The sequence below is a fragment of the Synechococcus sp. M16CYN genome, assembly GCF_040371545.1.
Classification (GTDB): Bacteria; Cyanobacteriota; Cyanobacteriia; order PCC-6307; family Cyanobiaceae; genus Parasynechococcus.
In genome coordinates, this window is the sequence record NZ_AP029048.1 from 1,380,528 (window position 1) to 1,438,198 (window position 57,671).

Annotated in this window: 52 protein-coding genes, 1 tRNA gene and 1 pseudogene (2 of these 54 cut by a window edge); 24 read left to right on the forward strand and 30 right to left on the reverse strand. The window is 47.5% G+C overall.

All coding sequences use genetic code 11. The features are described from left to right. Positions 1–1,483: the 5' portion of a DNA primase gene (dnaG, locus tag ABWV55_RS06650; RefSeq protein ID WP_353291338.1), read on the reverse strand. 647 nt of this gene lie to the left of the window's left edge; only the first 1,483 of its 2,130 coding nucleotides appear in the window; the start codon lies at positions 1,481–1,483; its stop codon lies beyond the left edge, outside the window. Next, positions 1,483–1,605: a hypothetical protein gene (locus ABWV55_RS06655; protein ID WP_353291339.1), complete on the reverse strand. Its 123-nt coding sequence runs from the start codon at positions 1,603–1,605 to the stop codon at positions 1,483–1,485. The genes dnaG and ABWV55_RS06655 overlap by 1 nt, the downstream gene beginning before the upstream one ends. Before the next feature lie 25 nt (positions 1,606–1,630). Between ABWV55_RS06655 and ABWV55_RS06660 the strand changes: the two genes are divergently transcribed. Next, positions 1,631–2,428, forward strand: a complete 798-nt coding sequence (locus tag ABWV55_RS06660) for a DMT family transporter (RefSeq protein WP_353291340.1) — start codon at positions 1,631–1,633, stop codon at positions 2,426–2,428. Positions 2,429–2,438: 10 nt separating this feature from the next. Here ABWV55_RS06660 and ABWV55_RS06665 read toward each other — a convergent pair whose 3' ends face one another. Next, the gene (locus tag ABWV55_RS06665) at positions 2,439–2,909 is read right to left on the reverse strand and encodes a hypothetical protein (RefSeq protein ID WP_353291341.1); all 471 of its coding nucleotides are present in this window, start codon (positions 2,907–2,909) and stop codon (positions 2,439–2,441) included. Positions 2,910–2,932: 23 nt separating this feature from the next. Here ABWV55_RS06665 and ruvA point away from each other — a divergent pair, with 23 nt between their 5' ends. From ruvA to ABWV55_RS06680, 3 genes are all read left to right on the forward strand, one after another. Further along, on the forward strand, positions 2,933–3,562 hold the full coding sequence (gene ruvA, locus ABWV55_RS06670; RefSeq protein ID WP_353291342.1) for a Holliday junction branch migration protein RuvA: 630 nt from the start codon (positions 2,933–2,935) through the stop codon (positions 3,560–3,562). Positions 3,563–3,640: 78 nt separating this feature from the next. Continuing rightward, on the forward strand, positions 3,641–3,910 hold the full coding sequence (gene rpsO, locus ABWV55_RS06675; RefSeq protein ID WP_353292654.1) for a 30S ribosomal protein S15: 270 nt from the start codon (positions 3,641–3,643) through the stop codon (positions 3,908–3,910). A gap of 11 nt (positions 3,911–3,921) precedes the next feature. Then, entirely contained in the window at positions 3,922–4,323 is a 402-nt protein-coding gene (locus ABWV55_RS06680) for a PAM68 family protein (RefSeq protein WP_353291343.1), read from the forward strand. Positions 4,324–4,424: 101 nt separating this feature from the next. On the opposite strand, the gene ABWV55_RS06685 is transcribed toward ABWV55_RS06680, so the two are convergent. The 8 genes from ABWV55_RS06685 to trpD all read right to left on the reverse strand — a co-directional run bounded on the left by ABWV55_RS06685 (position 4,425) and on the right by trpD (position 14,791). After that, positions 4,425–7,946 carry a DNA polymerase III subunit alpha gene (locus ABWV55_RS06685; protein WP_353291344.1) on the reverse strand — a complete coding sequence of 1,174 codons (3,522 nt, stop codon included), beginning with the start codon at positions 7,944–7,946 and terminating at the stop codon, positions 4,425–4,427. Between the two features lie 72 nt (positions 7,947–8,018). Further along, positions 8,019–9,494, reverse strand: coding sequence for an Asp-tRNA(Asn)/Glu-tRNA(Gln) amidotransferase subunit GatA (gene gatA, locus ABWV55_RS06690; protein WP_353291345.1), 1,476 nt, complete (start codon positions 9,492–9,494; stop codon positions 8,019–8,021). A gap of 36 nt (positions 9,495–9,530) precedes the next feature. Continuing rightward, positions 9,531–9,776, reverse strand: a complete 246-nt coding sequence (locus ABWV55_RS06695) for a DUF1816 domain-containing protein (protein ID WP_353292655.1) — start codon at positions 9,774–9,776, stop codon at positions 9,531–9,533. Between the two features lie 113 nt (positions 9,777–9,889). Beyond that, positions 9,890–11,722, reverse strand: coding sequence for a 23S rRNA (guanosine(2251)-2'-O)-methyltransferase RlmB (rlmB, locus tag ABWV55_RS06700; protein ID WP_353291346.1), 1,833 nt, complete (start codon positions 11,720–11,722; stop codon positions 9,890–9,892). Continuing rightward, positions 11,719–12,150: a ribonuclease III domain-containing protein gene (locus tag ABWV55_RS06705; protein WP_353291347.1), complete on the reverse strand. Its 432-nt coding sequence runs from the start codon at positions 12,148–12,150 to the stop codon at positions 11,719–11,721. The genes rlmB and ABWV55_RS06705 overlap by 4 nt, the downstream gene beginning before the upstream one ends. After that, on the reverse strand, positions 12,147–12,533 hold the full coding sequence (locus ABWV55_RS06710; protein WP_353291348.1) for an STAS domain-containing protein: 387 nt from the start codon (positions 12,531–12,533) through the stop codon (positions 12,147–12,149). Before ABWV55_RS06710 ends, ABWV55_RS06705 begins: the two co-directional genes overlap by 4 nt. A 31-nt stretch (positions 12,534–12,564) precedes the next feature. Continuing rightward, entirely contained in the window at positions 12,565–13,716 is a 1,152-nt protein-coding gene (gene carA / locus ABWV55_RS06715; RefSeq protein WP_353291349.1) for a glutamine-hydrolyzing carbamoyl-phosphate synthase small subunit, read from the reverse strand. 25 nt (positions 13,717–13,741) lie between these two features. Next, positions 13,742–14,791, reverse strand: a complete 1,050-nt coding sequence (trpD, locus tag ABWV55_RS06720) for an anthranilate phosphoribosyltransferase (protein ID WP_353292656.1) — start codon at positions 14,789–14,791, stop codon at positions 13,742–13,744. Positions 14,792–14,953: 162 nt separating this feature from the next. Between trpD and ABWV55_RS06725 the strand changes: the two genes are divergently transcribed. The 6 genes from ABWV55_RS06725 to ABWV55_RS06750 all read left to right on the forward strand — a co-directional run bounded on the left by ABWV55_RS06725 (position 14,954) and on the right by ABWV55_RS06750 (position 18,464). Then, positions 14,954–16,717, forward strand: coding sequence for an ABC transporter ATP-binding protein (locus tag ABWV55_RS06725; protein ID WP_353291350.1), 1,764 nt, complete (start codon positions 14,954–14,956; stop codon positions 16,715–16,717). A 73-nt stretch (positions 16,718–16,790) separates the two neighbouring features. Then, a complete protein-coding gene (locus ABWV55_RS06730; RefSeq protein WP_353292657.1) occupies positions 16,791–17,054 on the forward strand; it encodes a hypothetical protein in 264 nt (87 codons plus the stop codon). 24 nt (positions 17,055–17,078) lie between these two features. Beyond that, positions 17,079–17,792, forward strand: coding sequence for a peptide-methionine (S)-S-oxide reductase MsrA (msrA, locus tag ABWV55_RS06735; RefSeq protein ID WP_353291351.1), 714 nt, complete (start codon positions 17,079–17,081; stop codon positions 17,790–17,792). A gap of 5 nt (positions 17,793–17,797) precedes the next feature. Continuing rightward, a complete protein-coding gene (locus ABWV55_RS06740) occupies positions 17,798–17,962 on the forward strand; it encodes a hypothetical protein (protein ID WP_353291353.1) in 165 nt (54 codons plus the stop codon). A gap of 69 nt (positions 17,963–18,031) precedes the next feature. Beyond that, a complete protein-coding gene (locus ABWV55_RS06745) occupies positions 18,032–18,376 on the forward strand; it encodes a hypothetical protein (protein ID WP_353291354.1) in 345 nt (114 codons plus the stop codon). Between the two features lie 14 nt (positions 18,377–18,390). Next, positions 18,391–18,464, forward strand: a tRNA-Pro gene (locus ABWV55_RS06750). Between the two features lie 134 nt (positions 18,465–18,598). On the opposite strand, the gene pstS is transcribed toward ABWV55_RS06750, so the two are convergent. The 3 genes from pstS to ABWV55_RS06765 all read right to left on the reverse strand — a co-directional run bounded on the left by pstS (position 18,599) and on the right by ABWV55_RS06765 (position 20,840). Beyond that, positions 18,599–19,585 carry a phosphate ABC transporter substrate-binding protein PstS gene (gene pstS, locus ABWV55_RS06755; protein ID WP_353291355.1) on the reverse strand — a complete coding sequence of 329 codons (987 nt, stop codon included), beginning with the start codon at positions 19,583–19,585 and terminating at the stop codon, positions 18,599–18,601. Between the two features lie 93 nt (positions 19,586–19,678). Further along, on the reverse strand, positions 19,679–19,951 hold the full coding sequence (locus tag ABWV55_RS06760) for a hypothetical protein (RefSeq protein ID WP_353291356.1): 273 nt from the start codon (positions 19,949–19,951) through the stop codon (positions 19,679–19,681). A 79-nt stretch (positions 19,952–20,030) separates the two neighbouring features. After that, positions 20,031–20,840: a 3'-5' exonuclease gene (locus ABWV55_RS06765; protein ID WP_353291357.1), complete on the reverse strand. Its 810-nt coding sequence runs from the start codon at positions 20,838–20,840 to the stop codon at positions 20,031–20,033. An 85-nt stretch (positions 20,841–20,925) separates the two neighbouring features. Here ABWV55_RS06765 and ABWV55_RS06770 point away from each other — a divergent pair, with 85 nt between their 5' ends. Continuing rightward, positions 20,926–21,384 (forward strand): peroxiredoxin, encoded by a 459-nt coding sequence (locus ABWV55_RS06770; protein ID WP_353291358.1) that lies wholly within the window; start codon positions 20,926–20,928, stop codon positions 21,382–21,384. 3 nt (positions 21,385–21,387) lie between these two features. Further along, on the forward strand, positions 21,388–22,113 hold the full coding sequence (locus tag ABWV55_RS06775; protein WP_353291359.1) for a DUF1350 family protein: 726 nt from the start codon (positions 21,388–21,390) through the stop codon (positions 22,111–22,113). Between the two features lie 11 nt (positions 22,114–22,124). On the opposite strand, the gene ABWV55_RS06780 is transcribed toward ABWV55_RS06775, so the two are convergent. Together ABWV55_RS06780 and ABWV55_RS06785 are read right to left on the reverse strand one after the other, a co-directional pair. Next, complete coding sequence (locus tag ABWV55_RS06780) at positions 22,125–22,298, reverse strand: hypothetical protein (protein ID WP_353292658.1); 174 nt, start codon at positions 22,296–22,298, stop codon at positions 22,125–22,127. After that, positions 22,295–22,580: pseudogene (locus ABWV55_RS06785) on the reverse strand (acetyl-coenzyme A synthetase N-terminal domain-containing protein); the annotation flags it as partial. The gene ABWV55_RS06780 and the pseudogene ABWV55_RS06785, both read right to left, overlap by 4 nt. Before the next feature lie 77 nt (positions 22,581–22,657). Between ABWV55_RS06785 and ABWV55_RS06790 the strand changes: the two are divergent. Further along, positions 22,658–23,323, forward strand: a complete 666-nt coding sequence (locus ABWV55_RS06790; protein WP_353291360.1) for an HAD family phosphatase — start codon at positions 22,658–22,660, stop codon at positions 23,321–23,323. On the opposite strand, the gene sds is transcribed toward ABWV55_RS06790, so the two are convergent. From sds to ABWV55_RS06815, 5 genes are read right to left on the reverse strand one after another with little or no spacing between them, the layout of a single operon-like run. Continuing rightward, positions 23,307–24,278: a solanesyl diphosphate synthase gene (sds, locus tag ABWV55_RS06795; RefSeq protein WP_353292659.1), complete on the reverse strand. Its 972-nt coding sequence runs from the start codon at positions 24,276–24,278 to the stop codon at positions 23,307–23,309. The two genes, ABWV55_RS06790 and sds, sit on opposite strands and share 17 nt — an antisense overlap. A gap of 22 nt (positions 24,279–24,300) precedes the next feature. Beyond that, positions 24,301–25,104, reverse strand: coding sequence for a glutamate racemase (gene murI / locus ABWV55_RS06800; protein ID WP_353291361.1), 804 nt, complete (start codon positions 25,102–25,104; stop codon positions 24,301–24,303). Beyond that, positions 25,101–26,195, reverse strand: coding sequence for an N-acetylmuramoyl-L-alanine amidase (locus tag ABWV55_RS06805; protein WP_353292660.1), 1,095 nt, complete (start codon positions 26,193–26,195; stop codon positions 25,101–25,103). The genes murI and ABWV55_RS06805 overlap by 4 nt, the downstream gene beginning before the upstream one ends. Positions 26,196–26,200: 5 nt before the next feature. Beyond that, positions 26,201–27,022 carry a carbon-nitrogen hydrolase family protein gene (locus tag ABWV55_RS06810; protein ID WP_353291362.1) on the reverse strand — a complete coding sequence of 274 codons (822 nt, stop codon included), beginning with the start codon at positions 27,020–27,022 and terminating at the stop codon, positions 26,201–26,203. Positions 27,023–27,062: 40 nt separating this feature from the next. Continuing rightward, on the reverse strand, positions 27,063–27,794 hold the full coding sequence (locus ABWV55_RS06815) for a 2-phosphosulfolactate phosphatase family protein (protein ID WP_353292661.1): 732 nt from the start codon (positions 27,792–27,794) through the stop codon (positions 27,063–27,065). A gap of 63 nt (positions 27,795–27,857) precedes the next feature. On the opposite strand from ABWV55_RS06815, the gene ABWV55_RS06820 reads away from it, so the two are divergent. From ABWV55_RS06820 to glmU, 4 genes are all read left to right on the forward strand, one after another. After that, on the forward strand, positions 27,858–29,426 hold the full coding sequence (locus ABWV55_RS06820) for a UbiD family decarboxylase (protein WP_353291363.1): 1,569 nt from the start codon (positions 27,858–27,860) through the stop codon (positions 29,424–29,426). 26 nt (positions 29,427–29,452) lie between these two features. Further along, positions 29,453–30,784, forward strand: a complete 1,332-nt coding sequence (aroA, locus tag ABWV55_RS06825) for a 3-phosphoshikimate 1-carboxyvinyltransferase (protein WP_353291364.1) — start codon at positions 29,453–29,455, stop codon at positions 30,782–30,784. Positions 30,785–32,149: 1,365 nt separating this feature from the next. Next, positions 32,150–33,184, forward strand: a complete 1,035-nt coding sequence (locus ABWV55_RS06830; protein ID WP_353291365.1) for a chlorophyll a/b binding light-harvesting protein — start codon at positions 32,150–32,152, stop codon at positions 33,182–33,184. Between the two features lie 2,081 nt (positions 33,185–35,265). Then, positions 35,266–36,618 (forward strand): bifunctional UDP-N-acetylglucosamine diphosphorylase/glucosamine-1-phosphate N-acetyltransferase GlmU, encoded by a 1,353-nt coding sequence (gene glmU, locus ABWV55_RS06835; RefSeq protein ID WP_353291366.1) that lies wholly within the window; start codon positions 35,266–35,268, stop codon positions 36,616–36,618. Here the strand turns inward: glmU and murF are convergent. From murF to menD, 5 genes are all read right to left on the reverse strand, one after another. After that, positions 36,615–37,964 carry a UDP-N-acetylmuramoyl-tripeptide--D-alanyl-D-alanine ligase gene (gene murF, locus ABWV55_RS06840; protein WP_353291367.1) on the reverse strand — a complete coding sequence of 450 codons (1,350 nt, stop codon included), beginning with the start codon at positions 37,962–37,964 and terminating at the stop codon, positions 36,615–36,617. The two genes, glmU and murF, sit on opposite strands and share 4 nt — an antisense overlap. Then, entirely contained in the window at positions 37,903–38,679 is a 777-nt protein-coding gene (locus ABWV55_RS06845; protein ID WP_353291368.1) for a hypothetical protein, read from the reverse strand. The genes murF and ABWV55_RS06845 overlap by 62 nt, the downstream gene beginning before the upstream one ends. Continuing rightward, on the reverse strand, positions 38,676–40,205 hold the full coding sequence (gene glgA / locus ABWV55_RS06850; RefSeq protein ID WP_353291369.1) for a glycogen synthase GlgA: 1,530 nt from the start codon (positions 40,203–40,205) through the stop codon (positions 38,676–38,678). Before glgA ends, ABWV55_RS06845 begins: the two co-directional genes overlap by 4 nt. A gap of 367 nt (positions 40,206–40,572) precedes the next feature. Further along, positions 40,573–41,442 carry a 1,4-dihydroxy-2-naphthoyl-CoA synthase gene (gene menB / locus ABWV55_RS06855; protein WP_353291370.1) on the reverse strand — a complete coding sequence of 290 codons (870 nt, stop codon included), beginning with the start codon at positions 41,440–41,442 and terminating at the stop codon, positions 40,573–40,575. Between the two features lie 2 nt (positions 41,443–41,444). Next, positions 41,445–43,154: a 2-succinyl-5-enolpyruvyl-6-hydroxy-3-cyclohexene-1-carboxylic-acid synthase gene (gene menD, locus ABWV55_RS06860; RefSeq protein WP_353292662.1), complete on the reverse strand. Its 1,710-nt coding sequence runs from the start codon at positions 43,152–43,154 to the stop codon at positions 41,445–41,447. A gap of 57 nt (positions 43,155–43,211) precedes the next feature. Here menD and lepB point away from each other — a divergent pair, with 57 nt between their 5' ends. Both lepB and ABWV55_RS06870 read left to right on the forward strand, forming a co-directional pair. Further along, a complete protein-coding gene (gene lepB, locus ABWV55_RS06865) occupies positions 43,212–43,802 on the forward strand; it encodes a signal peptidase I (RefSeq protein ID WP_353291371.1) in 591 nt (196 codons plus the stop codon). 47 nt (positions 43,803–43,849) lie between these two features. Beyond that, positions 43,850–44,203: a DUF760 domain-containing protein gene (locus tag ABWV55_RS06870; protein ID WP_353291372.1), complete on the forward strand. Its 354-nt coding sequence runs from the start codon at positions 43,850–43,852 to the stop codon at positions 44,201–44,203. Positions 44,204–44,630: 427 nt separating this feature from the next. Here ABWV55_RS06870 and ABWV55_RS06875 read toward each other — a convergent pair whose 3' ends face one another. After that, positions 44,631–45,803 (reverse strand): DUF4336 domain-containing protein, encoded by a 1,173-nt coding sequence (locus ABWV55_RS06875; protein ID WP_353291373.1) that lies wholly within the window; start codon positions 45,801–45,803, stop codon positions 44,631–44,633. A gap of 1,431 nt (positions 45,804–47,234) precedes the next feature. Between ABWV55_RS06875 and ABWV55_RS06880 the strand changes: the two genes are divergently transcribed. Genes ABWV55_RS06880 through ABWV55_RS06890 form a run of 3 tightly spaced genes read left to right on the forward strand, consistent with a single transcriptional unit; the run spans position 47,235 to position 50,174 of the window. Next, positions 47,235–48,191: a permease gene (locus tag ABWV55_RS06880; RefSeq protein WP_353291375.1), complete on the forward strand. Its 957-nt coding sequence runs from the start codon at positions 47,235–47,237 to the stop codon at positions 48,189–48,191. Positions 48,192–48,204: 13 nt separating this feature from the next. Further along, positions 48,205–48,858, forward strand: a complete 654-nt coding sequence (locus ABWV55_RS06885; RefSeq protein ID WP_353291376.1) for a TIGR03943 family protein — start codon at positions 48,205–48,207, stop codon at positions 48,856–48,858. Continuing rightward, complete coding sequence (locus ABWV55_RS06890; RefSeq protein WP_353291377.1) at positions 48,855–50,174, forward strand: hypothetical protein; 1,320 nt, start codon at positions 48,855–48,857, stop codon at positions 50,172–50,174. Before ABWV55_RS06885 ends, ABWV55_RS06890 begins: the two co-directional genes overlap by 4 nt. A gap of 227 nt (positions 50,175–50,401) precedes the next feature. On the opposite strand, the gene ABWV55_RS06895 is transcribed toward ABWV55_RS06890, so the two are convergent. Both ABWV55_RS06895 and ABWV55_RS06900 read right to left on the reverse strand, forming a co-directional pair. After that, positions 50,402–50,578, reverse strand: coding sequence for a hypothetical protein (locus ABWV55_RS06895; RefSeq protein WP_353291378.1), 177 nt, complete (start codon positions 50,576–50,578; stop codon positions 50,402–50,404). 3,264 nt (positions 50,579–53,842) lie between these two features. Then, positions 53,843–54,763: a metal ABC transporter substrate-binding protein gene (locus tag ABWV55_RS06900; protein ID WP_353291379.1), complete on the reverse strand. Its 921-nt coding sequence runs from the start codon at positions 54,761–54,763 to the stop codon at positions 53,843–53,845. Between the two features lie 100 nt (positions 54,764–54,863). Here ABWV55_RS06900 and ABWV55_RS06905 point away from each other — a divergent pair, with 100 nt between their 5' ends. Both ABWV55_RS06905 and ABWV55_RS06910 read left to right on the forward strand, forming a co-directional pair. After that, entirely contained in the window at positions 54,864–55,559 is a 696-nt protein-coding gene (locus ABWV55_RS06905) for an ATP-binding cassette domain-containing protein (RefSeq protein WP_353291381.1), read from the forward strand. Beyond that, positions 55,552–56,346: a metal ABC transporter permease gene (locus ABWV55_RS06910; protein WP_353291382.1), complete on the forward strand. Its 795-nt coding sequence runs from the start codon at positions 55,552–55,554 to the stop codon at positions 56,344–56,346. Before ABWV55_RS06905 ends, ABWV55_RS06910 begins: the two co-directional genes overlap by 8 nt. Positions 56,347–57,329: 983 nt before the next feature. Here ABWV55_RS06910 and ABWV55_RS06915 read toward each other — a convergent pair. Next, on the reverse strand, positions 57,330–57,671 hold the 3' end of the coding sequence (locus tag ABWV55_RS06915) for a ribose-phosphate pyrophosphokinase (RefSeq protein ID WP_353291384.1). The gene runs 654 nt beyond the window's last position; the window shows 342 of its 996 coding nt (coding positions 655–996); the start codon falls outside the window, past its right edge — the gene reads right to left on this strand; the stop codon is at positions 57,330–57,332.

Sequence of the window (57,671 nt, forward strand, 5' to 3'; positions counted from 1 at the left end):
CATGTAATTCTTGGCGAATCATTACCCGATTATGAGGGCAATGGAGATACAACCGAAGTAAGTCGGCTTCTGAACGCTCCTGCTGGCTCAACTTATCGGTTTGTTCATGGTGTTTTAAGCGACCATGCCAACGCTGTCCTCTCACTTGCTGACGTAAGTCTTCCTCAAGTTGCAGGGCAAGACGTCCCCGCCCACCGCTCAGTCGTTCTGCTACTCTCTGCAGGTAGTGGGTTCTTACAGCAGATCTGGGTAGCTTTCCAAACAAAGCAGCTAGAGAGCTAACTGCTTGCTGGAATTGATCAGCGGACTCCAGATCACGGTCAGCCAAGACTTGTTCGACCTGCCAGTCTAGCCATAGCGGGGCTTGATTTAATAACGCCCGGTAATCATCTGCGTTGTGATCTTTGAGGAACTCATCTGGATCTTTCCCCATAGGCAAATTAAGGACCCGCAGCTCCAGTTGGCCTTGAAGCGCCAGTTGCGCCACTTCATCGATCGCTCGATTAACAGCACGAATCCCAGCACCATCGGCGTCAAAATTAAGCACAACACGTTTGTTTTCGTTGACGCGGCAAAGCTGTGTGATTTGCCAATTGCTGAGAGCGGTACCAAGGGCAGCTACCGCATTAGTAATGCCCGCAGCGTGCAACGCGATTACATCGAAATAGCCTTCTACGACCACGGCACAGCCGTTTTTTCGAATTGCATTAGACGCCTTATCAAGTCCGAATAGATGCTTTCCCTTTTCAAAAATCTCTGTTGCCGGAGAGTTAAGATACTTTGGCTCACTGTTATCTAGGCTACGGCCACCAAAGCCAACGACGCGCCCTTGGCGATCATGAATCGGAATAATCACACGATGACGAAAGCGATCGTAAAACCGATTGCTGTGTTTCAAGGGAACTACTAAACCAGCCGCTTCGAGGAGTTCCGAAGGCATCCTCTCTACCTGGTGCATGTGCTTTAGAAGTCCATCCCATTGGTCTGGGGCATATCCCAGTTCAAACACCTCTGAAATGGCAGGGCTGAAACCGCGTTTATCTACAAGGTATTCGACAGCCTCTTTGCCAGCAGGGCTCTGTAGCTGGCTACGGAACCAGCCGGAAGCAAGGGCTAGTACGCGCTGTAATGCGCTGCGCCGGGATAGGTACTGGCTTAATCGTTTCTGCTGCGAACCATCAACAGTCTCAATTGGGAGGTGGTATCGACGTGCCAGTTCCAGCACCACATCGCTGAAGTTTTGATGCTGAAATTCCATCAAAAACTTGATAGAATTTCCCCCAGCCCCACAAGAAAAGCAATAGTAAAACTGCTTGGTTGGAGAAACCGTCATCGACGGCTTGCTATCGTCATGAAAGGGACAAATGCCGACGAACTCGCGTCCCTTTTTCTTTAAAACAACGTGTTCACCGACAATATCAACTATATCGGCTCGTTCCTTGACGGCCTCAATCGTTCGTGGATGTAGGCGGGCGTTGACCATTACACCATTCTGCGAAGTCGCAGGACACTATCCGCTCCCATGCATCCGCAACCGATGTCTGACCGTGAACCAGCTCCATCGTGGCGGACTAGCGGCCAGGTTAAGGGCAGCTGCTCACTCATATCTAGCTCACTGGCTTTTAGCTTGATGACTGTCTGCGTCAAGCAGCTGGATGGTCGAATTCCCGTTGCGGAGATTGTGTTTGTCCGAGCCGTGATCAGCCTAGTACTGACGAGCGTTGGATTGAAGCTGGCAGGAGTCGAACCATGGGGAATTGACCGTAGGCTGCTATTAACAAGGGGAATAACAGGCAGTATTGCGCTTCTCTGCTTTTTCCACGCCATTGAGACACTGCCATTGGCAGCAGCAACAGTCCTGCAATACACCTATCCTACGTTTACGGCGTTAGCAGCACTGGTGCTGCTCGGAGAATCCTTGCGCAAGCGGATCATCCTCGCTGTCTTGCTGGGGTGGATTGGTGTCGTCTTAGTGGTTCAGCCAAAATGGTTAACAGATGAAGTAAGCAATTTGCCTCTTATACCTGTACTGATTGGCATTTGCGGAGCGCTCTTTACAGCGTTGGCTTACATAAGTGTGAGACGGCTATCGGCAATTGAGCATCCCCTGGTAATCGTTCTGTACTTCCCGTTAATTTCTATTCCGATTACCCTTCCGTGGGTAATCCAAAATGGAGTATTGCCCATAGGAGCTGAGTGGATGTGGCTCCTGGGGGTTGGCCTATTCACTCAGCTTGGTCAGGTTTGGGTTACAGACGGACTTCGCCGTTTGCCGGCAGCCCGAGCTACATCAATCAACTATGTGCAAGTTGCGTTTGCTGCTGGTTGGGGCTTTATCTGGTTTGCAGAATCGATCAGCATTTGGCAGGTTTGCGGTGGCGGGTTAATTCTGCTCGCGGCCATGGTTAGCCTATCTGCACGCCAATAAGTATCTGGATCTAGCCCAATCCAAGCGGGTAGATTTGCCAGGTTTGACGGTTATCAGCGTCACCGCCACTAGGCCGAGCCAACCTCCAGCTTTGATATCGTTCCCCCTGTTGGAGATATACCTCAAATAGGCTATCGACTTGTACCCGATCACCGGGAAGCTGCCAATCAAACCGCCCAGACACGCGCAGCCCCCGCAGCTCTCCAAGCCAAACTGGCTCTTGCTCCTCAACACGAATACGGCTGATGCTGGGCATAACTGTCATTGGCGCGAGATCAAGAGAAGTGGAAATAGTTGTTTGAGTTAACTGAATTTGCAAGGATAATGCTTCATTTAACAATACCCGAGGAGGCTGAGATTCACTGCAAGCAGCCAAAAGAAACAACACTGCAGCTATACATAGCCCATTTACGATTCGGCGCAGAAGACGATTAGAAACCTGAGATTGATCGAGGATAGACCCGTGCAGTTGCGGCAACATGATGCAGTTGATTCCCTCTCTTCATGATCGGCTGGCTGCAAGGACGGCACGTGAAGTGCTGGACTCAAGGAAATCGCAGTGGAGTGCTACTTGTCTGCTCAGGGGTCGGCTACGAGGTACAAGTGACTTCACGCTATCTACAGCATCTTCAGCTTGGCAACGAACTAACCCTCTGGATCCACCAAGTGCAGCGAGAAGGCGTCAGTAGCCTTTTCGGATTTCCATATAGCCAAGAACGAGATCTGTTCCGTTTACTGATCGGCGTCAGCGGCGTGGGCCCACAAGCTGGTTTAGCGCTACTCCATGAATGCAAGCCGCAGGAACTGATCGAAGCCATCAGCAGTGGTGACCTTAAACGGCTTTGTCAGGCGCAAGGAATCGGCAAGCGTACAGCTGAACGGCTGGCCGTCGACCTGCGCGCACCTATCGAAGCTTTCGGTGGAATCGAATCAGATCAGTCAATTATGGAGCGCTTACCCGAAGTCAAGGGCGATCTAAAGCTGATTCTAGTCGGTCTAGGCTACAACGAGCCCGAAATCTATCGGGCCGTGCAAGCCGTTGCCGACGGAGCCAGCGGTTCTCCGCCTTCTGGTGATGATCAAGATGGATGGTTGCGAGGTTGCCTTCAGTGGCTAAGTAGTGAATCCATTTGATTTAGTTGAGACTATTCAACAAAGGAGCAACGTATCGGTAAGATGATTACCTGCGCTGGCAGGACCGCCCCCTCACGCATGTCGCTTGATACAACCCAAAAACAACAGCTGATTAATAACCACCAGACCCACGGCACCGATACCGGATCCGCAGAGGTTCAAGTGGCCATGTTAAGCGAGCGCATTAATCGCCTCAGCAGCCATCTCCAGAGCAACATCCATGACTTCTCATCCCGACAAGGACTGCTAAAGATGATTGGACGTCGTAAGCGGCTGTTAAGCTACATGCGCAGTAAAAGCAAGCAACGCTACAACGAAACCATCTCCAAGTTGGGCATCCGTGGTTGATTAGGTCTATTATGACTGAGCAGCGCAGCCCACTGCCTTTCGAGCCCAAGGGCTCAGGGAAATCGGCAGGGATTCCTGTTGGTGCCCGGCAAGAAGCTATACCTCGTTATGTGGCTAATCGGATGGCCCGCCGTATAGCCGTGTTCACTGGACTCCCCTCCGTTGCGGGCATGGGGGTTTTCATAGCTAGTTATTTCATGGTCACAAAAAATATTGCCAACATCCCACCTAGCGCAACCTTGGTCAGTTCTGGGTTCTTTTTCATTCTTGGCCTTGTCGGTTTAAGTGTAGGTTTGCTGACAGCCAGCTGGGAAAAAGAACCTGGGTCTTTGTTAGGATTTGAGAATTTCAAACCAAATTTACAACGGATACGTCAATCAGTTCGTGCACAGAAGCAGCTAGATCAAAAGTAAATTTAAGTTCAATTAAATAACTGTTCTAGGCGAGGTTTACTGTATGCTTAACAGCAAACGGTAAACAGTTTTTATAAGTTATATTTTAATTTGTTTCCTTATTATCCCAGCACTAAACGCTCGCTACACCGTGCTGAGAAAGATTGATCATTTAACGCTTGAATAGCCTCAATTGGATCCCGAACACAAAATTGGGCGCCAAAGCGAACGTAGCGCACCATATCGCCGAGACGAATCTCTGCAATGACAGGGACCTTGACACCGAGTTCATCTTGCCTAGGGCGATACTGAGCTAGGCATTGGCGCAATTTGTGTTGCACAACAATATCATTGGCCTGACCGAAAGGAAGTTGCACAAGGAGCAATGTTAAATTATCGATAGCACGGCAATCGTCAACAATTAGTTGAACCCGTTCGTCGCGTCGATCAACGCCTGCCCAAACCAATAAGCGTGTCTCCTCTATGAGATGGTCTGTTAATCGTGCGTAAGTTTTCGGGAAGACTACCGCTTCGCAGCTGCCGGTGAGGTCTTCAAGCCGAATAACTGCCATCCGATCGCCTTTTCGTGTAGTTACCTGACGCAATTCAGTAACCAACACAATCGCACTGACCTTACTTTTATCTGGTTGTTCTTCCAAGGAGCCTAAGTCGATTGGAGCTAACAGGCGAGAGGAGGAAGTCAGTTGCTTGAGTGGGTGATCTGACAGATAAAAGCCAACAAAATCTTTCTCCAGCTGCAGTTTTTCCGAGGGTGAGTAGTCTGAAACTGGCGCTGCTTTTGGAGCTACGCTGGGGCTGCTAGGACAATCAGCCCCGCCAAGGGTCGTTGACACCAAATCGAAGAGATTGCCCTGACCGCTACCGCGGTCCCTTGCTCGCGAGGAAGCCCAATCCAAAATTGGATCGAGATCAGCTATCAACTGTGCTCTGTTGAGATTACCGTCTATAGCATCCATTGCGCCACAGTGTATTAGAGACTCTAAACCGCGACGGTTCAGCACCGTTGATGGAATACGATCACACAAATCTGCCAGTGACTGAAACGGTCCATCACTCTCGCGAGAAGCGATTAACTGACAAATGGCTCCATCGCCCAGATTTCGAACGGCAGACAAACCAAACAGGATGCGATCACCATTGGGGGTGAAGTCAGTAAGAGAAGTATTTAATTCTGGGGGCATCACCTCAATCCCCATGGCGTTACAGTTAGAGATGTAGCGTTGTACTTTGTCGGTCGCGCCAGCGTTAACTGTAAGAAGAGCCGCCATGTAGGCCACCGGGTGGTGAGCTTTGAGATAGGCGGTCTGATAAGTTACCGTGCCGTATGCAGTAGAGTGGCTTTTGTTGAAACAGTATTCGGCAAATAACACCATTTGATCAAATAGTTCGTTAGCAACTTTTTCATTGACGCCCCGCGCACTAGCACCCTCGACAAAAACATCATGATGCTTTTGCATCTCCGACACTTTCTTCTTGCCCATGGCTCGTCGTAGTAGGTCGGCCTGTCCGAGAGAATAACCAGCCAGATCTTGCGCGATTCGCATAATCTGCTCTTGGTAAACCATAATCCCATGGGTCTCACTTAAGATCGGCTCAAGGATCGCATGAGTGAAATCGACTGCCTCGCGTCCGTGCTTGCGGTTGATGAACTTCGGAACTAGTCCGGCGTCCAGTGGACCTGGCCGATAAAGAGCCAAAATCGATGAGATGTCTTCTAGAGAGGAGGGCTTAAGGTCTCTTACAATCTGGCGCATACCGCTCGATTCGAGCTGGAAAATTCCTTCTAGGTCGCCGCGAGTCAATAAAGCGAAGGTATCAACATCTTTGGATGGCAACTTGTCAAGATTAATGCGAATACCGCTGCTCACCTCGACAAGTTCAAGAGCTTTATCAATCATGGTTAAATTCTTAAGACCGAGGAAATCCATCTTCAGCAGGCCCATTGACTCAACATCTTCCATGAAGTATTGAGTAATAATCTGGCCGTCATTGTTGCGCTGAAGAGGTACAAGTTCACCTAGTGGATCTGCGGCAATCACAACACCAGCAGGATGTACACCGAAGGTCTTGTTGGTGCCTTCAATCCGCATAGCCATGTTAACCCAGCGCTTCGTTACAGGATCACCCCGATACTTTTCTCGAAACCTGGGGTTGGGTGAGTTATCGCCAATCATGGCCTCTAGCTTGGCCGGTTTGCCGCGCACCACCGGTATTAACTTAGCAAGTCGGTCGGCATCTCCGTAGGGGATGTCAAGAACGCGAGCTACATCTTTGAGAACTGCTTTCGATGTCATTCGGTTAAAAGTAATAATTTGGGCAACTTTGTCTTCGCCATAGCGCTCGGTAACGTAATCGATCACCTCACTACGGCGCTCGATACAAAAGTCGGTGTCGATGTCAGGCATCGATTTCCGTTCTGGATTCAGGAACCGTTCAAAAAGTAAGCCGTTGCTCACTGGGTCGATATTAGTGATACCAAGGGTGTAAGCCACCAAAGAGCCGGCGGCAGAGCCTCGACCAGGACCAACTGGAATGCTCTGTTCTCGAGCAAAGCGGATGTAATCCCACACCACAAGAAAATAGGCGGAGAAGCCCATCTGCTCTATGATCTCGAGTTCATGGGCTATACGCTCTGCATATTTCCTGGCAATTGGATCGTTATTCTTAATTTTTAGACGGTCACGCAATCCCTGTTGGGTGACCTCGCGAAGATAGGTGATGGCCGTATGACCCTCCGGAATAGGAAATTGAGGCATTTGACACCTACCCAAGATGTCGTAGTCCTCCACCTTTTCAGCGACCTTTGCAGTATTGGTAATGGCTTGCTGAACAACAGCAGGATCGAGGTGATCCGCAAATAGACGGCCCATCTCTTCTTCGGTCTTAATGTATTCCGTGCCGGTGTAGCGAAGCCGTTTCTCGTCGCCAATTAATTTCCCTGTGAGTACGCAGAGAAGAGCGTCATGTGATTCTACGTCATGTTTACTCAGATAATGAGCATCATTAGTGGCTATCAGATTGATACCTAGTTCGTGGGCGATCTTGACGATTTCTATGTTGATGATTCGATCTTCAGAGGAACCATGATCCATAATCTCTAAGTAGAAGTCTTCGCCAAATAAATTCTGGTACCACCGGGCCACGTCTCTGGCCACCCCAGGGAAACCTCGCAGAATCGCCTGAGGGATCTCCCCACCAAGACAGGCTGTAGCGACGATGAGGCCTTCGCTGTGTTGCTCCAATAAGTCTTTATCAATGCACGCTCGTGAAAAAATGCCACGACCCCGCATGCCACGCAGATGAGCAATACTGGTGAGTTTCACCAGATTGCGATAGCCCACAGTATTTTTTGCCAACACAACGAGATGATACCGTTTCTCTTTTTTAGGTTGAGGGTCATCGATTGACCCGTTGATGATATACATCTCATTGCCAATAATTGGTTTGAGATTGTTTCTTCTGCAGAGTTTGAGCAGCTCAATTGCGCCATACATGACACCGTGATCGGTGAGAGCAATCGCTGGCATCCCCAGCTCTTTCGCTCGCTCCACCATTGCGGGCAGTTGCGACGCCCCGTCAAGAAGACTATAGTCGCTGTGGTTATGAAGTGGGACGAATACCATGCCCTCACCTTAGGGCTTTACCTGAAAATAAAAGGCATCTTCAAGATGTCAATATCTAACACATAACGGAGATTAGGGTACCAGAGGTGAGAAAGGACGCTTGGAAAAGACGTCAGCAGCCTGCTCGTATTGGTAGGCCACTTGCAGCAAACGAGCTTCTTTCAGCACATCGCCAATCAGCTGTAAACCGATTGGAAGACCTGTCTGACTAAATCCGCAGGGGACACTAATCGCTGGTAGGCCAGCGAGGCTAACTGGAATCGTTAACAAATCAGCTAAATACATTGCTAAGGGATTGTCTTTGCAGGCTCCAGCTTTGAAGGCAGTGGAGGGTGCTGTAGGTGTGAGCAATACGTCCGCTGATTTAAACGCATTGTAGAAATCACGACGGATTAGGGTGCGCACTTGCTGAGCCTTCTTGTAGTAAGCGTCGACATATCCGGCAGAGAGAGCATATGTTCCGATCAGAATGCGCCGCTGCACCTCTTCACCAAAGCCCTCCGCCCGACTACTAGCCGTCATGGTAACCAAACTCTCAACATTCTTGGCACGAAATCCATACTTGACCCCGTCGTAACGAGCTAAATTGGCAGATGCCTCAGAAGGGGCGATCACGTAGTAAGTAGCGATACCGTCGTTGAAGTGCGGACAGCTCACCTCAACCAACTCAGCTCCAAGAACCCCAAGCTGGGCTACGGCTGCCTGTACAGAGACCCTGACTTCGCTTTCTAGTCCCTCGGCGTCAAAACACTCCTTAATTATGCCCACCTTCAATCCTTTTATTGGTCGATCAAGACCGGCGGTGAAATCAGGAACATCAACGTTAAGACAAGTGGAATCATGTGGATCTGGCCCAGCGATTACCTGCAAAAGCTCGGCTACGTCGGCTACGTTGGCTGCAAATGGACCCACTTGATCAAGCGAGCTGGCAAATGCCACCAACCCCCAACGACTCACACGCCCATAGGTAGGTTTCAAACCAACAACACCACAGAAAGACGCTGGCTGACGGATTGATCCACCTGTATCGGATCCCAGAGAAGCGATGCAGCTGCCCGAGGATACCGCCGCCGCGCTCCCACCAGAACTACCACCGGGGACGTAGTCAGTATTCCAGGGATTGCGCGTGGCCCCAAACGCTGAGGTTTCGGTAGAGCTGCCCATAGCAAATTCGTCTAGGTTGGTTTTACCAACCAAAACGCCCCCGGCTTTCCAAAGCCGTTTTGTGGCAGTGGACTCATAAGGAGGAACAAAATGCTCGAGCATGCGGCTGGAGCATGTAGTTCGAATCCCACGGGTACAGAGGTTATCTTTAACGGCCAACGGTAGACCAGCTAGAGGTCCAAGAGGCTCGCCGTTAACCCGAGCCGTGTCGACGCGATCAGCATCTGCACGGGCTCGATCAATAGTTACCTCATTATAAACATTGAGCAAAGGTTCAGCTACTTCGAGCCTGTCTATGTGCTGATCAACAAGTTCACGGGAAGAAACTTCGCCTTTCTGTAGTTGTTGACGCCACTCACTGATTGTCATGGGTTTGCGAGCCATTGCAGGAGCTGCATAAGCAAAGCTATCAGTGGTCTGTCACGCCTCAGTTGAGATGGTCAGCGGTTCTCCACGTCGGGTGCGAAGCAACGAATGACTAATGGATTGAGGATGCTCGGAGTTGATATCTTCAAGGAAAGTCGACAGTTGTGACTCGAGGCCGTTTTTTGTGATGAACGGACCGAACCAGTAGGTAACGTCTGGACCGGAGGTCTGGATACGCGCCCACCAGGCAACACCGAGGCCGTTAGCTAGGCTTCGCAGTGGCCGGATCAGTGGGCTCATTGGGAAAATGATTAGTACACGCATTTTGGCCTGTGGAGAGACCAAATTGTTCATCTCTCACCAGGGAGCCGCTTGACACTTCGGCCGAACCGGAAATCAGTTTCAAGGTTTGCTTATGACAAATCAACAGCAACCCTGGATGTTGGACAGGTAGATTCCGCTTGTGGAGACCCTGTTTCAATCAGACCTGAAAATTCGGCTGATGGATTTGACACTATTGGTTCATTAATCCTTTGTGGTTCAGGATCCGAAAGCTCAGAGGTTATGTGATCGGAAACGAGCGGTTTTATGGACACGGTTTTTTGGGTCTTTATACGGGGTCGAACAATTGGAGGCGGGGGCGCTTGGCCGTGAACGTCTTTCATCCAATTACGACGAGCTACTTCGTATACACACAGAGCGGTGGCAACAGAAGCATTCAGGCTGGGAGTGATGCCACGCAGAGGAATCCTCACCAATTGATCACAATGGCGGCGTGTGAGCAGTGACAAACCCTGATTCTCTGACCCAGTGACCAATACGAGAGGACCTTCCAAATTTACATCCATAAGAGTGATGTCTCCTTCAGCAACCAAGCCAATCACCCGATACCCTGAACTCTTCAGCTTCTCCAGGGAGCGGTTGAGATTGACGACACGCGCCACGGGCAGATGCTCCATGGCTCCCGCCGCCACCTTGGCCGCTGAACCAGTGAGACCAGCACTGCGACGCTGAGGTAGTACAAGACCATGGGCACCCATCGCCTCCGCGGAACGTACAACAGCACCAAGGTTATGGGGATCCGTTATGCCATCGAGAGCAAGTAACAAAGGGGGTTCACCGAGATCAGAGCAACTGTCGATAAGGATGTCGAGATTAAAAGTATCTGCAGCAGCAGTCTGCAAAGCAATGCCCTGGTGTACAGAGCCACTTGTGATTTGAGCGAGACGAGCCCAGGTAACCTCTTCGACCAGAACACCGGAAGCCTTGGCCTCACGCAACAGCTGTAGGAATTTCGAAGAACTTCGCATCTCCGGTGTACACCAGATCCTATGAATTGGTCTTCTTGACTCGAGAACAGCCTGTGATGCATGGCGACCCCAGATCAGGTCATCAGCAGGTGAAATAAATGCTTCAGCCTCAGGAGCTACTTCGGGACGCCGAAAACTAGGCTCCGTAAAGCCAAAAGGTTGGTGCTGAGAGGAGCGTTGCCGTTCATCACCGAAGCGGCGCCGATCGGGATCGTATCTAGAGCGATCACGAAAATATTCCTGAGGCGGTAAATCAGGGCGGAGTCTATTTCGAAAGGAGGAACGCTCAAACTGTTCACCCCGGCGTTTATAAGACCGCCCCTCATCTTCTTCATTCCGCCCGTAAGACCGGAGGCTCTTGTTATCGCGCCGTCTCTGGGGGCGAGATCCCTGATCTTCTCGCTGCCCATAGGACCAGGAGTCTCTGTTATTTCGGCGTTTATAAGACCGCCCCTCATCTTCTTCATTCCGCCCGTAAGACCGGAGGCTCTTGTTATCGCGCCGTCTCTGGGGGCGAGATCCCTGATCTTCTCGCTGCCCATAGGACCAGGAGTCTCTGTTATTTCGGCGTTTATAAGACCGCCCCTCATCTTCTTCATTCCGCCCGTAAGACCGGAGGCTCTTGTTATCGCGCCGTCTCTGGGGGCGATCACTTGGGGGGCCATTACTTGAGGAGCGATCGCCAAAATAATGATCCTTCAAAAAGCGTCCACTCGATGAGCGGTTGCTGGAGGTGCCATGTTCTACCTGGTTCCTTCGAGGCCGCCTGTTATCGGAGTTCCTATCGGAAGACAGAGATTTCTTTTTATCAGAACTTCGGTTCAATGAGAGGCTACTGAATGATGAAGATCTGCCCGAAGGACGATCACTGCTGACACCTCCCTGACGGCTATTGAGGGAGGCTTTATCAAAGCGACGTTCAGAATAAGAGCTCATGGAGTTTGAGGCGGGGTTATAGAAATGGATTCGACCATCTCCAGTTGATCGAAGAGCTCAGCTAGTCGGACTGGATTGTTCAGAAACAGCCAGCCGACCATCGTTTCAAAGCCAGTGGCCCGCGCATAAACAGAGGCTTCAACCCGACGGGGACTCCGCCCAACGCTGTTCCGGCCCCGACGAACCAGATCCAACTCATTATCGTACAGCAAACCTTCCTTTTCCAGCCAAGCGAGGACAGCTGACTGGGCATCTGCTCTGACATAGGCGACGACAGCTTTGTGCAGGGCATCTGCGCGGCCTGGACGAGATCCATGACGCAAACGTTGATGAAGCTCCCAAACCGCATCTCCAATCCAAGCAAGCTGTAGCGGACCAAGCTGATCAGCTCCCCCTCGAGGCGTCTGAGCACAAATCCAGTCACTCAAGCCGCAAGCTTATTGAGAGCGGTCGGTAAATCATTAACCAGATGAAGAAAGTCCTCTAGGCGCACCAGCTTCACGGTTTGGGATACGCGCGTGTTGCCGACAAGATGAAAAGCACGTTTAACGTCGGTGCATTGCTTAGCAAGATGTACCAAGGCGCCCAGTCCGGAGGAATCTACAAAATCAATTTTGCTAAGATCCAGTACAGCAGGTAATTTGCTGGCCTTGAGTATACCGGTGACGTATTTCGAAAATTGCTTCTCGGAATAAGCATCCAACTGTCCTGTGAAATTGAGCACCAAGCATTGATCCTTTTGCTCGAACCCGCCTCGAAGTGAAACGGTTAATCGTTGAAGCTCGCTGATGGGATCAGGCCCCCCAGGCATTCGGTACGAAGTGTAGAGATGGTTTTAGCGGTTAACCACCACCACGACGGCAATCCGACATCAACGCAACGAAACGAGAGAAATGATGATCTGCATCATGAGGGCCAGGACTGGCTTCTGGGTGGTACTGAACACTGAAAACAGGCTTAGACCGATGAGCGATTGCCGCAACTGTTTGATCGTTAAGATTGAAATGAGTAATATCAATCTGATCAGACATAAGAGAGTGGGAGTCCAAAGCAAAACCGTGATTCTGGCTCGTAATTTCTACTTGACCAGTGATACCGCAAGGATGATTTAAGCCACGATGACCATAGGCAAGTTTGAAGGTAGAACCACCCAACGCTAGACCAAGGATCTGATGCCCCAAGCAAATGCCAAACATGGGAAGATCCTTTTCCTCGAGCAGGGCCTTGGCTAAAGCGATTCCTTTAGTCACAGCTGCGGGATCGCCCGGTCCATTTGAGAGAAAAACGCCATCAGGTTTATGAGAGCGAACCGTTGCAATGTCACTGTTCATCGGTAGGACAGTCACCTCGCAACCATGGGCGACAAGGCGATCCAAAATGGCGCGCTTAATCCCGAAATCAATTGCTACGACCTGGAAAGGACGACTAGGTTTGGCTTGTAGCCGCCGGTCAAAATCGACACGGCAAGTATCAGTCCAACGATACGATTTAGTTGTAGAGACACAACTAGCCAGGTCATAACCCTCCATCGAAGGAGCGGCTCGTAGCTCATCGAGAAGGGTAATCGGGCGGCTCCCTTTAGTACAAATCACACCGTTCATTGCACCGCGGTCACGGAGATGGCGGATGAGCGCACGCGTATCAACCCCCAAAATACCTACGATCTGATGGTCGCGCATCCAACTTTCAAGGGAGCCTTGACTACGCCAATTGCTGGGACAAGGTGCCAACTGTCGCGCAATTACTCCACGAGCATGGGGCATGCTGGCCTCCTGATCATCGGCGTTTACACCCGTGTTTCCCAGTTCAGGATACGCAAACGCCACCAGCTGCCCCTCATAAGAAGGATCGGTAAGCACCTCCTGATATCCAGTCATTGCTGTATTGAAAACAACCTCTCCCATAGCTGCCCCTCGGTGACCAAAACCAGCACCGCTTAGGACTGTGCCATCAGCGAGAACGAGGTGAGCTTCGCTGGATGGGAAATCGGGCATCTAAACCGCGGGGTATTTTAGACATTCATTGTCCATTCCCATGAGATAGCGCTTGCCGAAGATCCTGAAGTTTTTGCCATGGCAGACCTTGGCGGAGCGTTTGCAGTGCACGCCGAGACGCTATCTTTAGATCAGATTCCGAACCAGCAACCCAAAGGGCCAAAGCGGTATTGAAGGCTACAACATCCATTTGTGCTGGTGTGGCCTGACCTTTTAAGACATTCTCAAGTATGCGCTGGTTCTCTGCCAGATTACCGCCTCGTAGCGCCTCAAGTGGTACCTGTTCAAATCCGAGATCATTAGGTGAAATAAAACGGGACGCGATCGATCGACCTGCCTCGATCAAGCGCAGCTCGTTGACTCCTGACAAGGAGGCTTCATCTAAGCCCCCGCTACCATGCACCACGATCGCACGTTTTAGATGCAATTGGCTTAGAGCGCTGGCCATGGGATTCAGTAGGTCTGCTTGAGCTACACCAAGTACCTGTGCTTGAGGTTGAAGGGGATTCACCAAGGGGCCTAATAGATTGAATACCGTGCGTACCCCAAGACTGTGGCGCAATGGAGCCAGGTTCACTAATGCCGAATGCCACGCCGGAGCAAACAGAAAGGTGATTCCCGTTTTAGAAATTGCATCGACGACGGAGGCGAGCGGAGCCCCGAGGTTCACACCAAGACCTTCCAGCACATCAGCAGAGCCCACATTTCCGCTAGCGCTGCGATTGCCGTGTTTAGCTACATTCACGCCGCAGGAGGCGGTCGTGAAGGCTACCGCCGTTGAGACATTAAAGGTGTCAGCGCCATCTCCACCAGTACCGCAGGTGTCCACCATAGTCAAATCGGGACGATCGCAAGGAAGAGGACATGCCTTACGAAGGACGATGGCCATGGCTACCAATTCATCCGCTACAATGCCTTTAGCTCTCAGACCGGCGAGAAAGGCTCCCGTCTGAGCTGGAGACAAGTCTCCAGCTAGCCAAGCCCGCATCAGTGATGATGCGTCGTTGGCAGTGAGGTCGTGTCCCTGGAGTAGGGACTCAAGACGCCGGGGCCAAGGACGGAGTTCAGAGGACATTGCAACGATGAGCAGCACAAAAAACCCCTGGGCGCGAGGAAGCATCCCAGGTCCGGGTGTTAGAAATTTAAATTCACTATTACGTAACCACCTAGAAACCGAAACTGGCCGAAGCTGTGAGCGGTTACTGCTTAGGTTGACCGTAATCAAACGGAAATCAGCATGGCCGCCCTCCGTCTCGATCTGATCGGCCGTTACCTGCGGCCTCATCGTAAAACGGTGGCAATCGGAGCCGTTGCACTTGTGCTCGTCAATTTCCTCAGAGTGACAATCCCACTTGAGGTGCGCAGCGTCGTAAATGAGCTGCAGCACGGGCCCTCGTACGTAAGCATCCTGCAGCAAGCGAGCTGGATCATCGTTCTCACCACTACGATGGCTGTGATCCGACTCATCTCTCGTCAGCTGGTTTTTGGTGTTGGCAGACAGGTGGAAGTCGACCTACGCCAGCGCCTATTCGAACACATGCTGCGGCAGGAACCAACATGGGTTCAAACTACAGGCAGCGGTGAAGTGATCAGCCGTGCCACTAGTGATGTAGAAAACATTCGCCGTCTACTGGGATTTGCCATTCTCAGTCTCACCAACACACTCCTTGCCTATGCCATGACTCTGCCAGCAATGCTGGCAATTGATCCTGGTCTGACATTGGCAGCTGTCGGTCTTTATCCACTCATGTTTGGAACTGTGCGACTGTTCGGCGGCCGGATGATGCGTCAGCAATGTGCGCAACAAAAAGAACTCTCGAGTCTGAGCAACCTGATTCAGGAAGACCTTTCGGGTATCGGTGCCATCAAAATCTATGGGCAAGAGGATTCAGAACAAGATGCGTTTTCGGGTCGCAATCGACGCTACCGAGATAGCGCCATTCGCCTAGCTCGTACCCGTAGCACGCTGTTTCCTCTTTTGGAAGGAATTTCTTCGATTTCGCTATTGTTGCTTCTTGCCATTGGAAGCGGCCAACTCGGGTCACAAACCTTGACCATAGGGAGTCTAGTAGCCCTGATTATCTATGTAGAGCAACTGATTTTTCCAACCGCACTACTGGGATTCACAATGAATACCTTTCAAACAGGACAAGTGAGCCTGGAAAGAGTTGAAGAATTGCTCCAGCGTGAACCCTCCATTCAAGACAAGGTAATTACTACACCCATCACCGTAAATAACAGTCGGCCACGCGGCAAACTTGAGGCCCGCGGCCTTGAAGTTCGCTACAACGGCGCGGAGCGTAATGCTTTAAACGGGTTGAATTTCAGCATCGAAGCCGGCGAGTTGGTAGCCGTAGTGGGTGCTGTAGGGTGTGGGAAGACAACGCTGGCCCGGGCTTTTGGCCGCATGGTCCCCGTGGGCCAAGGTCAGCTCTTCCTTGATGGCACTGACATCACTAATTTAGCTCTGCAGGACTTGCGGCATGAGGTTGCGATCGTTCCTCAAGAAGGCTTTCTGTTCACTAACACCCTTGCGGACAATATACGTTATGGGGAACCGGGAGCTGACAGGAGCCAGGTGGAAACTGCCGCTGAGCAAGCTCACTTGGCTAACGATGTTAAAGGCTTTTCCAATGGCTATGATACGGTCGTGGGGGAGCGTGGCATCACGCTAAGTGGTGGGCAACGCCAGCGTGCAGCTCTGGGACGTGCTCTTTTGGTTACCGCTCCGGTGTTAGTGCTGGACGATGCTTTGGCCAGCGTTGACAATAAGACCGCTGCAGCCATCCTCGGTTCCATCCGCACTCAGGATAGACGAACAATCGTGATGATCAGCCATCAACTGTCGGCAGCAGCTGCCTGCGATCGGATTTTCGTCATGGAGAACGGTCAAATCGTTCAAAAAGGCCACCATGACCAGCTGATTCAGACACCCGGAGCCTATCGCCGTCTATGGGAACGGCAACAGGCCGCTCAAGAAATCGATGCAATGGCCATCTGAACCTGAAGAGTTAGAGCGCCCTGCGGAAAGATACGTTGTTTCTGGCTTAGCTGAAATAGCGAAACCCGATGTTATGACCAGTGAATCCCCTCTTGTAATGCGCTGCACGCTTTCATTTGGAGATGTCTATGGCCAGGTACTGGCGTGGATGGTAGTGATTTTTGTCAGCCTCGCTGCAGGATTGGCGTTGATGGGATCGTCACGCCCACTTTTTGCTTTAGTTGGTGTCGGCTTAATCCTCGTGCTCAGCCTTCCTTTCCTCCTATTCGCTTTTGTCACCACCCTGTTAAACCACATTCAGTTAGAGCCAGTCACTAAGAATGATTCAGCTATTTAGGCTCAACTACACGATCTGCTCATCATGTTTCCTTCTTGGATGTCACCTCGCAACAGTGTTAAACATCCCATCGCTGCAAATCATGCAGTACTGGGGACGCCCCTGCAGGCACTCTTGATAGATGACCAAGAGGAGGCAGTTTTTGCCTGCGGCTGTTTTTGGGGAGCTGAAAAAGGTTTTTGGCGGTTACCCGGTGTCGTCACCACAGCAGTGGGTTATGCCGGAGGAGATGTTGACAATCCTTCATATAACCAAGTGTGTTCCGGGCGCACTGGACACACTGAAGTCGTCCGTGTGGTCTGGGACTCTTCCATAATCGATTTCAGTGATCTGCTAAAGCTATTTTGGGAATGTCATGATCCAACCCAGGGCAACCGCCAAGGCAACGACACCGGTAGCCAATATCGTTCTGCTATCTACACCTCAAGTGAGCGCCAATTTCTTCTGGCCAATGCCAGCCGAGATGCTTACCAGAACGAACTCGAGCTTCAGGGGTTTGGCCTAATCACCACCGAGATCCGTATGAGTCAGCTATTCTTCCTCGCGGAGGACTACCACCAGCAATATCTCGCCAAACCTAATAGTCGCCCTTACTGCTCGGCCATGCCAACACGAGTATTGCTCGAAGACTTTCCTGGTGCAGACTATAAGATGCCGAAAAAGGTTTGGAGACACTACGATTGGAACGTTAAGCACTGCGTCCTCCGTGGCGACAATAGCCCGATTCGCCTGAATTAAAGGCCATGTCTAATAGCCTGTCTGACCGTCAGGTACTTATGGCCATTGTTCTCACAATTTTTTTAATCATTTCTTTGGTGATTTTTAATCTACGATCTGGACAAGATCGTGAGCCTGGTCTACTTTGGCGGGATAAATCCGATCAGCCACTTGCCTTCCTAGCAGCTTAAACGTGATCGTAAGGCAGATCTGAAACCTCAATGCCACAGTAGAATGGTTAGAGCGCCTCGAAGATTCCCGTGAGTGCGCGGCAGCAGCAACCTAAGCCCTCTAAACAACGCCGCCTTCATCCTCTGCCGCGTGGTCTAGTGGAGCTTTATGGTCTAATTGCTGTTCTTATCGTATTAATTCCAGAGTGGCTGGCTGACGGAACTCTTAATTTTGGACAAATCAAGGGAATTGACACCCTGCCGATGCATGCACGTGCATGGCAAGCCTTACCCGAACTTCGTTTGGCTTCCATGAGCTTATTTGAAATGCGCATATTGGCTCAGGAGTTGCGTTTTCTCCACTATGCTATGGACACGCGTGCGCGTCTCACTGCTCGGCTGTTAAGACGACTCAGCCGCTGTAGTGCACTATAGTAGCTTGGATCGGACGGGGCGTGGCGCAGCTTGGTAGCGCACTACTTTGGGGTAGTAGGGGTCGCGGGTTCAAATCCCGCCGCTCCGATTTTTTTGTTGATTGACACTTGAATATCGAGCTTATTCGCTCTTGCGGACGAGCTTTCCTGGTTTCTCATGACTGTAAATAAGCAAATAACCCCGCCTTTCTAGAAAACACATCGATCTGTCTAACTATCATGGCTAGCTGACAATCTTTCTCACGGCAGCTTGGGATTTTTTGAGAATTTCTCCTTTTAAGGGGACAAAGCCGAGGGAAGCAGCTTTCTTTTGAGAACTTTTAGACAACATATAAGTCAAAAGATCCTGAATCTCCGCTTTTTTATCTCCGTTACCCGTTTGGTAAGCCAATACCCAGGTTAAGGTGGCGATGGGATACGCTCCCTTTGCCACTGGATTGGGATTTTTGCCAGCCAGATTCTGATCGAGCTGAATAGTATTCAGTGTGATTGATCCAGACTCCGTAGACGGCTTAACAAACTCACCTGATTTGTTCTGCACTGCAGCAGCTACCAGGCGTCCTTTAATGAAAGACTGATTTACGTAACCAATAGCGCCCTCAAGGTTTTCGATCACCCCGGCTACGCCAGCATTTCCTTTTGCGCCCACGCCCGTAGACCATTTAACAGATTTTCCACTACCCAGGGTCCATTCTGCGGAAAAAACTTGCATTGAGTCGGTAAAAGCTTTGGTAGTACCAGACCCATCGGAACGGTGCACCCAGGTCAGGATTCCAGGATTACAGCCTAAGTTTTGCCAATTCTTAATTCTGCCCATTGCTATTTGTACAACCTGCTTTTGAGTGAGTTTGAGATTACAATCCGGTTTGTTATAGGCGATCGCGATTGTTCCCCCCACCATTGGAATCTGAACAACCCCACGGTCTACACTGTCTCGATCAATCGCTTTCATCGGATCATCCGAGGCAGCGAAATCAACGGTTTGATCTATAAATGCCCTGCGTCCTGATCCAGAACCCACCGCTTGGTAGTTAACCTGCAAGCCTCCGGATTGGACTAAGTCAGCAAACAAACTTTGATAAAACTTTGCTGGAAACGTTGCACCAGCTCCATTCAATCGTCGTGATGCTTGCTCATTGCTGCAAGCTAAAGGACCTAAACAACAGGCAACCAGTGATGCGTGAATAAGAACCCTATGGGCAACAACCATGGCATCTAGGATAGTGAATAGAGTTACACCTGTAATCAAACACAGTGAAGAACACTGTCCTTGACGGTTTGAGAGTTGGTTGCGACTGACTGATTAGGAGTCAGGTGGTTTTTCCGTAGGAACAGGTGTGAACCGCGTGGATGCGCAATAGCAATGCAACCAGCGGTTCACACGCTGACGATGTATTGGTGGAACCTCCTCAAGTAGCTGCGACAGCTCTATGGCTCCAATACGTCGCAATGCACGAACATCCACGTGCCAAAGCGCTTCTGCTTCACGAATTAGTCGTGCCCACGTCCGCACCTGTTGCCAGTGGCGTAGTCGTGAACGAAGCGGTCGTTGCTGGTGGTGCAAAAAGCAGGTCATCAATTCAGACTGCTCGCGCTGGATTCACTCGCTGCAAAACAACCCAGTCACTTCAGAGTGATGAAGCAAATGCGCAGTATCAGATTTTGCTTTCTCCGTTCTCCATCTCGACAGGAACAACAGCAAAAGAGAGGTTCTGTCTTTCCCGATTACTGAGACGGCGAGTCCAAGCCCCCTTAATGGGATCGTTCCAGCGAAAGCCTGCTTCACGGGCGAGGTGGCGTTGGCCATATGGCACATGAGCCCGCATTAACTGACGCGGCTCAAGTCCTTGCAATAATGCTTGTTCTAGATCATCACAACGAGCAAATACTTCCGCCAGGTAAATACAGTCGGTTAAAGCTCGATGAGTGGCCCAAACCGGCACGCCATAGGCCAACGCGAGATCACGTACCGAAGGCCGAGGGCGAAGCTGCCGGTCGGCCGGCCAGCTTATGTCTTCCATTGAACACAACCAGGGTTGTGTCGTCAGCGGTAACCTCCCTCTACCAAACCATTGACGGTCGAAAGCGGCGTTATGCGCCACTAAGACATCAGCGGCATCCAAGAGGCTTTGAAACCAAGTGAGTGCCTTCTTCCAAGGTTGAGGTCGCCGGGTCACCGCAGCTGGAATGCGATTGATCTGTTCTGCTGCGTTGGTCTGAACCGGCAGTAAAAACGATTGTTGGGCCAGAACAACTCGGGAACCAACATCAAATAAAATTGCACCCACCTCCAGACAAGCATGGCTTTCGGGATCTAAACCAGTGGTTTCCGTATCTATGATTAGCAGCGTGGAAGGTGCTTCTGCCCGCGAGGAGGGAGGTTGCTGCCAAGTCTCAACATGACACTGTTCTAGTAACGTTGTCGTACCGTGTAATCCACCTAGTAGGTCGAGCTGATCAGCCATCACAAAAAGGCAGTCCAGACGTTGATTTTCACGCCCAGTACAAGACGAAAGCCATCTATGGTCAGTTTTCAATGCATAAATAACAATGAGGTTTGGAATCGGCGATCATCTACCAAACTTCAGTCTTGGAGACCAAAACGGAAACCAACAGTCAACGTCTTCATTACAAGGTCATTGGCTTGTGCTGTTCTTTTATCCCAAAGACGAAACTCCAGGCTGCACCGCCGAAGTCTGTAGCTTCAGGGACAATAAAGACGTGTTTAAAGGGCTTAATGCTAAGATTTGGGGGGTGAGTGGCGACGACGCGATTAGTCATCGTCGCTTTGCTGATCGCCATAAGGTGCCGTTTCCACTGCTTTGCGATCGCAACAACAGTTTGCGTCGGCAAATGGGGGTAGCCAAGGGACTTGGTTTTTTGCTGCCAGGGCGTGTTACGTACGTAGTTGATCCAACATTAGTGATTCGCCACATTTTCAGTAACTTATTAGATGGTCCTGCCCACGTTCGCGAGGCCGAGCGTGTTCTCAAGGCCCTACAGCTCTGAACAATGCAAGGTTGGCGTCAGCGTGGCAGTATTTGGCAACTTAGACCAAGTTGGCCTAAGGGTTTAGTGGAGTTTATTGGCGGCACTTATCTCGCGGCCACTCCGCAGGTAAGCTACAAGAGGCTACTAGAGAACCTTTGTGAGGCGGACCTTGCTATTCACGCTTGGACTTATATTCCTGGCTTAGACCATCAAGGTCAGGCCCGTGATGCTTGGATGGCCTTCCGCCAGTCTCGACGTCAGTTGGAGGACCGCAGTGGAACACTTCTCTCTCCGCTGCGATTAGGTCATAGCCTGGGGTGTAAGCTTCACCTCCTCGCCCCGGACGGGGGCCGTGGCGATCACGGGCTGGTGGCCCTCAGCTTCAACAACTTCCAAGCAGATCAGTCGATCCCCCTCCTGAAAGAAATTGCTCCGAGATTGGGGATCAAAACCGAATTCAGTCCTGGCCCACAAGAGACACTGCGACTCATCGCTCGCTCCTATGTACAGGAGCGAAATCTTGTAGTGAGTTTTGGTCGCGATGAGCTTGATCAGAGCGATGACCTACTCCAAGCACTGAGGCAACGCGCCAGGGATAGTACCGAATTCCTGCGGTTACCGGGTGATCACCTCACTCCAGCAAGCGCTGGATTACGACGGAATTTGTTGGGAGCCTGGGCGGACGACCCAAAGCGTGTTTCGATCATAAATCGACTCACCCAAATTATTTGCCAGTGGGCTAGTTGAACAGGATTGCTTTAGACCCGAAGACGATCAATAACAGATTGATCCTCGAGTGTGCTGATATCTCCCGTCATTTCTGCACCGGCCGCCGTAGCACGAAGAACCCACCGCATGATTTTTCCACTGTGAGTCTTAGGTAACGCATCACTAAAGCGGATCTCATCAGGGCAAGCAATCGGGCCGACCAGCGTACAAGTGGAGCGTCACTCCAATCGAGAACACTATGGAATGGCTCAAACCAGTGCAGTTCATTACGCGCCACCTCTCCCCAAAAGCTATCAGGATCTGATTTAGCCGCTTCAGCCATACTCAGATAGGCTTCGAGGCTACCGATGCGTGCATTGGCGGAGAAACTGGCCGATGGTTCGAACAAACGCTGCTTCTGAAGCGTGCTCTCAATAGATATGCTGGTGTCTATCGCTGGAGGCTAAACGAAGCGCTCATGACTTCAGAGTAAGCAGCAAGTCCAGTCTTCTCCTAGTTGCTTATCAATCTACCGAACGCAGATGAAACGCTTGACTAGAAAATCTGCACTACCCATGTAGGGATGACGCAACTCCCGACTGCTTGCCTGTTTGATTTAGATGGGCTTCTGCTCGATACCGAGTCTATTCACAGCACTGGCTGGAGTAAGGCTGCCGCTCATTTCGGAACAGAGCTGAATGAAGCGCAACTATTAAAGCTCAAGGGCCGACGTCGCATCGATTGTGCTGGTCAGGTGGACTCTTGGCTTCCCACCCCTGTAGGAATCGATGCTCTTCTGGCGGTGCAACAACCGATTGTTCGGGTTCTGCTACCCGAGGCTTCGGCCATGCCCATGGCCGAAGATTTAGTTAGACACTGCTGTGATCACAACATCAAGACTGCTCTGGTTACTAGCAGTAGCCGTGAGGCAGTGAATTTCAAAACGGCCCATCACCCATGGATTGAATTCATTCAGGAGCGGATCTACGGTGATGATCCGAACCTAATGGCGGGTAAACCCGATCCATCGCCCTACTTGCTTGCAGCGCAGCGATTGAAAGTTGAGCCATCCAATTGTTGGGCTCTCGAAGATTCGGCAGCTGGAACGGCTTCGGCCCTTGCAGCAGGATGCCGGGTGTGGGTGTTATCGCCGGAGAGAAACAAAAATCGCCTACCCTTATCTAATAATCCTTGCCGCGTTCAAAGTTTAAAAATCGTTCTCAACCAGCTCCTCAGTATAAGCGGCTGAGTACAAAATCTGGAAGTTCTAACAGAGCCCTTTTGCAAAGAGAATCTTCCATCCACTCGATCGATTTGCGTGACTCGTCGGCAAATTGTTCTGCCAAATCTCGGGTCCGAGGGATGGCTTGAGATGAGCGCACTATGTCTAGTGCACACTCCAAATCTCCACTTTCACTGAACTCACGATCAATTAAACAACTCAGAGAAGGGTTTTCCTCCAAAGCGTAGAACGTAGGCGCCGTTAGGTAACCAGTAGCTAGATCACTAGCGGCAGGTTTGCCGAGTTGCTGATCGTTGCCGGTAAAATCCAGAATGTCGTCTACTACTTGAAACGCTAAACCAAGTTGACGACCAAATCGGTAGAGCAAACCAAGCTTTTGTGGACTACATCCACTTAGAACGCCTACTGCCCTCGAACTGTTAGCGATCAATGAAGCTGTTTTGCAATAACTTTTTTCTAAGTAGGTATCAAAGCTTTGTGATGTATCGAAGCGATAGAGGCCCTGCTTCACTTCGCCATCAGCAAGATCCATGATTACGCGACTAAGTAATTTGACAACATCGAGGTCGTCAAGGTTGGCTAAATGCCAGCTGGCCTGCGCAAAGAGGAAATCCCCAGCGAGAACGGCTACTCTCGCATCGAAGCGACTGTGAACGGTATCCACTCCACGTCGGGTAGAGGCTTCATCCACGACATCGTCGTGAACCAAGGAAGCTGTATGAATCATCTCTGTGATCTCTGCTAAGCGTCGATGACGAGGAGTGAGTTCTCCGTCGCTAGCTAGTGCCTTGGAGATCAGCAAAACAATGCCGGGACGCAAACGTTTGCCACCCGCGCTGAATAAGTGCTCTGCAGCAGCCTGAAGAATTGGGTGACCTGCACCAATCAGTTTGCGCAGATCGCTGAGCAAAGTCTCGAGATCGGTCTCAACCGGTTGCAGCAGCTCGGTGACGGTGGTCATGAAACCCTTCGGCGCCGCGATCCTAGTGGCCATAACCGCAGGATTGCAGCACCTCCAGCTTTACGAAAGGACGTTCCCCAAGCCAACGGGTTGCTCGCGTTGCAAAACCTTCGGGATCAGCCGTGACGCAGAAACAGCAATCCTCCAGATGAAGTTGCTCCCCGTGCGAAACCTTTGGAGTTCCAAGAACAGCATCCAGCTGACGCGCAACACCGACTGCAGGGTCAATTAGCTGGACTGAGGTAGGCAACAATTGGCGTAACAAGGGAATCAAAAGCGGGTAATGGGTACAGCCCAACACGATTGACTCGACAGAGGCTCGCAAGAGAGGCTCTAAATATTTTTGTGCTACCCGGCGTAGATAGTCGCTGTCAAGATCACCCGACTCAATCAGTGGCACGAAGTCGGGGCACGCTTGTTCAATAACGATAGTTCCAGGGTGCAAAGCTTCAATGCTGGAGCGATAGGCTTCAGACGCGACGGTAGCGCTAGTAGACAGAACGCCAACACGATTGGTTTTAACCATGGCAGCAGCAGCAGCAATCAACCCAATGACCGGACCCCCTGCTTGACCTTCCGCCACATCACGTGCCAAAGCGTTTGTGGTGTTGCAAGCCATTACCATCGTGGAAACTTGCTGATTCCGCAACCAGGACACCACCTCTGCAGCGATCAGCCGGATCTCGGAGGGAGCTTTATTACCGTACGGAACCCGGGCCGTATCCCCCAAATAGATACAACGCACCGCACCATGACGCTCTAATACTTGGCGAAGCACAGTAAGTCCACCGATACCACTATCGAACAAACCCAGCAGCGGTGTCATTGCACCTCCCGCTTGAGGTAATTGAGGATGCCAGCCGCCAAAGCTAATGCAAGACGGCGACGGTGACCAACCTGCGCAAGACGCGGCGCGTCGATCGCACCAGTTACGAAACCTATTTCAACTAACACTGAAGGCATAGTCGTTCGCCGAATCACAAAGAACCGGCCACGGCGTACGCCGCGGTTCGGAGTGCCAGGTGATACATTCAATATTTGTTGTTGTATGTAAGACGCCAAACGCTCGGATCGAGAATCAGAGTAGAAGAAAGTCTCAATTCCATTCACGTCTGGTCTGTGCATACTTAAAGCATTGGCATGTATACTGACAAATGCAGTTGCTCCTGATCGGTTGGCGAAGGAGACTCGGGGTGGCAAATCCACATCGATCTCACTAGTTCGTGTTAGCCTCACATCAACACCGCGAGCACGCAGCAGAGCCGCGACCTGTAAAGACACATCGAGCACAACATCAGTTTCACGCAATCCTCCGATGCCAACGGCCCCAGGATCAGGGCCACCGTGGCCTGGATCTATCACTACGCGGTACCGATTGTTGGGAATCGTCGGAAGACCAGAGGGGTCAGCAGGCGTTGAGGATGGCTTAAATCTATTGGGAGCCTGCCAAGCAATTGCGCCACCCGTCAGATCTCCTTCGCCTACCTCATTGAGACCACGAGTTGGCAGTCCGATGAACGCCATTTCCCACCGATCTGGCGCAGTGCCTCGTAACCGCAAATTCTCGGGATTTAATTCTACGTCAGATCGGAACTCAACCACTAGCCGAGTGATGCCGGCACGAGGCTGCCCGATTCGAATCTCCTTGACAGCGCCTCGACCGACTAGACGACGGGGAAATTTCAATTCGCCAGGAAAGTCGATCCATACTCGAATTCCGCGGTTTGCATCAGCAACCTGAAAAAATGCTTGAAGCTGGGCATTGCGACTGGTACGAAGTTGCAGCACGCCTTGGTCGGTCAGAACCCAAGCAGATAATGCACTCTCTATTTGGGCTGGTATGGCAGGCAAAAGACCCAGAACCTGCAGCGTGGCAATCAGAAGCCAGGAGATCCGGTAAGAGGACGCTGCAAGTATCACGCTCAGAAAAGAGCGGGCTTGCGGTGAAGTAGGCTTGGCATTTGGTTTCGCACGCGGCCAAGATGGTCTGTATTAACCGGGGCAATAGCAGCGCCGGCCTGAACGCCCGCATCTGCCAAAACTATTCCCCAAGGATCGATGACCATTGCGTGGCCGTGGGTCTGTCGACGTCCGTAATGAACCCCAGTTTGAGCTGGAGCAAGCACATAAGCCGTGTTTTCAATCGCTCGAGCCTTGAGTAATACATCCCAATGGTCTTTACCCGTAAATGCTGTGAATGCGGCGGGAATCATTAATAGGTCAGCCCCAGATGCAACGAGGTGGCGATATAGCTCGGGAAAGCGCACGTCGTAGCAGATAGATAGTCCCACCCGACACAATCCAGGGATCTCTACCACCGGTGGCAAATTTTGACCAGGCCGAATCGTTGCCGATTCCCGGTAGGTGTTGCCGTCGGGAAGATCAACGTCAAAAAGATGGATCTTGTCATACTGAGCTAGTAACTGACCGTCACGATCCACTAACTCAGAGCGGTTAAGTGCTTGAGTGCCTCCTTCAATGGAGGCGGGGAATCCACCACCCAGCAGAGCTACTTGATAACGCCTAGCCATCGTCACCAAAAAACGACTGCACTGTTGAGACAGTGTTGGAGCAAGCTTCAGGCGACCGGAGTCGTCACCCATGAAGGCGAAGTTCTCTGGTAAACCGATTAATTCAGCGCCGCGCCGCGCCGCCAAATCAATCTGTTCTTCAGCAGCGTTGAAATTTAACTCCGGTTCCTGGCCACTCGTGAGCTGGATAGCGGCGGCCAGAAAGTCCTTCACGTGATTTAGGCAGCGGTTGTTTTCGGGACTTTACGAGCGGCTATGCAGACTTGAGCACACCAGGTTCACCCTGTGTAGGAACCGTGCTCAACCGGTCAATATTGGCGCAGCAGCGAAAGTCGGCATCGTGATTTCCGAGGCGAATAAGGCGTTGCCCATGTGTAGCAGCGCGAAGACAAGATTCAGGATCATGCATCCATTGCTGCCAAAGAGCTAAAGCAGCCTTGGCCTCATCGTTTGTTAAGACGTTTAAAGTTGAGTCGAGCTCTACAAGTCGGTAAACCAAAGCTCCCGCCGCCAATGAATCTTCAAGGGAATAAGAACCTTCCCAGCCGCTGCCAACAATAGCGAGGGTTTCTGGTTTGTGCTGGTGCAAACGCTGGACTACTGCCTCACGGTTTGGCAATGATGACGTGAGCAGTAACGGTACGTCGCGAACGCGATTCAATGCACGAGTCCCGTTTGTGGTACTCATGAACAACCTTTTCCCAGCGACGATCTGAGGAACAACAGCCACTGGCGAATTACCCAGATCAAACCCCTCTAATTTTTCACCACCCCTCTCTCCAATGAGTAAACGCGAGGATTTGGGCCAGGCAGCAGCAGCAGTATGGAGATCGTTCAAGTCGGCAAATGCCTGCACGGCCTCAGCACCGTTGTGCAGGGCCCAGGCAATGGTGGTAGTAGCGCGCAGAACATCGATCACCGCAGCTGCGCTGGGGTGTAGACTCTGCGGCATCTCAGCAGGCGTGTGGAAATAAAAGATCTGCATGGTGACGTTGTTGGTCAACGTGCGACACAGTATCGAGATCGACTGCGCCGCATCTAATTTTCCATGGTCCTATTCCAGTCCAATCCAGCGACGCGTGATTTAAGGGCATTTCTTAAGTTGTTGTCGGAGCGTGGCCAGCTGAAACGAATTACGGCACCAGTTGATCCTGACTTAGAACTGGCAGCAATCGCTGATAGGGTTTTAGCCCAAGGGGGACCAGCGCTACTTTGTGAAAATGTTATCGGTTCTTCAATGCCGGTAGCTGTAAACACGCTCGGTACTGTTGAACGGGTGGTGTGGAGCATGGGCCTAGAGCACGCGGAACAACTCGAACAATTAGGCTCACGTCTTGCTCTGCTGCAACAGCCACGGCCACCAAAAGATCTGAGCGAGACCAAGCAACTTGCCCGAGTTTTCTGGGATTTAATCAAAGCCAAACCCGATAGAGATCTCGTACCACCCTGTCGTCAGCAAATATTTTATGATGATCAGGTCAATCTTGATTTAATTCCGTTAATTCGCCCTTGGCCCAGCGATGCCGGTGGAATAATCACACTGGGCTTGGTCATTACCAAGGATCCCGAAACCAGCGTTCCCAACGTTGGCGTCTATCGCTTGCAGAAGCAGTCGTCTAACACGATGACTGTGCACTGGCTAAGCGTGCGAGGAGGAGCGCGTCATCTCCGCAAAGCCGCAGCATTAGGAAAAAATTTAGAGGTTGCCGTCGCAATCGGGGTTCACCCTCTGCTGGTAATGGCCGCTGCCACTCCAATTCCTGTGCAACTGAGCGAGTGGCTCTTCGCTGGAATCTATGCAGGTGAGGGGGTGCGATTAACTCCTTGCAAAACCATCAATTTGCAAGTCCCCAGTCATAGCGAGGTTGTGCTTGAAGGGACTATTACCCCAGGAGAAGTTTTGCCGGATGGTCCTTTCGGAGATCATATGGGCTTTTACGGCGGCATAGAAAACTCGCCTCTAATAAGGTTCCACTGTATGACACAGCGTCGCAAACCTATTTTCCTTACCACTTTCAGTGGCCGACCACCCAAAGAAGAAGCGATGCTTGCCATAGCACTGAACAGGATCTACACACCGATTTTGCGGCAGCAGATTCCTGAAATCACCGATTTTTTTCTACCGATGGAGGCACTCAGTTATAAGCTGGCAGTGATTTCTATCGATAAAGCATACCCAGGTCAGGCCAGGCGTGCAGCGATGGCCTTTTGGAGTGCTTTACCCCAGTTTACATATACAAAGTTTGTGGTAGTGGTAGACAGACAGATCAATGTGCGTGATCCTCGCCAGGTGGTGTGGGCTCTTGCGGCCCAGGTGGATCCCCAGCGAGATCTATTTATACTTGAGAATACCCCGCTAGATAGCCTCGATTTCGCAAGCGAGCAACTTGGCCTTGGCGGTCGGCTTGCCATTGATGCCACTACGAAAATAGGACCTGAAAGAAACCATAAATGGGGTGAACCTCTTAGTCGTCCTGCAGAGCTAGAACAAAATGTTATTGATCGCTGGTCTGAGTTGGGATTAGATGATCTCGACAATAGAAAACCGGACCCCAGTTTATTCGGCTATGCCCTGGATCGGCTTATGCAAGGCATGAAGAGTGAACAACTAAATTAAAATTTTGGAAAACCGATATTCAAGTCTTGAGTGCGACCGGCAACTCGATCCCGTCCCGAAATCTCAAAGCTGGAGGCTCATTCCAAGGACACATCAAAGTTCCTGGTGACAAGTCGATTTCACACCGATCTCTTATGTTCGGTGCCATCTCTGAAGGAACAACCACGATTGAAGGACTGTTACCGGCGGCGGACCCTATCAGTACTGCTGTCTCCCTGAGAGCGATGGGGGTCAAGGTTAGTCCAATTGAAACCGGGCAAATCGTCACAGTTGAAGGAGTGGGTCTCGATGGGCTGCAAGAACCGAAGCAAATTCTTGATTGTGGTAACTCTGGCACTACGATGAGACTAATGCTGGGGTTACTGGCAGGTCGCGAGAGGCGGCATTTTGTTTTGGATGGTGATACCTCCCTTCGCCATCGTCCGATGCGTAGGGTTGGTCAGCCTTTGTCATTAATGGGGGCCGATGTTCGAGGTCGCGACCATGGCAATATGGCCCCCCTCGCTGTGCAGGGAAGAACACTACACGGAACTGTTGTCAGGACGCCTGTCGCAAGCGCACAGGTAAAATCAGCAATCTTGCTCGCAGCGCTTACAGCTAATGACGTAACCACCGTTATTGAACCATCACAGTCCCGTGACCACAGCGAGCGCATGTTAAGGGCTTTCGGCGCCGATCTACATCTACAGGTGGGCGAAGAAATGAGTCGTCATATCAGCGTGCATCCAGGGACGATATTGCGTGGCCAGAATGTAGTGGTGCCAGGAGACATTAGTTCTGCAGCCTTCTGGCTGGTGGCCGGAGCTCTCGCACCCGGATCAGATCTCACCATTGAGAACGTTGGCCTAAACCCTACCAGAACTGGAATTCTCGACATCTTGGATCAAATGGGCGCCAAGATCGACGTGCTAAATCTCCGTAATGTGACTGGAGAACCCATGGGCGATCTGCACGTGCAGGCGGGATCACTCCAACCTTTCGATTTTGGCGGAGAGATTATGCCTCGCCTTGTAGACGAAGTGCCAATCTTAAGCGTCGCAGCTTGTTTTTGTGATGGAGAGAGCCATATACGTGGAGCCGCTGAGCTGCGGGTTAAAGAAACCGACCGATTGGCCGTGATGACCCGCCAACTGAGAGCAATGGGGGCTAACATCGAAGAGAGAGAAGATGGTATGACCATCTACGGAGGGCGACCGTTGAGCGGAGCCTTGCTTGATAGTGAAAGCGATCACCGCGTAGCGATGAGCCTAGCTGTAGCCGCTGCCTTGGCCAATGGTGAGTCAACACTTAACCGAAGCGGGATCACCGCTATATCCTATCCTACCTTTTGGGACGACTTCGATCGATTACACTGCTGAATGATAAAGGGTAAAGTAAGAGCAATCTACGTTATACCCTACCTTTGTAACTTTAAAACAAAGAATAGAAGCTTCGCTCTGCTGTCTAAAAGCATCTTTTACGAAAGCCGGTGGATCACTGCTATTGGCTTACTGGGTTGGCCTTGGGCACAGCGGAATGCCACCAAAGGGATTTCTCGGTCAATCTGAACACCTGGCTTGACTAAGAGAAATTGGAATCAGTACAGTTATTCTCTGGTAATTGCTTCTCGACAATTCGACTTTAAAAAAATCATCTGATTTCGCACTTATGATGCAAACTAATATAATCCAAAGACCATGAAGGCTATAGCTAGCACCAAGGAGTCAAAGCTTTCGAATTTGAAGCAAGGTCCGCTAAAGCCAAAGAATAATCCTTAGTGTTATGTGGTTTATATGTATGAAATTTTTCTTCCCATACGGTCTCTTCAAATTCTGGCTTGAAGAATTTTAGCCACCTTAGCTCAACCGATGATAGAGGATTGACTATTTACAGTTTATCTAGACGCAGTGCAAGGTAATTTAAATGAAGTAAGGGCCATGCCAAACGCCATTACTCTATAGGATGGAGAGATCTAAACGGCGATAACTACCGACAATCAAGCAAAGGATTTGCTTGCCCTAGAAATAACTTCATTTATGCATAACAGTGAAATCACGATATCATAAGAGACATCAATCAAGAATAAATATTTAAAGTATGCGTTATAAAAGTAAATTAGCTATGATCAGTGAGTGAATTTTATAAATAATTTACCATTAAAAAGTTAGAGGTTTACAATTAATGGATCTGAATATAAAAATTTTTTAGAGTTATTTAAAATCGTCACAAAACAACTTATGCTTTATAATGTTAAAGTAAAAACAAATTTTACGTAAATTTGAATAAGCTATTAAAAATTAAGACAGATTAATAGCTAAATAACTCTAAAAAATTTTTAGCCAAAAATAAAAAATAGTAGTTAATACTTAGAATAACTAATATCACAAAAATCTCAGATATCTTAAAGATAAGATGAAAATAACCAATAATTCCTATCAAATAAAAATTAGAAGATATATGTATAATAGAAATATAGAGTTGATTTCAACGGTAAGTAAGTAACTAAAAAAGAATAAAGTCAACAAATAATCCAAGTAAAATATGTACTACTTAGTTGTAACTAAAGCTGCAAATAAGTAAATGGATAAACGTTAATCAGGAGATTAGTACAACGAGACACCAGAAAATGTATCAATTGAGATGAAATGTAGAACTGATGATTCATGTAGGAAAAGTAGTGTTAACAGCTTTGATGCGATTGACCAACTAATTCGTAGCCTCAGTAGGCACAACAATTTGTTTGTATGCAATCTTACGGAAACCCATCAGTCAGCTATGACTGGTGGGCAGGAAATTCAGGAGTTGCTAAACGGTCTGGGTTATTTATTGCTGCCCATACAGCTCACGCAGGTCTCATAATGTTTTGGGCCGGTGCATTTACCTTATTTGAGTTAGCTCGCTACGATAGTGTTCTGCCAATGGGTGAACAAGGATTAATTCTTCTACCTCACTTGGCTTCACTAGGTTTAGGTCTAGATTCGAATGCAACAATTGTAAATACAGAACCATACATTGCTATTGCAGCATTTCATTTAGTCTCTTCAGCTGTTTTAGGAGCTGCTGGAATTTGGCATACATTAAGAGCACCCAAAGATTTGTCTAAAGCCGAAGGTCGAGCAGTAAAATTTCATTTTGAGTGGGATGATCCTAAAAAACTCACATTCATCCTTGGTCATCATCTTATCTTCCTTGGGTTAGGCGTTATTGCGTTTGTTGAATGGGCACTTCATCATGGAATCTATGATACTGCAATTGGAGCCGTTCGCATAGTTGAACCCAATATTAATTTAGGAATGGTTTGGAGCTACCAAACTAATTTTCTTTCAATTAATAGCCTAGAAGATATAATGGGAGGACATGCGGTACTAGCATTCATTCTCACCATTGGAGGTGTTTGGCATATTATCTCAAGTCCATTTGGAGTATTCAAGAAAATCTTGATTTATTCCGGCGAAGCTATTCTTTCGTATTCATTGGCAGGGATTGCTTTAATGGGGTTTGTTACAAGTATTTGGTGTGCACAAAATACTACAATTTATCCTGTAGAATTTTACGGTGAAGTTCTAAAACTGAATTTTGCATTTTCTCCCTATTTTAGTGATACTGTCTCTGTTCTAAATAGTAATTACACAGCTAGAGCCTGGCTAGCTAATACACATTTTTATCTAGCATTTTTCTTTTTACAGGGTCATTTTTGGCATGCATTACGTAGCATGGGATTTAATTTCAACACTGTTTCACAAGCTTTTGAGTCAATGGATAGTACTAAGGTAACTTAAAAGATTTATTAAAGCATTTAAGTTTTACTATAATGTAAACTATTAAGAATGCTAAGCACTTATTGCTAAAGATTTAAATTTTCATTACAGTTAAACGATTTCGTACATACTAATTCTCTAATAGTAAGAACTGTAACACAAGATTATTCCTGTGTTACAGTTCTTACTATTAGAGAATTAGTATGGATACAAGAATTTTAAAGTTTTTAGATAAGTAATACATTTGCTCTCGATTATTTGTTAAAAACAATAATTGTAGTTAAATATTTTATATCTATTTTTATTTACAGTCAAAAGTTGATAATCATATCCCTTGTATTACTTAAGAATAATTATGAAATCTGAATTTACAGCAATAAATTTTGTACTCTGTTTTGCAGTAGCTTCAATCTTTATACAAGAATTTTCAATTAACTTGTTTTTCTTTAATTAAGATTAATGCATTTTAATAAATACAGTGTTTATCTTATACATAAAAATATACATAGAGTTTTCTATGTTAGATTCTAATATCTTGCACCAGATACTATGGCTCTGACTAGCTTCGAAATTGCAGTAGGTGGTGTCACGGCAATACCTGTGATTAGTGGTCTCGTTTTTTTGACTTATAAGGGTTTTTTAGAGAAAAACCTAGATATATCTAGACCAGAAACTAGAGAACCTATAGTCAATAAAAAGAAACAATAAAATTATCTATGTAAAAAAATAAACAATATTAAACAAAGATAATCAAGAATTTTATTAAAAATTTTTATAATAAAAAATCTTCAAAATTCTAAAGCTTTTTCTAACGATAAAGATAGAAAAGTAAATTTAAAATGTAAAGGTGATGAATAATTAAATAAAAGTTATAAAATAAATGACAATAATATGCATTTCTTTTAGGCATAGATAATAAATTAACAGAAACTTTAAATGATTAGTACTTTTGCAACATTTTTGTCAACTTAAGCATAATTAGTATCTATAATAATAAAAATATTTAATTTAATGAATCTTTTAAATACTGGTCTTGGATTTTTCCCATCGCTATTTGGATTTTAATCGGCATTAAAACTTATTTAAGTTGGTTAATAAATATTTTTGTCAAGAATTAAACAAAATTAATCTCCAATAAAAAATGATTGAAAAATGTGGATATGATATAGTTCCTTACTTAAAACTTGAGACCTCAAAAAGTATTTGTTTATGGATACTACAAAATACTAATAACGATGTTATGATACTACAAGTAATAATAAAGATTTTAATTATTTTTTAATCTTATTAGTGCAAGTCTTGTTTTTTACATCTGTCGCTATTTTAACTACTATAAGTAGAGCGTTATTTAGTTGTATTAGTACACTCTGAGTAATGATTTTTAACCCTTTAATATATTTTATGCAAAAATAATACACAAAATACATTACTCAAACTTTCTTTGAACAAAATGATGTATAAAATATTCTATAAAATTTTTAAATTGGTCTGCATTATAGACAACAATTATCAAGAAATTTACAGGCCCATCCACCCCTGTATTCACTAGTAGGGGTGGATGTATATGACCTGTCGATCCCATCCCAGGATGACCTTTTAATTATGCATGCAAGTTGATTCATTGAGAGTGATAAACGTTTTTAATAGAAGTAATATATGTGACAAATATTAGAATAATCTGTTTCTTGAATCTTAGTAAATAATATTGAGATAACTAGTTAAAAATATAAGAGGCTAATATCTTATTAAGACTCTATTAATAATCATATTAGAAGATTAAAATAAATGGTTTAAAACTAAAAAATATATCTCTAAAAGTAATTTATTTAACTTTTGAAATGATACGCTAGTCACTTTTTAGTTAAAAATAAGTTATCAAAGTATAAACTATACCACAATGTTAATGTGTTAACAATTGATTATCGCTTATCAAGATAGTTAACCGTTCGCTTTTAATTTAACGAGTTAACCTAATATTTAAAAGATAAATTGAAGCAAATCTAATTGAGTCTTTTGTTTAACTTTCAGCTGTTACGATGTGAAGTTAATGTCCAATACAAAGACCAAGCCCAGTAGATTCTACCCGTCACGCTGTTGTCTGTATGCTCGCTGTTGCCGTTCTGGCCGCTGGAAAAGGTACCCGAATGAAAAGCGCTTTTCCTAAGGTCTTGCAATCTTTGGCGGGGGCAACCCTCGTCGAGCGGGTTTTGAACAGTGTCAGGAATCTTCAGCCTGAGCGCTCCTTCCTCATTGTTGGATATCAGGCGCAACAAGTAAAAAAACAACTTAACCATTTTAAAGGATTAGAGTTTATTTTGCAGGAACCACAAAACGGCACAGGACATGCGGTGCAACAGCTCTTACCAACAATGGAGGGATTTGACGGGGAGCTACTGGTATTGAATGGTGATGTGCCTCTTCTTCGCGCAGCAACAATCGATGCGCTTGTACAAGTGCATCGCAAAAGTGAGGCTGACGTCACTCTATTAACGGCACGGCTGCAGGACCCAACCGGTTACGGACGCGTGTTCGCTGATGCATCAGGGCACGTAAATGGTGTCGTAGAGCACAAGGACTGTAACGCAGAACAGCTCAGCAACAATCTTACAAATGCGGGGATTTACTGTTTTAATTGGCAAGCTCTATCGGCGATACTACCGCAGCTCAGTGTCGACAATAATCAAAGGGAGTCTTATCTGACAGACAGCGTGGCTATGTTTGCCCGAGCCATGCATCTGGAGGCAGATGATCCTAATGAAGTGAGTGGGGTTAACAATCGTCGGCAGCTTGCTCAGTGTGAGCATATACTCCAACAGCGATTGCGAAACCATTGGATGAATGAAGGTGTTACTTTCGTAGATCCAACCAGTTGCACGTTAAGCGAAGCCTGCAGCTTCGGTTGTGATGTTGTGATCGAGCCTCAAACACATATCCGAGGTAGTTGCATAGTGGGAGATAACTGTCGGCTGGGGCCTGGGACCATGGTAGAGAATGTGACGTTGGGTAAACGCGTTTACGTGGTGCAATCGGTCGTAAGGGAAGCCAAAGTCGGCGATGACGTTAGCGTGGGTCCTTTTGCCCATCTTCGTCCCGCCGCCGTGGTGGGCGACAGATGCCGCATCGGCAACTTTGTGGAAGTAAAAAAAAGCAGCTTGGGAACTGGTAGTAAGGTAAACCACCTCAGCTACATTGGCGATACCACGCTAGGGAGTGATGTGAACATAGGTGCGGGTACAGTGACCGCTAATTATGATGGCGTCGATAAGCATCGAACCGTGATCGGAAACGGTAGCAAAACCGGTGCCAACAGTGTTTTAGTGGCACCGCTCAGTATCGGCGATAACGTTACGGTTGGTGCCGGATCGACCATAACTAATGATGTCCCGAGCAAAGCGCTTGCTGTCGGTCGGGCGCGACAAATGACCAAAAACAACTGGGCTAATCGGTCGATCTAGACTAATGGCAACAGGGGTATAAGACGATCGAGAGCTACAGCTCGGCTAGCCTTGAGCAGTACAACGTCTCCTGGTTCGAGCCAGGCTTTTAGGGGTTGTGCGGCTCTTTCTGGTGTCATCACGATAGCGACTAGGGGGATCGTTCCCGCTGCCTGAGCCATTACTCTCCCCTCATTTCCGGCATCAACTATCACCAAACCGTCGAGACTAAATGCAGCGGCTTGGGCAGCTACCATTCGATGGAGTTCCAGGCTTTGCTCTCCGAGCTCCAGCATCGTACCGAGAACAGCAAAATGACGTCCAGGCTGAGCTGCCAGTAAAGCGAGAGCCGCCACGACGGCTTCAGGAGATGCATTGTAGGTCTCGTCGAGGATAGTAAGTCCTCCTTGATAAAAGCGACGGCTGCGTCCATTAGGTACAGATACTGGCAGTGACGGTAAGCATTGACTGCCAGCGCCGAGGTATTCAGCCACAGTCGTGGCCAACAAAAAGTTGCGGGCATTATGACGGCCCTCCAACGGCAGAGGTGAGTGATAGTCACCGACTACTAAGTATCCTGATTCCACAGCACCGATTCGATCAGCTGTCGCCGGCGGATCATCTTTAAGCCGAACTCTTAGTACATGTCCACTCCAAGCCTTTGCCAGTGTGGCATCCAACAGGGGATCACCGGCGAGAATCACCACCACACCACCGGGCTTGAGGGAAGTGGTGATCTCACATTTCGCAGCGGCAATCGCCTCACGACTGCCAAGACGTCCGATATGAGCCGTGCCAACGTTTGTGATTACAGCTACATCCGGTTCAGTACAACGCGACAGTCGTTCAATCTCTCCAGGGCCACGCATGCCCATTTCGATCACCAAGACACGATGCTCAGGCTTTGCAGCGAGCACTGTGAATGGCACACCAACGTCGTTATTATTGTTATTAGCACTGCAGTGCACTGCTCCAAGTGGCGTAAGGGCTGCGCGAATTAGTTCTCGAGTAGTAGTCTTCCCTACTGAACCGGTAACCGCTACTAACAGTTGATTCAAATCCCGGCGGTGCAGCAAGGCCAGTTGCTGATAAGCTGCCATGGTGTCGTCGACGCGCCAATGCAACAGACCTGAGGGTATAGGACCGGACCAGGTACGCTCCACCATTGTCCCCTGGGCCCCCAGCTTTAATAATTGGCTAAGAAAATGATGACCGTCAAATCGGTTGCCAAGAAGGGGAACAAAGAAATCGCCTACCTGCAGAGAGCGACTATCAGTCCAAATTCGACCCAAAGCAGTGTTGGGATCAGGACACCCCCCCTCTGGAAGCCCCCAGCACTCGATCAGTTGACCAACGGTGAGGGGCATCTTGTTTTGGGTCGATTTCAAATAGAACCATGCCGCTTCCTACTCGCGCGGAGCGTGCTAGGAGATGATTCTCTGCATCCACAAGTCGTAAATCGTCATAGCCCAAATCCCAAGCACGAAGCTGCCAATCATTGCTCAACGACTCATGACGTGACGACGCCAGGTTGAACCACATGTCCGTGACTTGCAGTACCAGACAATTCTCTGCCAGTCTGGGCGTTACGACGGCTAGGAGATCCTCTAGACCAGGACTATCCAGGAAGAAATTCAAAAGCGGGTCAAATTCGAACAACGGGGGCGCTACCGGGTCGTCTAGCGTGACCACCGCTGCCGCTGGTTCTGGATCAACCATCGATTCCGCTGGAGGAATGTTAGAGGATTCTGGGAGTGAGCGAATAGTCAAAAGAGGTTCTGGGACCGACGTAGGGGGATGGGCGCTCTGCCACCAATGAATACCAACGAACGGGATGGCAATTGAGAACAACAGAGCAAGAGGCCAAAATGTTGGCGCTAAACCTCGTGGCCAAAAATCGGGTACCGAGAAATCCCCTTCGTAATTGCGTCGCCATAGTTCCTGAAACCGCAGCTTAAGATCAACCCAAATAGCCTGAAAATCGCGGCCAAATTCCAGCCAAGGGCTGGTATAAGGAGCCGGCAGATTCCCCGGTTCATTGTTCTTGTTTGGCTTAGCGTCAGCTCGCACGCCCAAGGTCAACCGAGATGACGACCAAATAGTCGGTCGAATGGCTTATGACCGGGGCGTATTGGTGGCAGCGACGGCAGATTATCAACCCAATTGCCATGGGAAGGATCAACCGCCTGACCCAAAGCAAACTGCTCAGTTAAAGCAGCACCAGGAGCCGGCTCTTTCACGCCACATACGTCTCTGTACATGGCATCATATTCTGCCGCAGAACGATCCCAGCTAAAGTCCTTCATCATGCTGCGTTTTTGTAAATATCGCCAACTACGACGGTGGCGGTAAGCCTCCCAAGCACGGACCAGAGCTGTGTAGAAATCTATCGGTTCAAAACGATCAAAGCAGAATCCCGTGCCGCAATCTGTAGCGGGGTCATAGGGAGAAACCGTATCTACCAAACCACCGACTTTGCGCACTACTGGGATTGAGCCATACCGCATGGCATAAAGTTGACTGATGCCACAAGGTTCGAATCGACTGGGCATCAGAAAGGCATCACTACCTGCATAGATCAGACGAGAGAGATCATCGTCGTAGGTGAGGAATACAGAACACTTGCCGGGATGCCGGGAGGCCAGTCGCCAGAGACCGGACTCAAGGTCTCGGTCCCCCTTCCCTAACACTACTATTTGGGTGTCGGTGTATAGAAGACAGCGATCAGCCACTTGCAACAGTAAATCAACACCCTTTTGATCCACAAGTCGACTCACCATTCCCAATAGGAAAGCGTCATCGCGTACCTCCAAACCCATTCGCTCCTGGAGTACCTGCTTGCAAATTGCCTTGCCAGATAGGTCGTTTGCGCTGTAGTTGGCCGGCAACGCTTTGTCGGTGATCGGATTCCAGGCGTCGGGATTAATGCCGTTGAGGATGCCGCATAGCTTGTTCGACACACAATTCAGTAGCCCATCAAGCTTTTCACCGTATTCGGCGGTGCAGATTTCCTGAGCATAGGTTGGAGAAACGGCATTTATCCGATCGGCATTAATCAACGCCGCAGCCATAGTGTGATCTCCTCGCATATACCAAGGACACCAGGTAATTCGATCCAACTTCCAGCGCCAGGGTCCCTGGTACTTGAGATTATGGATAGTGAAGACCGTGCTGATCTCTGGGTCTTGATGCATCCACACAGGAATCATTCCTGTGTGCCAGTCGTGGCAATGAAGCACCTGAGGCTTCCACACATTCCATGAAAACTCTGCTGCGGCACTTGCAAAAAAGGTGAATCGCCAATCCTCGTCTTCGCCTCCATAGATACGCTCATAGTCGAAGACAGGATGACCAACTAAGTAGATTGTTATCCCGTTGGTTGGATGCTCGGCTTCATAGACGGCGAACTCGGCTCCCATCGTCTGAGCACGCCAGATTGGTTCATCCGGTATTTGGAGTTTATTCCAAAGCTGGCTATAACCCGGCATGATCAACCGCGCGTCGTGGCCGAGTTTGGCCAAGGCCGGTAGCAAGGAACCCACTACGTCGCCCATGCCTCCTACCTTGATCATTGGGGCGCATTCCGCGGCAGCGAACAGGATGCGCATGGATGAAAATTAGCGTTAGCGTCGCGACTTTAAGGGGAATTGTGCGATCTCCTTTTGTCTCAAGGCAGCATGTTATTTAGTCACCGGCACCGCAACGCTAGTTTGACCAACTACAGTGCGCACCGTCTTTTTGAGCCTGAGGGCAGCCATGAAACACGATGCAATCCAGCTCTATAAGCCCGGTACTTTTGCATTTTTCAATCACCATCTTAGTCGATGGCCGCTATGGATAGCGTAATTCAAGCAATAGTCGCTTCTGCTGTATTTCTCCTGACAGCGCGAACAAAGCAACTATCGCACCATGTGCTTATGGGAAATGGCTAGGGTGTAGCGTGAGTCCAGACAGGAAAGCAGTAAAATCACCAGATCAGGGTAACCAACCAAGCTCACCAAAGTCTGGCACACGTTTTTCAAGAAAGGCATCGCGACCCTCCATCGATTCGTTCGTTCGGTAGAAGAGATGGGTAGCATTACCTGCCAATTCCTGAAGACCAGCGAGTCCGTCGGTTTCAGCGTTAAAAGCAGCCTTGAGACAGCGAATGGCCGTTGGACTGTGTTGCATCACCTCACGGGCCCAGCGCACCCCTTCTGCCTCTAGCTGATCCAGGGGGACAATGGCATTAATTAAACCCATATGTAGTGCTTCGTTCGCGCCATAGCGCCGACAGAGAAACCAAATTTCTCGCGCTTTACGCTGCCCCACAACACGAGCTAAATAACCCGCTCCAAAGCCTCCATCAAAGCTTCCTACCTTCGGACCGCTTTGGCCAAACACGGCGTTTTCAGCCGCTAGGCTGAGGTCGCATAGCAAATGTAGGACTTGACCACCGCCTATGGCGTATCCAGCCACTAGGGCGATTACTACTTTAGGAAGACTGCGAATTATCCTCTGCAAGTCCAGCACATTTAGCCGAGCTAGACCATCATCGTCGATATAACCACCGTCTCCACGAACACTCTGATCACCGCCAGCACAGAAGGCATGCACTCCATCGGCAGCCGGACCGGCTCCGGTAAACAAAACCACACCGATGGTACGATCATCGCGGATGCGGGTGAAAGCATCACAGAGTTCGTGTACCGTTTGGGGGAGAAAAGCGTTTCGCTTGGCCGGCCGATTAATGGTAATCCGAGCGATACCCTCCTGGGAGATATCTACAAGGATATCTCGATAGCTGCCCCAGGGCTGCCACTGCGTCAGGGATGATCCAGGCAAAACCTGTCGCGATTCGTCCATGATCACCTGCTTACCGACCCTTCATTTTGGGCGGCCAGACGCAACCTAAGGCGCAGTTCAGCATCGGCACGGCGATCAGTGCAAACCCGTAACAAAACTGGACGTTTTTGGGCCAAGCCCCAGGAAAGAGCCTCGGGCAAATCATCGAGTACAGCGACCGATCGCCCTGGGACGCCATGGGCAGCTGCGAGAACAATTGGGTTCACCGACTGCGGCATGGCAAATAGATCATCAAAACGCTGGGGTGAGCACTGCTCAATCGATAATTGTTGAAAAATACCACCACCATCGTTATCGATTAGCATCACTATCAGGGCCGGACCACTTGGTCGTCCATGCAGCCAACCATTACTGTCATGAAGCAAAGCCAAATCGCCGGTAATCAGGACCAGCGGGCCACTTTCCAAAGCAAGTCCCATAGCCAGTGATAAGGTGCCGTCGATACCAGACGCGCCCCGGAAGCTGAAGCAACGACGATCACTGCCGGCTTGGCCGCTCCAGGTGAGCCAGTCCCGCACCGGAGAACTGGCAGCGAGCATCACCGGCAGACCAGCAGGCAGTAGTTGAGGCAACTGATAGGCCAGGGCAGGTTCGCTGATGGGTCCCTTGGAGGGGAGCTGATCAGCTAGCCATGACCCTAATTTTTGCTCTTGTAAGAACCACGGAGACACTGGTTTAGCAGCGAGTGCCGATTGTTGTGACCACCAAGCTGCCATTCCACCGCTCCACTGTTCGGCTAAGCCAAGGGGATCCAGAGAGCGCGGCTCCCCTTCTGTAATTAGCACTTGAGGACCTAAACCGCACTGTAGCCATGCCTCTAAACGTCGGCTCGCGGCCAACGGCCCAAGCCGCAGCACCTGTAACGGCTTGATACTGGTCAACTTATCTAGCTGCAACTCCCAATGGTGCAGACGTCCCGGTAGATCAACCGGCAAAGCAGCTAAGGGATCTGCCAGGAGGGGCCAGCCGCTGCAGGCTAACCAATCGCTAACTGCCTGCTGAAAAGCAGGTAGATTTGGGGTCAAACCGCGCCATGGCCCGGCGATGACAACCCCTGGGCGCAAATGATCTAGAACCGGAGCATGAGATGTGGGTAGAAGCGGGCTGTTGAGTTGGAGTAGATCATCACCCTGCTTCAATACGATATCCAACAAACTCTGATGCTCCAAATTTGGAGTGTGGATTGGCTCCTCTATGGGTAAGTTGATGTGCACTGGCCCCGGAGCTGTGTAATCGGTTCCATGGCTATGACGCCAAGCCAAATCGACACAGACCTCTAAGTCGTTTGGCGACATGACATGAAAACCTTGACCTGAACCGCTACCGCACCAACGACAAGCAGGCCGTAGAAATTGCTCTTGATTCACGGTTTGATTGGCGCCGCACTCTTTAAGGCGAACCGGACGATCGGCGGTGATTAAAAGAAGCGGCTGGCATGAAAGATCGGCTTCAACGACTGCCGGCAGCAAGTTAGCCACCGCTGTGCCTGAGGTGGTTACAACTGCCACACCCAACCCACTAGCTGTCCCCATTCCCAGTGCTAAAAAGGCAGCCGAACGCTCATCAACGACGGTTGTAAGTTGGAGATGCCCTACGGATGCCAATAAGCCAGCTGCCGTTGCTAGTGGTCCGGAACGGCTGCCGGGACATAGCACCAGCCGTCGCAGCCCACGAAGTTGCAGTCTATGCAACAGAGTTAAAGCAGCCTGCAGATTGGCGCGCGCAATAGACAGGAGATCAGGTCAGGCTAGTGCAATTCTCGGTCAACAATGACCAACCCCATCACCCCCTCCGATAAAGAAAAAAACAAAGGCTTCTGGCGCAGCCTAATCACTTGGGCTCTGCTCGCCCTTTTGCTGCGTTGGTTTGTTGTCGAACCACGTTGGATTCCTTCCGGTTCAATGCTGCCGACTCTGCAATTGCAAGATCGGATTTTGATCGAGAAAATTAGACCCCGCGTCACGCGCAGCCGCCACAGCCATCTGCGCCGTAATGATGTTGTGGTGTTTTCACCGCCCGAACAACTAATTGCACTAGGGTATGACCCCAATGCTGCCTTGATCAAACGTTTGGTTGGGTTACCCGGGGATGTACTCACTGTCCAACAGGGCAGACTGCTTCGTAACGGAGAATCGGCAGATGAACCCTGGCTGTTAGAAGCGATGAATTACGCTATGCCACCTACTACCGTTCCAAAAGACCAAGTGTGGGTAATGGGAGATAACCGTAACGCCAGCCTTGACTCGCATCTCTGGGGACCCCTTCCGGAAAAAAACGTGATTGGTACAGCAATCTGGCTCTACTGGCCCATCAACCGGTTCGGTCCGATACGGATTCCCGAGGAAGCGGGTAACGGTTAAGTAAAAGGGTTTGCGTTATGTTTTAGTTCGGATGGAGAGTATACGGGATGTTTAACCCCGAGTTCCTGACCACAGACAACAGTGACGGACAAGCGGGAAACAGCCTGATTCAGTATTTGCAGGATCAGTCGCCCGACACGCTCCAGCGAGTCGCAAAGTCAGCGAGCAGCGATATTCAGGACATTATTCGACACAATGTCCAAGGGCTGCTAGGCGTATTGCCGGGTGAACACTTTGAAGTAAAGGTGACAGCCAATCGTGACAACCTGGCAAACATGCTTGCCTCAGCGATGATGACAGGTTACTTTCTGCGGCAGATGGAGCAGCGCAAGGAATTAGAAGAAACCCTCTTCGCCGATGACCAAATGGCCATGGAAGCCGACGATGAATTAAATCTCTAAGCGAACTGAATATCAGTCGGGTTCACCCTGATTGCGCACTGAGGTAAATGCAAGCCAAGAATTAGGTCAGACTGGATTCACTGGGTACAGCACCGCGGCAGTATCGCAAGAGTATTCCGTGCCAGCTGGAATCAATTGTTAATGCTTATATTAAATTTATATCAAATAAAGATCTTAAAGGCTGGGTTTAGCTAAAAAATACGAAGAAATACGGCGCAACATTTTTGATTAAAATAGGAACAATAAAGTATTGAAATAATAGTAAAGCGCAAGGAGATTCTTAAGGTTAAGGCGCGAGTCCCCCGTATGTTCTAATTAGCGTTAAAACTCACTCTTCAAAAGTTCTTCTCCAATAGAAGAACAATGTTTATGAGTTTATTTAATAAGGTTTGAACCAGGATCTTATGTTCAAAAGTCTAAAGAAACTTCAGATAGGTTGTTCTGGTTGTGTTGGCACAATACCGAAATCGAGCAACCGTTGATCGATGGAAGCTAAGAATTTCCAACTATGATCACTGGGCGCCCAGTCTCGAACTATCAGTTGCTCTCGCAATCTTTGAATACGCTCAGACGTAAATGCCAGAGGTGCACTGTAGTGGGCGGGGATAAGCCACCGCACCCGCGTGTACTGTGATAGCCTCTCCAACCAAGTCAAAAAGGTAGTCTGGGCCCTCGGCAAGACCAACCGTTCAAGAACTGGCGCAACCTGCAGGAGTGGCTCATGATCACCCATTAGATTGTTGGCAGCCGCCCTCCAATCGTCTTTCCACCGGAAGGGATAGAGGCCGAAATGGGATCGGGCCGAACGCAGCCCAGGCCTCATCGCGTAGTGTGCTACCTCGCCGAGAGTAGGAACCAAAAGGGGTTCTGGGCGTAAATAAGATGCGAATAACACTAAACGGGCCCAGCCGCGGCTACGTGCATCTGGACTGTCGATCAATAGCTCGTCGCCCCGTTCGCGAGCATGGAATAATAACGGCGTTGGATCACGATCAAAGATTGCAGGAGGTTGGGCGTTGATACCGACCAAGGCATCGGTAACGAGGAGGGCGCCGGACGGCTGATGCAAACAACTGATCTCTTGAAACAAGCCAAGCCCCAGATCGAGGGGACCAAGTGAGATCCAGTCACACACTTCAGGATGGGGAACACCGTCGTTGAGAAGCACATGCGTTCGGCTAGCGGGGATGCCAAGCCAACTGAGCGGGAGCTGTATGGGGAAACTCCATTGCCCTGGGCAGACCCAGAGTTCGGCTTTGGGAAATGCCCGCGCTAAGGCAGGCAACGGTAACTTGTGCTCTAAACCTGAAGCAGTAGGAAGCACTATCGTGCAAACGGGTCCATGCTCAACTTCCAGCTGAGCTATGGCAGAACACAACTCAGCCGTGGGAGGCAACGGATTCACCACCATCAAGCCGCCAGGCACCTTCACAACCGTAAGTCGAATCGGCACCGCCACGTAATAAATTCCCTGAAGTTGCTCAAAACCCCAGACCTGATCAGGGATCAGTTCTTTGATGTGGGTAGGACGCCGACCGTAAGGGTATAGCGGCAGCAACGGCCACCAAGGCCAATGTTGATCTTGAGCGGAGACTGTCACTAACTAGGTTCAATGTACAAGTGCAGGACTACTGCTACATGCCAGCAAGCTCCATAAGGGTCTTACTTCTTTAAGATTAGGTTAAAACTTTGAACAGATCAGTGCCCAGACTTGGGCTATGATTTGGGTTACGTTAAAAAATAATATGGGAGGCAGCAATTTAGCATTAAAATTCTACTCCATATTAGAAAAGTATATTGATTTATAGTACAGCAGTACTACCATAAAGACGTACCCATATTCTAATCAGAGACAATCTGATCTTTGAAAAGAATTAATTGAACGTCAATGAGTAAACTACATAAAAGTTATAGAAAAATTAAGCGCCAAATCATTGTATCTGCATACAATCACAACCACTTATGTTGTAAATAAGTAAAATAATGATTTGTTTAAACTTCAATTGTTGTAATTAAGAATAGAGTTTCTTATCCTAAGTCTATTTGAGGGATTGCATCAATAAAAGTCAGACTAGTGCTGATATTTATTAGGTAAATATTATTTAGTTCAGTTGAAGCAGCTAAAAGTTATTTTAGTAAACTATTTCAGGTTAAGAAATAGAGTACAAACTGTAGTTTTGTAGTGATTTCTAGTATCTTAATGTTAAGTCTCTTATTTAAGATTCTACCATATAATATAGCTCAGCTTATACTTAACGTTTAACAAGTTAGCTTTATAAGTGGATAATCACTATTTTAGAATATTACTTATAGGGTTTATTAATTTTTAAAGATGTATTTCTTTAATATATAGCTTAATACTTAATCATAAGCTAATTAATAAAAGATGTATCTTGATTTAAGTTACTAACATTAGATTTAATTCTAGTTAAGTAAATAACTTTACTTATAAAATTTTAGCATACAACTATTCTCTTAAGCTGTTTACAATGGTATTTCAGCGAGACTAATTATATGTAATATTTAGAATATAATATTTATACTTTTTATTATAAAAAAATTAGATTTAAAATTAAAATCTACACTATATTTTTAATTTTTGTTTCCGTATTTTATTTATGCTAATTAATAAATTCCTAAATATTTAGATACAAAAAGTAAGATGGTTAGTATTTATTATTCTTATAGAAGTAAGTTTTAAAGATAATTTTTATATTAAAACAGATTAAAGTTTAAAATGTCAAATAATTGAAGAAGAAAGTTAAAATCCAATAAAATAACACATATATTTGTTATGCTGCTAGAGCCGTACACGGAAGCATAACCCAGTTCGCAGCAATGGTGCCCACTATGCTCGCTCCTAATCCCAGAAGGATTGTGTCTTTGGCCACTAATCCATCAAAAGCAGTGAGCCCAACGTATCAGTTTTTGCAGATAAAGGTGGCGATGAGTTAGCCATTCACGATGAATTTCTATCCAACTCCCATTTCTTAAAGAACCTGAGATTGTTGTCCAATGCAGCCATAAGTCTTTGGACAATCTTGCTACGACATGGGCGATTTTTCAGGGCCTACTCCTTGAAGCAATACCTTTCCTTCTAATAGGGGTCAGCATCGCTGGCGTGACCCGATGGTTATTGCCATCCGGAGCATGGGTTAATCGGCTTCCTAAAAACCCGCTATTGGCGCCAATCATTGGCGCATTAATGGGTTTTGCTCTCCCTGCCTGCGAATGCGGCAACGTGCCGGTAGCGCGACGCCTTCTTGCCAGTGGTGCCCCTCTCGGTACTGCCTTTGGCTTTCTCTTTGCAGCGCCCGTACTCAACCCTATCGTAGTTACCAGCACCTGGGTAGCTTTTCCCAACCAACCCTGGTTATTTATCGCTCGCCCCCTAGGGGCCTTTCTGATCGCCATTTTTCTTAGCGCATTACTAGTACAACTACCAGAGTCCCAGCTCTTGGAATCAGCGCTACTGGGCGAACGACGCATGAGACAACCACTTAGTGACCTTGGCTTGCTTAAACGAAAAAGTGGGCTAATTGGGTTTGTATCGTCCGATATGGTTCCTTCAAAGTTAGAACGCCCAAAAAGTAACCAAATTTTTGAGCAGAGCAGCCGCGAATTTCTTGATTTACTAGCACTACTCGTCCAGGGCTGTCTCATCGCCGCACAGATACAGGTTTGGTTGCCAAGAAGCTGGCTGTTAGTCATTGGCAGTTCCCCAACTGCTTCAATCTTGGCGTTAATGATGTTGGCTTTTGTGGTTTCAGTATGCTCCAGCGTTGACGCTTTTCTTGCACTGGGATTTGCGGCACAGGTTACTCCTGGCTCTCTCTTGGCCTTTCTGCTACTGGGCCCGGTGGTGGATCTCAAACTAGCGGGACTATTCACTGTGCTTCTACGTCCACGAGCTATCGCGGTTGCCGTCTTAGCTGCCAGCCTTGGTGTGCTTTTAATCGGTCAGTGGGTGAACCTATGGCTATTATGAGCGGAGCTTGCCTGTGACTAGAGGACTGCTGCTAATCCTCTGGGGTTGGGTGATGATTTGGAGTGTTGTCTCCGGACGATTAGGTCTGCTGTTACGAGAAATGTTCCACAGCCTTGTGTGGATATCTGGAGCAGCACTGATGATTGCAGGCCTCACAATTTTTTTACGTAGCTATGGCCAATGGGAGCGAGTTTCATTGTCTTCCATGGCAGCAGCCTTGATGGCGCTTCTCGTTCTGATCATCCCACCTAATCCATCGTTTAGTGACCTAGCCACTAATCGACCACAAGAGCTACCTGAACCACCTGAATTGGCTTTTGTGCTGCCGCCCGAACAACGCACGCTTACGGAATGGGTGCAATTGCTGCGTAACCAGCCCGATCCTGATCTCGTGGATGGAGACCCTGTTGTTATTAGTGGTTTTGTTTGGATACAAAACGACAGGCCCCCGTTAATCGCTCGGCTCATAGTGCGCTGCTGCCTAGCAGACGCTACCCCTGCCGGACTACTTGTGGATTGGCCAGACGATGCTGAATTGAAAACTAACCAGTGGTTGAAAATTCAAGGCCAGATGAAGGTAGCCGTCCGCAATGAGCAACGGGTTGCGGTGGTCGTCCCTCAGATCATGACGCCAATTCCTCGACCAAAACGCCCTCTTGAGCCATGAATCGTCGACTGGGATTAGTGCTTTTGGCAACTGTCACAAGTGTCTTAGTGCAACAACAGGTCTTACTGCGTCGACCCCCCCGATTGATCCAGCTCGAACCTCAACATATCCATTCAGGCAGCGCAGCACTAGATCTGCGCTTTAGCAGGCCCATGCAGCTCGAAACTGTGCGTTCAGAGAGTCATCTGAACCCCCAACTTCCCCACCGTTGGCTTGGCAGCAACAACCAGCTACGGCTGGTTGTTGATACTAACACCGCCATTACTCAGCCATTACGACTTGTTGTGGCGGGACGCGATCAAAGGATGCACAAGATGGCTTCTCAAAGCTGGTGGTGGGATCCGCGACCTTGGCTTCTCGTCACTCGAAATATAAATGCTGGCAAGCAATTACAATTACAAGACCGTCAAGGCAAATGGCGGCCTCTCAGTCCGATTTGGGCGCATTTCAGCGCAGTAGTGCCCTTAGGTAATGGTCGTGGCGTCGCCATGGCCGTCAGTGACGACAGCCGAGTGGAACAAATCTGGTTGCAACCACTTACACCTCGCAACCTAGCCCATAAGCACAATGCCCTGGCACCGCCAGAATTACAGCCACTGCAGCAGTTAGTCCACGACAAACTACTATTCGGCCATTTAAGTAGCAACTTAAATGGCGATCTTTTGATACAGACTGGTGGTTTTTCCCCTGACAGCGAAAGAACTGAGTTAATCCAAGCTAACGGGAAGCGTCACAATCTGGACCTGCAATCAGCTGGTCCCATGGAGTTGCTTCCAGCAGGAGGTGGATTAATTGTGCCCTCCTATAACGGACTTAACCTGCAGCCTCTCCTCAATAAAGGGCGCCCAGTTCAGTCTCTTCCGGGGAACCGTGAACTCGGTGCCTTCTGCGCTGCATCCGGACGTGTAGTGTTAATCCGCCATTGGCCGGACTACCGTCGCTCTATTGAACTGGTCATCGCTGGATTTTCTCCCCGTCAGCTGTGGCTGGGGGAACAGGCAGTATTGGGGGTTGCCTGCGATGGCAGTGGTGAGCGGATTTGGGCAGTACTTGGCCAGTGGACTAGTAATCGAGAACAACACACGATTTTACTCATGGATAGCCAAGGTACGGAGATGGGGCGTCGGCTTCTGACTCCTTGGGCGATGAAGGGAGGCACCCTTCTGCAATTTGATCCGGTCAGCCTTCGGTTGCTGATGACCGTGACACGGCCAAGCCAAAGAGAGGCTTACCCTGCCTTTCTAGACTCTGCCTCCCTCCAATGGCAACAGATTCTTCCTGTTGCAATAGAAGAAGCTCTCTGGCTTAACCCTTAAGGTTGCTTTCCCTCAGGAGTAAGCGGTCTTGCAACAGCAGTCCGACTTACCAGCCAAGCTTTAAACCAGCCGCGAGTTAATGTGATTAAATCACTAACCATACCTCAATATCACAATCATTCAGTACAGGTAATTATGAACCAAAGAGCGAGAAACGTCTCAAAATCGTTTAAAATTCTCAACAGCTAGTCGAACTACCCTGCTAGCTATCCAAGTAAGCCGTATCACTAGAGCAAGACATGGTTCCTGTTGTTCCGGCTGGCAGCAGTAATACAAAGATCCAGTAGAAGACCAGCTGGGGTGAGCAGGGTTTTCGTTAAAGTTGCCAAGCCCAATCCTTGTGATTGTGGCGTCAAATTTGCAAAGGGAACCGGAAGCCGATGATAGTTGTTTCGCCCAACCAACTATGTTCAGGTCTGAGCTGATATTCTGCCGACATAATTTACTTAAAATTCTCATCGGCTCTACTCAATTTAATTAGCAGTACTGCTGATTACTCTAACTGCGTCCTTCTCCTGCTTAAGCTGGATCAACCTTGCTTGATGCCCGCGTATTCCTGGAAAGTATTTTATACGCAACAATATCCTCGCATTGACTTAGCATAGATAGCAGGTGTCTACTATGGTTGTTCCTGCTTTGCGGGGAGATCGTACTTACATAAAGGACAAGCTACAAACTTGCCTTTAAGGTTTAGCATTTTAGTTGTTTATCTAGATTTGCTCTTAAGAGATAAGGTTCAAGAAAGCCGCTGGCTGATGCGTAGGGACAGTCTTTAGATCATGTCACAAACTTGAATTGAGTCCTTTTAAAGTCAAGATCTTTGCTTCAGGGCCACAGTAGATAATGTAAAGACACAATAAAGCAAAAACAGCTTGATGATGGCTCAATCAACTGCTGCTTACATTACGATGCTATACAATAGTTTTCTAAACGCTTGTAAGCAGCCTCCTTAGTAATCGAAGCGCTGACTTTTAAATTAAGCAATGGCATGGTACATACGAACTACCTCAGTCTCGGGTATCGATCTTTCTTGTGCGAGTTTCATCTATATCAGATATTGACCATAGGCGGAAATTAACTGGCCCAGTCTAATTTTTTATGACTTCTCCAGTAATGCGTTAGTAAAAGTAAGGTTGCACAGGGTCACAAGATTTTGGCAGGGGTGTTCAGTCCATTTAGTTGGCAAAATCAGTTTGGATCACTTAGATCAGTGAGGCTGGCTTCACCTATATTTCCATTATTTCCATCCAAAATAAAAGAACAAGGTACACACGCCTATAGATAAAGCTTCACTACATGGTTTTGCATTGAAGAATACTTTCTGATGTGAATAACTATCGTATTCAGTGCAGCAAGGCTCAATATTCAGTCTCTAAATAGCTATCCAGCTGAGAATAGACAAGCATCTGAGAATTAGCTTTTTCATTCAAAAACATTAAATCTTCTAGAGAAAACGGCATTGTTATTTCTATTAATTTAAGCTAATCAGTAAGGTATTAGTAATACTAAATCCTTTTTATATTCCATCACATCAAACAATTTTGTATGGCTTTTCTACACTAAATAGACTAAAGTAAGCTACTTAAATCATATAAATTATTAGACTTATTGATTTGTCAGCAAAAAGCTAAATTAAGAGTTTTTAACGTTACCTAATAAGATCATGAGTCTAACCCCTGATCAACAAGAGTTAATACATCTGCAACCACTCACTAATAAAGCTAAACTTTATTAGTGAGTGGATAATTCCCAAATCCAGATTAATCTTCTTAGCTAATTTTTTAGTCTTAGTCTTTATCTTAAGCTGCAATAAACCTACTCGAACCGAGTTATGCTCTCAATTAAACATTTAAATTCAATCAAAACTATAATTATTTATCAATCAAAAGCGGGTTCATCTTTCGCTGATGAAAAACAAGAATGTATTTTAATATCTAACTATATCTATTGATTATTGATTAGAGTAATCTCAAACAATGATTCTTGTTTTCAATTATGACGAATTCAACAAGTGTTTATCAGTTAATTAATTTTATAGTAATCTAGTTCAAACATCATGATATTTAGATAGGTTACTATTACAGGTAATGATAACCATCTGATGATTAAACCTTTATCTTTTAAAAAATCTAGAAATCCCCAACTTTAGCTGATAACAAAGCCCTTAGAAAATTATTAAATGTAATGTCATAAATAAATCTGAAAGAATCTTATATCTTTTTCCTATTTTCACTATGTAGTTAAGATTTCTCATCAAATTTTTTATTCATTAAATTTTCATCTGAATAACTAATTGCGTAACGAAAATTAGATCAAGCTTCTGATGCAATTACAAATAGTGATGCAATCATTAAGAAACCTAAACTACACTTTTGTTAGTATTCAGAAATATTATTTTTGCCTCTCAGCTAAGTTATTAACTTAGGCGAGATTAGTATTAAATATTTTGACTTATGAAAGTATATTCATATGTTAGATGATAGCTATGGATACAGAGATAATTACAAACCCATATATTTAGAGAATAAATTAGCATTAACAATGCTATTATTCGGAACCGGTAGAAATGCGTCTCTAAGATCTGTATGTTATTTCACAGCCTTAGATATCTAGATTATAAAGATTAAAGTTGTCGCAATTATAAATAAGCCAAGTTGTTAACTAAAGTCTCAGGCAAAGAGATCACAATAGAGATCTATCTCAACATAAATTTAACGAGTTTTGTTTACTTTAGTTTAGGACTAAAATATAAAAGTTACCCCAGTCCGACATGATGTTGCCAATCCTCTCTGCAAGCCGGTGCATTTACAGAGCTATAGGTTGGTTACCAATGGGCAAACAGTGTAGCACTCTAAATAGGTATAGAAACCTCCAATTTGCCAGAGAAGTCTGTGCGTTAATTGAGTTTGGAATAACTTTTAAGTGTGCAAAAACGAGGATCATTATTTAATTGCACACTGATTTAATTAGTACCAACCGTAAAACCCAAGTGTGAGCCCGTATAGTAACTTATTCATGTGTCGCTAGATTCCCAATTTTGTCGATACTCTAAAGATAAGAAGCAACCATTAATGATGTTTTTAGACTGTTGCTAAGATTAAAATTTACATTGCCGTTGCTAGGAGTTCAAACTATTTCAGCGGCAAAATCGTTCTTAAAGCCTTGTCTTTTGATTAGGTAGTTAAGGCTTTCAATCAAACAAAATGACTAAATAATTGTTCAGGACACAAAGAAGCTTGAAAAACTACGTATATCGATGCGCTTGTATTAAGAATCTAGGTGGTCATCATGATTATTGAGATCAATCTTGCCATAGAAGTGCTTAGATTCACCCCAAACTAGATATGCTCTCATGTTGGTTTTGATAGAAAGACTAGCGCTGGACCTCAATTCCTGTTGGAAAACCTCACCAAACAGACCGTGTGGCGAGTAATGCTCAAATTGTTTTTAAGGTTGGTTTCAAAACTTCTGTGACCTTCAAAAGGTGATCATTAGATTTAACCGGAACTCTCTAAACCCAGCAGAAAATTATCATTGCCACCATGAACTAAAATAAAACGAATTTGAATTAGAGACAACAGAAACAGAGAAAACAATAAGAGAATACGTGTATGAGATTAAGATAAGGGACAGAAGAATTAAAAATCAAAGAAAAACAAGCGAATAGTTCAATGAATCCCAACCCAGCGATTCACAAGAATTTTTGCCGAAGCTTGATCACAAGTCTGACCTTGACCTTTCAAAATTGTGCAAATGTTTTGTACTGCAGTAGATATAGCAGATTGACCTGGAGCAATTCCTTCTCCATATAAAGGCGTTGAAGAGATAGGCAGTCCAGTACTTGTACTAATTCTTTTGAGAGTTTTATTGGCAGGTAAATATGACGTAAAAATAGTTTTAGCGCCTGATGCTTTGACTGCTTTCGTAATAGCCATAAGGCTAGATGGTTTTAACGCACCGCTGGTAGTAAAACTATCAAGTACAGAGATTTCATTGATACCATAACGACTTGCAATATGACTATAAGATTGGTGATCAGTTACTAAAACTCGTTGCGAACTAGGCAGCTTGGAGAATTGTAAAAATGCCCAGCTCCCGAGATCGTCCATCACGCTCTCGGCTTTAGCAAAGCGTTCTGCTAAGGTTGCACGTTTATCAATAGGTAGCAATATAGAAAGGTACTTAGCAGACACCTTCAATAGTGCAGTGGAATTGGCCGGATCATGCCAAATATGGGGATCATTACCTTTATAAAAGGGCAAGGCCAATTCTCCAACAGCAACAACAGATCCAGGACTGGTAATCTTTTTCACGGCTGGCGTGAGATCGAAACCAACGTGCAAAACCAAGGCAGATTTAGAAAGAGCTTGGCGATCACTAGGTTTAAGTCGATAACCATGGGGATCACCACCAGGAGGAATTAAACAAGTGACATCGACTAGGGTTCCCGCCAATGTGCGGGTGAGATCACAGAGGGTGCCATCAACAGCAACTACCACGGGCTGTGATGCTTGGGCGGGAAACTGAATACCAAAGATTGCCATAAGAGATGCCACAACAGCACTCCAGCGATAGATGAAGTCAAACAAACGACAGCTCAATAATAATGATTATCATTCTTTCTAGTTAACTCTCGGCTGCAACGCTGTTTGATCCGCCTTTTGAAGTGAACCAACACAACTAGTGACAGTGAAATCTTCGTCCATCAACAACGGTCTCCGTGCTCGGGAGATTTGCTTCAGTTATTACGGTAAGCAAGCTATTGATCACGTTAACTTTGACCTCAAACCTGGCACCTTGACTGCGCTGGTCGGACCTAATGGGGCCGGCAAATCAACTCTGCTACATCTTCTACAGGGGCGTCTTCAAAGGACAAATGGAAGCATCGAATGCGGCTGTAGCATAGCTGTGATGCCACAACGGGCAACTATCGATTGGATGTTCCCAATTAATGTGTCGCAAATGGTGGAGTTGGGAAGAAATAAAAATACAAATTATTCTACTAATCTAAATATAGATAGTTTACTGGAAAGGGTTGGTATTAAGGAACTGGGATTACGACGTTTAAGTGCACTTTCTGGAGGACAACAACAACGCGTATTGTTAGCTAGAGCCCTTATGCAAAACACAGGCATTTTGCTTCTGGACGAGCCGTTTAGTGCAATTGATCCTCCCAGTCGTGATCATTTGTTGTCAGTTATGCGTCAGCAAGCTGAATTAGGACAAACACTTTTAGTGAGCAGTCATGATTGGGGTAGTGCTCTTGACGTTTATGATCAAGTATTAGTATTAAATCTCAGGATCTTAGCTAAAGGTACCCCTAAAGAAGTACGTAAAAAACTCACTGATATGACATTTATGATGGAAAGTCACATTTATGAATGAATTAGAAATCTGGTGGTTTTCACCTCTTATTTTAGCCCTGCTAGTTGGAATTATCTGTCCAGCAACCGGAGTGTTACTTATTACTCAAAGACGAATTTTATTAGCCAATCTCATGGCACATTCAGTACTGCCAGGATTAGTTTTAGCTTTAGCATTTGAATTAGATCCAACCATTGGTGGACTTATTAGCGGTCTACTAGGAGCCTTGCTAGCAGAACGCTTAAACCAAAGTTTCAAAGGACGAGAAGAAGTCTCTATGAACACAGTTTTAGCAGGCTTCACTGCCCTCGGAGTACTTTTAGTGCCACTAATGAAAGCCAGAGTAGATCTTGAAACAATCTTATTTGGAGACTTACTTACTGCGAACAGCAGTGATTTGATCAGGACACTTATTGCAACTGTGGCTTTGGCATTACTGTTTATAATTCGATATAAAGATCTTGTTTTTATTGGAGTTGATCCAGAAGGTGCAGGCTTGGCTAAGCGTCCAGTCATGCAAATTCGCTTCATTACTATCTTCATCACTGCATTAGTAATTATTAGCGCCATTACTGCGGTTGGAATTGTTCTTGTTATCGCACTTCTTTGTGCCCCCGTTCTTATACACTTAGACAAAAGTACCAGCCTGGTAGAATTAATTGTACGTTCATCTATGACCGGTCTTGCTTTAACCAGTGGAGGCATGATGTTGGCTGTTACTGTAGATCTTCCACCAGGGCCACTAATTGGAACTCTTTGCGTTGTACTTTTGATTATCGAAAAAGTTTCAGAATCAATCTATGCATAAAGTTCATCAATAGATGATATTGAAAATAAAATTATATCTTTGTATTAAAATTTCGCAAAATAACTAGATAATATCCGGAATTAACCGTGGCAAACTTTCTAAAGATGTTTGAATAAACACTGAGTATGAAAGTATTTTATTATGAATTCATAATTAATCAATAATTTACTCTACTCTATATTTAGAGTTAATAATGAAATGTATAGAGCTCTTTGGCAAGAGTGCATCAAAATTTTAAGAAATAATTAAAATAACAAATTTTTTAAGTAACCGTTGCGCAATAGAACCTTCTAACGTCACTTCGAATTAACGTTAAAAACTGAGACTTATACAATAATAAAATAACCATAGCCTGATTCAGGCTACTAATTAATATAACTATTATTCTATATTTTATATTTAATTTAAAACTTATTTATATAACAATTAACAAGTTTTTAGATAAACCAGTTCAGCTTAGCTATGAATCTTGCTAATTTTAGGTTAGTCCACTCTCCAATAATTGCAATTGTCCTATTTCCGATGATTTTCTAAAGTCCTCATATTGTATATTTGCAAGTTTTACGAAGCCATATCAAAATCAAAGCGTAGATTTTATAGTGAGTGCTTTTTCTCGGCACCAAGATTACAGGTAGATCAGACTACGGGTTCCGCTAACTTCGGTTAGAGAACAGTTATTAGACCAGCACAAGGGATGTCTGATGCATGTGCTCCCTTGACTATCAGTATTGGAAATCAACCGATTTAATCTGCGCGCACTACAAACAACAACCCCCGTGCTACCCGGCAAAGGCGATCACAAGTGTAATTCAATACAATTAATTGAGGTTGGCTTATACACCTATCACACCCCATTGCTATGGTAAAAGGTCTATGACGGTTTCAAACGGCTAGTGGAGGAAATTATCTCGCTAAAAGTCACTGCACCAGAAGTCACTACATCCATGAGTTTCCTAGCTAAACATTAAAATATTAATGTCCGGTCAACGGAGCATTGAGCTCACTGAGCTTTCTTCATGAATACGCAAGATCGCTTCACCAAGCATATTGGCAACTGAGAGCACCTTAAGCTGAGGAAAAGTTCGTTCTTTCGCAATCGGAATGCTGTTAGTCACAACGACTTGTGCAAACAACCCCTCTGCAGATAAACGCTCGCACGACGGCGGAGAAAAAACAGCATGGGTTGCGCAAGCAATCACTCGATTTGCTCCCTGTTGACGTAACAATTTCGCACCGGCACAAATAGTGCCACCAGTGTCAATCATGTCGTCAATCAAAACGGCTGTTTTTGCTGCCACGTCACCGATGACGGTGAGACTTTCTGC

Coding starts and splice junctions, on each gene's coding strand:
- ABWV55_RS06775 (WP_353291359.1), top strand. CDS start 21,388: ATGCAAGGTTGGCGTCAGCGTGGCAGTATTTGGCAACTTAGACCAAGT.
- ABWV55_RS06870 (WP_353291372.1), top strand. CDS start 43,850: ATGTTTAACCCCGAGTTCCTGACCACAGACAACAGTGACGGACAAGCG.
- menB (WP_353291370.1), bottom strand. CDS start 41,442: ATGGACGAATCGCGACAGGTTTTGCCTGGATCATCCCTGACGCAGTGG.
- ABWV55_RS06665 (WP_353291341.1), bottom strand. CDS start 2,909: ATGTTGCCGCAACTGCACGGGTCTATCCTCGATCAATCTCAGGTTTCT.
- ruvA (WP_353291342.1), top strand. CDS start 2,933: ATGATCGGCTGGCTGCAAGGACGGCACGTGAAGTGCTGGACTCAAGGA.
- ABWV55_RS06730 (WP_353292657.1), top strand. CDS start 16,791: ATGACCAGTGAATCCCCTCTTGTAATGCGCTGCACGCTTTCATTTGGA.
- ABWV55_RS06695 (WP_353292655.1), bottom strand. CDS start 9,776: ATGAGCCCACTGATCCGGCCACTGCGAAGCCTAGCTAACGGCCTCGGT.
- ABWV55_RS06655 (WP_353291339.1), bottom strand. CDS start 1,605: ATGAGTGAGCAGCTGCCCTTAACCTGGCCGCTAGTCCGCCACGATGGA.
- carA (WP_353291349.1), bottom strand. CDS start 13,716: ATGCCCGATTTCCCATCCAGCGAAGCTCACCTCGTTCTCGCTGATGGC.
- ABWV55_RS06725 (WP_353291350.1), top strand. CDS start 14,954: ATGGCCGCCCTCCGTCTCGATCTGATCGGCCGTTACCTGCGGCCTCAT.
- murF (WP_353291367.1), bottom strand. CDS start 37,964: ATGCCCCTCACCGTTGGTCAACTGATCGAGTGCTGGGGGCTTCCAGAG.
- pstS (WP_353291355.1), bottom strand. CDS start 19,585: ATGGTTGTTGCCCATAGGGTTCTTATTCACGCATCACTGGTTGCCTGT.
- ABWV55_RS06790 (WP_353291360.1), top strand. CDS start 22,658: ATGACGCAACTCCCGACTGCTTGCCTGTTTGATTTAGATGGGCTTCTG.
- ABWV55_RS06685 (WP_353291344.1), bottom strand. CDS start 7,946: ATGGTATTCGTCCCACTTCATAACCACAGCGACTATAGTCTTCTTGAC.
- ABWV55_RS06760 (WP_353291356.1), bottom strand. CDS start 19,951: ATGACCTGCTTTTTGCACCACCAGCAACGACCGCTTCGTTCACGACTA.
- ABWV55_RS06765 (WP_353291357.1), bottom strand. CDS start 20,840: ATGGCTGATCAGCTCGACCTACTAGGTGGATTACACGGTACGACAACG.
- ABWV55_RS06815 (WP_353292661.1), bottom strand. CDS start 27,794: ATGCAGATCTTTTATTTCCACACGCCTGCTGAGATGCCGCAGAGTCTA.
- sds (WP_353292659.1), bottom strand. CDS start 24,278: ATGACCACCGTCACCGAGCTGCTGCAACCGGTTGAGACCGATCTCGAG.
- gatA (WP_353291345.1), bottom strand. CDS start 9,494: ATGGCTCGCAAACCCATGACAATCAGTGAGTGGCGTCAACAACTACAG.
- ABWV55_RS06820 (WP_353291363.1), top strand. CDS start 27,858: ATGGTCCTATTCCAGTCCAATCCAGCGACGCGTGATTTAAGGGCATTT.
- msrA (WP_353291351.1), top strand. CDS start 17,079: ATGTTTCCTTCTTGGATGTCACCTCGCAACAGTGTTAAACATCCCATC.
- rpsO (WP_353292654.1), top strand. CDS start 3,641: ATGTCGCTTGATACAACCCAAAAACAACAGCTGATTAATAACCACCAG.
- ABWV55_RS06660 (WP_353291340.1), top strand. CDS start 1,631: ATGACTGTCTGCGTCAAGCAGCTGGATGGTCGAATTCCCGTTGCGGAG.
- glgA (WP_353291369.1), bottom strand. CDS start 40,205: ATGCGCATCCTGTTCGCTGCCGCGGAATGCGCCCCAATGATCAAGGTA.
- ABWV55_RS06740 (WP_353291353.1), top strand. CDS start 17,798: ATGTCTAATAGCCTGTCTGACCGTCAGGTACTTATGGCCATTGTTCTC.
- lepB (WP_353291371.1), top strand. CDS start 43,212: ATGACCAACCCCATCACCCCCTCCGATAAAGAAAAAAACAAAGGCTTC.
- rlmB (WP_353291346.1), bottom strand. CDS start 11,722: ATGAGCTCTTATTCTGAACGTCGCTTTGATAAAGCCTCCCTCAATAGC.
- ABWV55_RS06890 (WP_353291377.1), top strand. CDS start 48,855: ATGAATCGTCGACTGGGATTAGTGCTTTTGGCAACTGTCACAAGTGTC.
- ABWV55_RS06770 (WP_353291358.1), top strand. CDS start 20,926: ATGAGGTTTGGAATCGGCGATCATCTACCAAACTTCAGTCTTGGAGAC.
- ABWV55_RS06710 (WP_353291348.1), bottom strand. CDS start 12,533: ATGCCTGGGGGGCCTGATCCCATCAGCGAGCTTCAACGATTAACCGTT.
- ABWV55_RS06680 (WP_353291343.1), top strand. CDS start 3,922: ATGACTGAGCAGCGCAGCCCACTGCCTTTCGAGCCCAAGGGCTCAGGG.
- trpD (WP_353292656.1), bottom strand. CDS start 14,791: ATGTCCTCTGAACTCCGTCCTTGGCCCCGGCGTCTTGAGTCCCTACTC.
- murI (WP_353291361.1), bottom strand. CDS start 25,104: ATGACACCGCTGCTGGGTTTGTTCGATAGTGGTATCGGTGGACTTACT.
- ABWV55_RS06910 (WP_353291382.1), top strand. CDS start 55,552: ATGAATGAATTAGAAATCTGGTGGTTTTCACCTCTTATTTTAGCCCTG.
- glmU (WP_353291366.1), top strand. CDS start 35,266: ATGCTCGCTGTTGCCGTTCTGGCCGCTGGAAAAGGTACCCGAATGAAA.
- ABWV55_RS06830 (WP_353291365.1), top strand. CDS start 32,150: ATGCAATCTTACGGAAACCCATCAGTCAGCTATGACTGGTGGGCAGGA.